Here is a 57,671-nt window from a genome sequence, read left to right on the forward strand (position 1 = left end):
CTATGGTTAACAAGTGTAAATGTTCTTTATTGATGAGATGGATTCTTAGTTTTAGCAGCAAAAAAAACCGATAAGAAACAGCATACTGATTTGGAAGGCATCGGGGAATACGCCCTATTTATTTTGATAATTGTTTGTATTTTAAATAGAAAATTTGTCATGCCGACAGCTTTTGCATACAATGCACGCATCCCGAACAGCGTTACAGAACGCCGTTTAACCGCACGAAACCCAAATTAAGAAAAGAGAGATATTATGCAAGGCAATCAAGCTGTTGTTGATTACATGAACGAATTGCTGTCCGGCGAGCTGGCGGCACGCGACCAATACTTCATCCACTCCCGCCTCTACTCCGAATGGGGCTACACCAAACTTTTTGAACGTCTCAATCACGAGATGGAAGAAGAAACCACACACGCCGAAGACTTCATCCGACGCATCCTGATGCTGGGCGGTACGCCGAAAATGGCACGCGCCGAACTGAATATCGGCACGGACGTGGTTTCCTGCCTCAAAGCCGACCTGCAAACCGAATACGAAGTGCGCGACGCTTTGAAAAAAGGCATCAAACTGTGCGAAGAGGCTCAAGACTATGTTACGCGCGACCTGATGGTTGCCCAACTGAAAGACACCGAAGAAGACCACGCACACTGGTTGGAACAGCAGCTGCGCCTGATCGAGCTGATTGGCGAAGGCAACTACTACCAAAGCCAACTGTAATCCGTATTAGGAATAAAAGGAGTCCGTATGAAAGGCGACCGTTTGGTTATCCGCGAGCTGAACAAAAACTTAGGCTTGCTGCTGGTAACCATTAACCAATATTTCCTTCACGCCCGTATTTTGAAAAACTGGGGCTTTGAAGAACTGGGCGAACATTTCTTCAAACAATCAATCGTAGAAATGAAAGCTGCCGACGATTTGATTGAACGCATCCTCTTCCTTGAGGGATTGCCCAATTTGCAAGAGCTGGCCAAGCTGTTGATTGGTGAATCTACCGAAGAAATCATCGCCTGCGATTTGACCAAAGAACAGGAAAAACACGAAGCCCTGCTTGCCGCCATCGCCACAGCAGAAGCGCAACAGGATTATGTCAGCCGTGATTTGTTGGAAAAACAAAAAGATACTAACGAAGAACACATCGACTGGCTCGAAACCCAGCAGGAACTGATCGGCAAAATCGGTTTGCCGAACTACCTGCAAACAGCGGCGCAAGAGGACTAAAACACAAACCACTGCCAAATACAGCAGTCCCCTGCATCATCAGACGGCATATCCGTATAAACGGGTATGCCGTTTTTCTTTGCCGGTTTACGAATAAAATCTAAATTGATTTGAATCAATACTCGATAACGGTTTTTGTTTGATAATACCGATATGAAATCTAGATTGTTTGTTTGCTGTTTCCCAATCCGTCTTGATTTTACCTCTTTCCTCTTGATGTGTGTGTGTGTTTGGGTGTGGCTGCCGCCACCCCTTTTTTTTGGCTTTTATGTGAAGTAAAATCCGTAACAGCAAATGCTTAACTTTTAACCATTTATCCGGAAACAAATGATGGGCAACAAATTGACTCTGCCTGCCGAATTGCCTGACGAACAGGATTTGCGGGCGGTATTGGCATACAATATGCGGCTTTTCCGCGTGAACAAGGGTTGGTCGCAAGAGGAATTGGCGCGGCAATGCGGTTTGGACAGGACTTATGTGTCGGCAGTCGAGCGCAAACGCTGGAACATTGCCCTGTCGAATATCGAAAAAATGGCGGCGGCTTTGGGCGTGGCGGCGTATCAGTTGCTGCTGCCGCCGCAGGAACGGTTGAACCTGATGACCAATTCCGCCGATACCCGACAAGTGCCGTCTGAAAGCGGTATTTGACCGCCGAACCATCCGCCTCCCTTTTTCCCGCCAATCGAAAGAATAAAAATGCCTGAAAACCTGTCTTCAGCACTGGAAACCTTCAAACAGCAGCGCAATGCCGCCGAAGCGCATTATTTGAAAGCCAACCGCGTGTCGGTATTTTTCAGAGAATACACGGCGGCAGTCGAAACCTTGCTGGCGGCATTGTGGGCAGAACATTTTCAAAACAGCGCGTTATGCCTGATGGCGGTAGGCGGCTTCGGGCGCGGCGAACCGTATCCCTGTTCGGATGTGGATTTGGCGGTTGTCTCCCCTGCCCCGCTTTCAGACGGCATTCAGGAACAGATTGCCCGATTTATCCAAACTCTGTGGGATTGCAAACTAATGCCGTCTGTAAAAAGCGGCAGCGTTGACGAACTGTGCGAAAGCGTGCGCGACGATATTACGGGGGACACAGCGTTTTTAGAGGCTAGGTTTTTGTTTGGCAACCGCCAAACAGCAGACGAATTGGCGGAAAAAATGAACGTGCAACGCAATGTAGCGGCATTTATCGAAGCAAAATTGGTGGAGATGGAACACCGCCACGCCAAATCGCAAGGTTCGGGGGCGGTGTTGGAGCCGAATATCAAAAGCTGTCCGGGCGGTCTGCGCGACATCCACACCCTGCTTTGGATAGCGAAGGCGCAAGGCTTGGCGGCCAACCTGCCCGACCTGCTCAAACAGCGGATTTTGACACGTGCCGAAGCCGGTATGCTTTCGCACGGCTACCGCCGCCTCGCCCACATCCGCATCCGGCTGCATTTAAACGCCAAGCGCGCCGAAGACCGCCTGCTTTTCGATTTGCAGCCGCAAGTTGCCGAAAGTATGGGTTATCAAGATGAAAACCGCCGCCGTCAAAGCGAAGAACTGATGCGCGTGTTTTACCGTGCGGTCAAAACCGTCAAACAACTGGGCGGCATCCTCACGCCCATGCTGCGAAGCCGCGTTTCCTCCACGCCGATGCGCGTTACCCTGCGGATTGACGACGACTACATCCAAGTCAACAACCAAATCGCCGCGCGGCACACCGATATTTTTTTCAGACGGCCCGAACACATTTTCAAAATCGTCGAAATCATGCAGCAGCGCAACGACATTACTGCGCTCGAACCGCAAACCCTGCGCGCATGGTGGGGGGCGACGCGCAAAATCAACCGCAGCTTCTACCAAAATTCTGAAAACCGTCGCCGCTTCGCCGGTTTTTTCCGCAGCGGCAACGGACTGACCCAAACCCTGCGCTTTCTCAACCTCTACGGCGTGTTGGGCCGCTATCTGCCCGCGTGGGAAAAAATCGTCGGCCTGCTTCAACACGACTTGTTCCACATCTATCCCGTGGACGACCACATCCTTGCCGTCGTCCGCAACGTCCGCCGCCTTGCCCTGGATATGCACAGCCATGAGCTGCCCTACGCCTCCGCGCTGATGCAGTCCTTTGAAAAACAAGACATCCTCTACCTTGCCGCCTTCTTCCACGACATCGCCAAAGGACGCGGCGGCGACCATGCCGTACAAGGCATCGCAGACGCGCGCCAATTTGCCGCCGACCACTTCCTGACCGAAGAAGAAAGCGACCTGCTCGCCTGGCTGGTTGAAAACCACCTCCTTATGTCTGCCGTCGCCCAAAAAGAAGACATCCAAGACCCCGGCGTACTCGATGCCTTCTGCAAACGCGTCCAAACCCACGAACGCCTCAGCGCGCTCTACCTCCTGACCATTTCCGACATACGCGGCACCAATCCCAAGCTGTGGAACGCCTGGCGCGCCAGCCTGCTGGAAAGCCTGTTCCACGCCGCCGGACGCTGCCTCGCAGGCAACGACGGCAACCCGCACGCCCTCTTCGGCCGCCGCCGGCAGGAAGCCGCCGACTTACTTACCCGCGCCGCCGTCCCCGAAAAACAGCAGAAAAAACTATGGAACGCGCTCGGTTCCGCCTATTTCGCCCGCCATCAGTCCCGCGAAATCCTGTGGCACGCCGCCAACCTCGTACACGACTTTGAACCCCCCATCGTCCGCAGCCGCATCCTACCCCAAAGCGACAGCTTTCAAGTGATGGTCTTTATGCCCAACGGCCCGCGCCTGTTCGCCCGCCTCTGCCGCATCTTCAGCCGCCACGGCTTCGATATCCTCGCCGCCCGCGCCTTTATCACCGAACACGACTACATCCTCGACACCTTCATCGTGCAAATCCCCTCGCAGCACGCCCCCGAAGACTACCCCGACATCCAAAGCGCGCTCGAAGCCGAACTCAACAGCTTTATCCACGGACACACCGTTGCCGAAACCCAAAGCTGCAACCGCCGCATCAGCCGCCGCAGCCGCTATATGCCTATTGCGCCAAGCATCACCATCACCCCCGAAGAAGACTATCCGGACCGGTATTCCGTCGAAATCACCGCCGTCAACCGCCCCTTCCTGCTCGCCGACATGGCGGAAGTCTTCTTCGCCCACAACGTCAGCCTGCGCTACGCCAAAATCTCCACGTTGGACGAACGCGTCGAAGACAGCTTTACCGTCTTCAGCCCCGACTTGAAAAACCCAAAAATCCAGTCCTCATTGAAACAGGCTTTGCTGGAACAGTTGGCATAAGCACCCTGCCGGTTTTCAAACGGCATCCCGCCGCCACGCCGTATGCCGTCTGAAGGCGGGGGATATTGCAAACAATATAAACTGTCAAGCCGCCGGCAACGTGCTATAATGCCGTGCATCTTGCACAAACCGAAAGACCGAGCATTATGCGTATCGTAGAAAAAGCCTATACTTTCGACGATGTTTTGTTGGTTCCCGCACATTCGACCGTGCTGCCGCGAGACGTTAAACTTCAAACCAAGCTTACCCGCGAAATCACACTCAACCTCCCCCTGCTTTCCGCCGCGATGGATACCGTTACCGAGGCGCGCCTCGCCATTTCGATGGCACAGGAAGGCGGCATCGGCATCATCCATAAAAACATGCCGCCCGAAATGCAGGCGCGCGCCGTTTCCAAAGTAAAACGCCACGAAAGCGGCGTGGTCAAAGACCCCGTAACCGTTGCGCCGACAACGCTCATCCGCGAAGTCTTGGAAATGCGCGCGCAGCGCAAACGCAAAATGTCCGGCCTGCCCGTCGTTGAAAACGGCAAAGTCGTCGGCATCGTAACCAACCGCGACCTGCGTTTTGAAAACCGCGTCGATTTGCCCGTTTCCGCCATTATGACCCCGCGCGAACGTCTGGTTACCGTCCCCGAAGGCACAAGCATAGACGAAGCGCGCGAACTGATGCACACGCACAAAGTCGAACGCGTTTTGGTCCTGAACGAAAAAGACGAGCTTAAAGGCTTGATTACCGTTAAAGATATTTTAAAAACCACCGAGTTTCCCAATGCCAACAAAGACTCCGAAGGCCGTCTGCGCGTCGGTGCGGCAGTCGGCACCGGCGGCGACACCGACGAGCGCGTCAAAGCCTTGGTCGAAGCCGGCGCGGACGTGATTGTCGTCGATACTGCCCACGGTCATAGCCAAGGCGTGATCGACCGCGTGCGTTGGGTCAAAGAAACCTATCCGCACATCCAAGTCATCGGCGGCAACATCGCCACTGCCAAAGCCGCATTGGATTTGGTCACCGTCGGCGCGGATGCCGTCAAAGTCGGTATCGGTCCGGGATCGATTTGCACCACCCGTATCGTGGCAGGCGTGGGCGTGCCGCAACTGACCGCCATTCACAACGTTGCCGAAGCCCTCAAAGGCACGGGCGTTCCGCTGATTGCCGACGGCGGCATCCGCTTCTCCGGCGACATCGCCAAAGCCCTCGCCGCAGGCGCGTACAGCGTCATGCTCGGCGGTATGTTTGCCGGCACGGAAGAAGCCCCGGGCGAAATCGAACTCTACCAAGGCCGCTCGTACAAATCCTATCGCGGTATGGGTTCCTTGGGCGCGATGAGCCAAGGTTCTGCCGACCGCTACTTCCAAGACAAAACCGACAGCACCGACAAATACGTCCCCGAAGGCATCGAAGGCCGCGTTCCCTACAAAGGCCCGATTGTGAACATCATCCACCAACTGACCGGCGGACTGCGTTCCAGTATGGGTTATTTGGGTTGCGCCAATATTGCCGAAATGCACGAAAAAGCCGAATTTGTGGAAATCACTTCCGCAGGTATGAGCGAATCGCACGTTCACGACGTTCAAATTACCAAAGAAGCGCCGAATTACCACCGCTGATTTGAACAGCCTTTCAGGACAAATGCCGTCTGAAACCTAATTTCCGAGTTTCAGACGGCATTTTTGTTCGTTCAAGGCAAGCCGCACGGGCTGATTGCGCGGACGGGCAAAGCCATTCTGACGGACACGCCGAAAGAATGAAAATGCCGTCTGAACGCCGTTTGCACCCCGTCTGCCGAATACCGTCGGCCTTTAAAACGGCGGTGGAAATAAACGCAATCTTTCAATACGGGCGTTTCGATTGGTCGGAAATGATGCGCCGGCCGCCATATCAAAAAATCGGGCGGCGGCTTCGGGAAAGTATGCCCCGCCCTCCCCAAGCCGCCCCGTCAGCATTATGATTTGCCTTTCCGTTTTTTGACCTTAATCGGAACCGGTTTCTTTGCCTTTTTCCCCGATTCGGCAACGGCAGGCACGCCCCTTCCCCTTACTTTGCCGCATCGGGCTGTTTTTTTCTCGGCGGTGGTTTTCGATTTCCCTTTCCCCGCCGCCCCTGCCGGTTTGGCAGATGCGGATAATTTGACCTTCCGCCGCCTGCCGCTTCCTCCGGCAATTAGGACAAAGTCGATTTTTCCATCATCCAAATCGGCACGCGCGACCCGGACGGCAACCCTGTCCCCCATATTGAAACGGATGCCGCTGCGTTCGCCTTCGATTGCCATGATTTCGGGGCGGAAGTTGAAATAATCTTCGCCCAAATCGCTGATATGTACCAGACCGTCGATATGGATATCGTCCAAAGTGACAAATATTCCAAAATTTGCCACCCCGGAGATTTTGCCTTCAAATATTTCACCGACCTTATCGCGCATATAATAAGTTTTCAGCCAGTTTTCCACATCGCGGCCAGCATCGTCGGCACGGCGTTCGCAAAACGAAGTATGCACGCCCAAAGCCTGCCAGCTTTTGTTTGGCGTGTAGGTTTTCCGGTTCAATACGGCTTTGATGGCACGGTGGACGGTCAGGTCGGGATAGCGGCGGATGGGCGAGGTAAAGTGGGCGTATGCTTCATAAGCCAAACCGAAATGCCCTTCGCAATGCGGTTCGTAAACCGCCTGCTGCATGGAGCGCAACATCATGACTTGCAGCAATTCGGCATCCGGCCTGCCTTTGAATTGTTCGGCAAGCGCGGCATAGTCTTTCGGCGACGGGTTGTCGCCGCCGCCAAGTTGAAGCCCCAACAGACCGAGCTGCTCGCGCAGGGTGGCGAGTTTTTCGGACGTGGGGCCCAAATGGTTGCGGAACAATGCGGTATGCTTGTTTTTCAACAGAAAATCCGCCGCGCAAACATTCGCCGCCAACATACATTCTTCAATCAGCTTATGGGCATCGTTGCGGACAACGGGCACGATTTTTTCGATTTTGCCGTTGCCGTCGAAAAGCATTTGCGTTTCGACGCTTTCAAACTCGACCGCGCCGCGCGCCAGACGTTTTTTCTGCAAAATCTTAAACAGCTTGTAAAGCGTGTCGATTTGGGCTTTGTGCGGATTCCCGATGCCGTCTGAAAGCCATTTCCAAACTTGGTTGTAGGTCAGGCGGGCATGAGAGCGCATCACGGCGGGATAGAAGCGGTATTCTTTGATATTGCCCGCATAGGTAACGACCATATCGCACACCATACACAAACGCTCGACATCGGGATTGAGCGAGCAGATGCCGTTGGACAGGTTTTCCGGCAGCATCGGAATCATACGGCGCGGGAAATACACGCTGGTACTGCGTTCTTGAGCATCTGCATCAATCGCATCGTCAGGGCGGACATAATGGCTGACATCCGCAATCGCCACGACCAGACGGTAATTGCGTCCGACTTTTTCGGCAAACACCGCGTCGTCGAAATCGCGCGCCGTTTCGCCGTCTATCGTTACCAAAGGAAGGTCGCACAAATCGACGCGGCCTTTCAAATCGCTTTTGCGTACATGGTCGGGAATTTTTTTCGCGGATTTGGCACACGCTTCACTGAATCGGTGCGGCAAATGATGCTTGCGCACGGCAATTTCGATTTCCATCCCGCTGTCGGCATAATCGCCCAAAACTTCAATGATTTTTGCCACTGCAGGCCGGTTTTGCTCGGGATAAACCTCAATTTTGCCGACGATAACCTGACCGGATTCGGGTTTGAAACGCGCCACGCCGTCCGGTTCCAACACGATGCTTTGGTTCAGACGCTTGTCTTCCGGCTCCAAAATCGCCACGCCCCTATCCATATAGAAACGGCCGACAACTTTGCTTTGCGCGCGTTCGACAATATCCAGAACCGTCCCTTCGCGGCGGCCCCTGCGGTCGATACCCGCAGGACGGACGGTAACGGTGTCGCCGTGCATGACACCACGCATCTGGCGTTCGTATAAAACGAAATCCCCTTCGTCCATCGGCATGAGCGGCACGGCGAAGCCGAAACCGTCCTTATGCGCCTCGACGCGGCATTTGACCAAATCCAGCTTGTCCGCCGCGCAAACTGCGCCTCGGCGGTTGATTAAAACCTGACCGTCCCGCGCCATCGCCTTCAGACGGCGTTCAAAAAAGACATACTCGTCTTCCGTAATCGACAGCTCGCGTGCAAGCGATTCGATTTTTGAAGGCACACCTTTGCGCTCCAACAATTCGATTATCCATTCCCGACTGGGCAAAGGATGTTCATAACGCTGTTTTTCACGACTTAAAAACGGGTCTTTTTCCCGTAAATTTAAAGATTTAATATTTTTATTCATTTTGACTGTTGACATTCTCTTTATGAACTATATAATAGCGACTTCTTTGCGGCAGGACACTGTACCGCAAAACAGCAAATAAAGCAAAGCCCGGGTGGCGGAATTGGTAGACGCGCCAGCTTCAGGTGCTGGTATCCTCACGGGTGTGGAAGTTCGAGTCTTCTCCCGGGCACCAAATAACAAATTATCCCGATTAGGATAATTTCCGCCATTAGAGAGGTGGATGAGTGGTTTAAGTCGCACGCCTGGAAAGCGTGTATACGTGAATAGCGTATCGAGGGTTCGAATCCCTTCCTCTCTGCCAAGTACAAATCCCAAACTTTTACAGTTTGGGATTTTTTGTTACTTACGTATTGATTTTATTGCGTAAAATCAGCCACAACCTATTACCCTACGTTACCATTGATTACTATCCGTTACCGTTTTTTTATGGTATGTTTTGCGGTATGTTTTATCCTCTTCCTAAGCCTGTAAGGACTCAAAAGGCGTATCCCTTCAAACGATATTGTTCGACATGCTGCCGGGAAACCGAACCCGATACCGAAACGCGACGGGGCGATATGCCGCTGGAAAAATGGCGGCAGTTTCTTGATTGGATAGGAAAAACGCCGTCTGAAACAGCTTCAAGAAGCCGCAAAGCCCGTCCGAATAAAAAATACCGTCTGAAATTTTTCAGACGGCATCGCGTATCATTTAAACATTAATCCAGCTTTTTAAAATGACGGCGGCGTTCCAATTCGCTCAGGTAACGCTTGCGCAGGCGGATGGATTGCGGCGTGATTTCCACCAGCTCGTCATCGTCGATAAACTCGACCGCGCCTTCCAGCGTCAGTTTGATCGGCGTGGTCAGGCGCACCGCTTCGTCGGTACCGCTGGCACGGATATTGGTGAGTTTTTTGCCTTTGAGCGGGTTGACCACCAAATCGTTGTCGCGGCTGTGGATGCCGATAATCATACCTTCGTAGATTTTGTCGTTGGGCGATACGAACATACGGCCGCGGTCTTCAAGATTCCACAAGGCGTAAGCAACCGCCTCGCCCTGCTCTTGGGACACCAGTACGCCGTTGTGGCGGCCGGGCATATCGGGTTTGACGGGCGCGTAGTCGTCGAACACGTGGCTCATCAGCCCGACGCCGCGCGTCAGGGTCATGAATTCGCCTTGGAAACCGATCAAGCCGCGCGCTGGAATATGGTATTCGAGGCGGGTGCGTCCGTTGCCGTCGCTTTCCATATTGGTCAGTTCGCCACGGCGGCGGCCGAGTTCTTCCATTACCGCGCCTTGGTTGTCGTCGGGTACGTCCACAGTCAGGTTTTCATAAGGTTCGCATTTTTGACCGTCGATGTCTCGGTACACGACGCGCGGCTTGCCGACGGCGAGTTCGTAGCCTTCGCGGCGCATATTTTCCAGCAAAATCGTCAGGTGCAGTTCGCCGCGCCCGGATACGCGGAACACGTCGGCATCGGCGGTGTCTTCCACGCGCAGGGCAACGTTGGTCAGCAATTCTTTTTGCAGGCGGTCGCGGATTTGGCGGCTGGTCACGAATTTGCCTTCTGTACCTGCGAGCGGGCTGGTGTTTACCATAAAGTCCATCGTCAGCGTCGGTTCGTCCACTCTCAACATCGGCAGGCCTTTGGGGTTGTCTTTGTCGGTGATGGTTACGCCGATGCCGATGTCTTCGATACCGGAAATAATCACGATGTCGCCGGCTTCGGCTTCTTCAAGCGGCACGCGTTCCAAGCCTTTGAAACCCAAAAGCTGGTTGATGCGGCCTTGGGCGATTTGCTGCTCGTGGTTCATCACGGCAACGGTTTGACCGGGTTTGATGCGTCCGTTCAAGATACGACCGATACCGAGGCGGCCGGTGTAGTTGTCGTAGTCGAGTTGGGAAATTTGCAGTTGCAGCGGCTCGTCCGCGCTGCCGCTCGGTGCAGGCGTGTATTTTAGGATGGTGTCGAACAGCGGGCGCATATCGCTGCTCTCGTCGGTTTCTTCCAGCTTGGCAAAGCCGCTCAAACCTGAAGCGTAAACAATCGGGAAATCCAACTGCTCGTCGGTCGCACCCAAGTTGTCGAACAACTCGAAAGTCTGGTCGATAACCCAGCTCGGACGGGCGGACGGTTTGTCGATTTTGTTGATGACGACAATCGGTTTCAGCCCCAAAGCCAAGGCTTTTTTGGTCACGAAACGGGTTTGCGGCATCGGACCTTCCTGTGCGTCCACCAACAAGACGACGCAATCCACCATCCCCAAAACGCGCTCCACTTCGCCGCCGAAGTCGGCGTGTCCCGGCGTGTCGACGATATTGATGTGGCAGCCTTCGTAATCGATGGCGGTGTTTTTGGCGAGGATGGTGATGCCGCGTTCTTTTTCAAGGTCGTTGCTGTCCATCACGCGCTCGTCAACCTGCTGGTTGGCGCGGAATGTGCCGGATTGGCGCAGCAGTTGGTCGACCAATGTGGTTTTGCCGTGGTCGACGTGTGCGATGATGGCGATGTTGCGGATTTGTTTCATAATTAATGTTTTTCAAAAACTGTAAGAGATAACTGCGTATTATACCACGATTTACCGGACAGTATTTGGAAAATGAAGATGCCGTCTGAAGCCCTTGCCTTTCAGACGGCATCTTCTTACATACTTTCAGTTATCCAGTTGCGCAGCCACCTTGCCGCCGGGGCGATTTCCCCTGCCGACAGCCCAGCCGCAATGCCTGCCGATTCCTTTATAACATCCGCCGCCGCGCCGTGCAGCCACGCGCCCGCGCAGGCGGCTTCAAAAACCGGCACGCCCTGTGCGAGCAGACTGCCGATGATGCCGCCCAATACGTCGCCACTGCCCGCCGTTGCCAATCCCGCATTGCCGCTTTCGTTGACATAGATTTCCGTATCGGACGCGGCAACCAATGTTTTGTGCCCCTTTAAAACCACGGTTGCACCGAGAATTGCCCCTATCTTCCTTACTGCCGCCGTCCGATCCGCCTGAACCTGTGCAACTGTCGTTCCAAGCAGGCGCGCGGCTTCGGCGGGGTGCGGCGTTAAAATCAGGTTTTTACACCCGCGCGCCAGATTTCGGGTTTCGGCATCGGTTGATAATATGTTCAGCGCGTCCGCATCCAAAACGACGGCTTCGTCTCGATTCCGCGCCAGCACTGCCGCCACCGTTTCCACTGCCGCCGCATCTGTACCCAAGCCGCAACCCGCCGTCCAAGCGTTTATGCCTTGACGCTTGGTCAAACCGTCTGCCGTGTCCAACATAATCTCGGGAAAACCGGCAATGACGGCAAAAGGCAGCGTATCCTGATTGAAACCTGCCCGCACCTTACCGCAGCCGAGATACATTGCCGCCGATGCCGCCAATACGGGCGCGCCGCTCATCCCTGCCGATCCGCCGACTACGGCGAGCGTGCCGAAAGTCCCTTTGTGCGAATCTTCCGCACGGGCTTTGAAAACATGGGGAAAACGCAATGCCGTCTGAAGCATCCGGCGGCGGCTTTCGCCTGAAAGATGGAAAACGGGAAACATTTCCCCTCCAATCGGTTAAAATTAAGGCTCGAAAACAAACCGATTCTACCGCCGGAAACCGATTATGAAAAACAAAACCAAAGTCTGGGACTTCCCCACCCGCCTTTTCCACTGGCTGCTTGCCGCATCCCTGCCCTTTATGTGGTATAGCGCAAAAGCCGGCGGCGATATGCTGCAATGGCACACGCGCGTCGGGCTGCTCGTCCTTTTCCTGCTCGTATTCCGCCTCTGCTGGGGCATTTGGGGCAGCGATACCGCCCGTTTCTCCCGTTTCGTCCGAGGTTGGGCAGGTATACGCGGCTATCTGAAAAACGGCATTCCCGAACATATCCAGCCCGGACACAACCCCTTGGGCGCACTGATGGTCGTTGCGCTTTTGGCCGCCGTCTCATTTCAAGTCGGCACGGGGCTTTTTGCCGCCGATGAAAACACCTTCAGCACCAACGGCTACCTCAACCATTTGGTTTCCGAACATACGGGCAGCCTTATACGGAAAATCCACCTCAACTTTTTCAAGCTGCTCGCCGTTTTTTCCGCAGTCCACATCGCCGCCGTCGCCGCATACCGCATATTCAAAAAGAAAAACCTCGTCCGCCCGATGATAACCGGCTTCAAATACATCGAAGGCAAAACCTCAATCCGCTTTGCCGGCAAAGCCGCGCTTGCCGCCGCATTATCGGTTGCCGCGCTTGCCGCAGCCGCCATCCTGCTCCTGTCCTGAAACCCGACATCATGCCGTCTGAAGCCCTTTTCTGCCTTTCTGACGGCATTTTCCCCACCGCACAAACGGTCTGAATGCCCGAAACGGCTTCAGGCCGTTTTTCCGTCCAAAACCGTTATATAGCGGATTAACAAAAATCAGGACAAGGCGGCGGGCCGCAGGCAGTACAAATGGTATGGAACCGGTTCGCCCGGTGCTTGGGCGCCTTAGGGAACCGTTCCCTTTGAGCCGGGGCGGGGCAACGCCGTACCGGTTTTTGTTAATCCGCTATAAAACGGAAAACCGCCGCATCCGCAGCCGCCCCCCATATAGCTTTCAGCTTCTAACAAATGCCTTTTTATTATTTAAAATGACCCGCATTCCGACAAAAATGCCGCGACGCACCGTATCGGAAACAAGGTGCGGGCAAACAGCAAAGGAGTCAGCCAGTGAATTATTTTCCCATTTTCGCCAACCTCTCCGGCCGCCCCGTATTGGTCGTAGGCGGCGGCGCGGTCGCCGCACGCAAAATCAGCCTGCTGCCGAAGGCGGGCGCAGAGGTCGGGGTTGCCGCAAAACACCTGAATGCCGAACTCTCCGCGTTGGCGGCGGAAAACAAAATCCTGTGGCTTGCCAAAGAATTTCGTGCCGAACACATCCGCACGGTTTTCCTCATCATTGCGGCAAGCAGCGACCAAGCCCTCAACCGGCGCGTTTTCCATCTTGCCGAAAGCTGCCAAAAGCCGGTCAACGTGGTGGGCGACCGTGACCATTGCAGCTTCATCTTCCCGTCGGTTATCGACCGCGACCCTGTTCAGATTGCCGTTTCCAGCTCCGGCAGCGCGCCCGTCCTCGCCCGCCTGCTGCGTGAAAGGCTGGAAGCCTTGCTGCCGCCGTCTTTGGGCGATATGGCGGAAATTTCAGGAAGGTGGCGCGATGCCGGTTTTTATTTCCCCGTCCAACTGGTCGTCCGCCAAGATGCCGACAAGGCCGACGGTTTCCGAGGCTATCAGGGGCGCATCGAACGCGGTTCGGTCACCGTCGGGCAAACCGTCCGCATCGAACCGAACGGGCTGACCGCCGAAGTGTCCGAAATCATCGCGCCGAAAGGGGAAGTGGCGCAGGCTTTTGCCGGCGAGGCGGCAACCATCCGGCTGGACCGCGACATCGATGTTTCGCGCGGCGATCTTTTTGTCGATAAAAATTTCCCGCTCGCCCCGCAAAAACATCCGGAAGCCACGCTTTGCTGGTTTGACGAACGCCCGCTCAACACCGCGCGCAAATACCTGCTCAAGCACGGCACGCAAACCGTGCCGGCAAAAGTCGGGGAAATTGAAAGCGTTTTGGATGTCCGCACGCTGGAACAAGAGGCCGGCGCGGAATCCTTAAAGATGAACGACATCGCCAAAGTCCGCATCAACCTTCAAAAACCCGTTACGGCAACGCCTTATGCGGAAAACACCGCCGCCGGTTCGTTTATCCTGATAGACGAAGCGACATACGGTACTGTTGCGGCAGGTATGATTTTATGAGTGAACACGATATGCAGAACACAAATCCGCCATTACCGCCTATGCCGCCCGAAATCACGCAGCTCCTGTGTCGGGGCTGTCCGGCTACGCTTGGGCAAAAGCAGGAAACGGGGCATCCGCAGGGCTGCCCGCGCTTCAGACGGCATTGCCGGCGGCAGAACCTTTTTCCGTAACCGTCCTTTCCGCCTCGCAAACCGGCAATGCGAAATCCGTTGCCGACAAAGCGGCGGACAGCCTGAAAGCCGCCGGCATCCAAGTCAGGCGCGCCGAACTGAAAGGCTACAAGGCGAAAAACATCGCCGGCGAACGCCGCCTGCTGCTGGTTACGTCCACCCAGGGCGAAGGCGAACCGCCGGAAGAAGCCGTCGTGCTGCACAAACTGCTGAACTGCAAAAAAGCCCCGAAATTGGACAAACTCCAATTTGCCGTACTGGGTTTGGGCGACAGCTCCTATCCGAATTTCTGCCGGGCGGGCAAAGATTTCGACAAACGTTTTGAAGAATTGGGCGCAAAACGCCTGCTCGAACGCGTTGATGCGGATTTGGACTTTGCCGCCGCCGCAGACGGATGGACAGGCCGCATTGTCGCGCGCTTAAAAGAAGAAGCCGCAAAAAACCGGGCAACGCCCGCGCCGCAGGCAACGTCCCCCCGCCGGCCTTCAGACGGCATCGGAGGGCAGGTACTGCAAGGCAGACCCCTTTCCCGCCGCCCTGCTGGCCAATCAGAAAATCACCGCCCGCCAATCCGATAAAGACGTGCGCCACATCGAAATCGATTTGAGCGGTTCGGATTTGCACTACCTCCCGGGCGACGCGCTCGGCGTTTGGTTTGACAACGATCCGGCACTGGTCTGGGAAATCCTAGACCTGCTCGGCATCAATCCGGCAACGGAAATACAGGCGGGCGGAAAAACCCTGCCGGTTGCCTCCGCACTGTTATCCCATTTCGAACTCACGCAAAACACCCCCGCCTTTGTCAAAGGCTATGCCACGTTCGCCGATGATGACGAACTCGACCGTATTGCTGCCGACAACGCCGTTTTGCAAGGCTTTGTGCAAAGCACGCCGATTGCCGGTGTGCTGCACCGCTTCCCGGCAAAACTGACGGCGGAACAATTCGCCGGCCTGCTGCGCCCGCTTGCGCCGCGCCTGTATTCGATTTCCTCGTCGCAGGCGGAAGCGGGGGACGAAGTGCACCTGACCGTCGGCGCAGTGCGTTTCGAACACGAAAGGCGCGCCAGGTCGGGCGGCGCATCGGGTTTCTTTGCCGACCGGCTGGAAGAGGACGGCACGGTGCGCGTGTTTGCGGAACGCAACGACGGCTTCAGGCTGCCCGAAGACAGCCGCAAGCCGATTGTGATGATCGGCTCCGGTACCGGCGTCGCACCGTTCCGCGCCTTCGTCCAACAACGTGCCGCAGAAAATGCGGAAGGCAGAAACTGGCTGATTTTCGGCAATCCGCATTTTGCCGCCGACTTCCTCTATCAGACCGAATGGCAGCAGTTTGCCAAAGACGGCTTCCTGCACAGATATGACTTCGCCTGGTCGCGCGATCAGGAAGAAAAAATCTATGTGCAGGACAAAATCCGCGAACAGGCGGAAGGACTTTGGCAATGGCTGCAGGAAGGCGCGCATATCTATGTGTGCGGCGATGCGGCAAAAATGGCAAAAGAAGTGGAAGCCGCCTTGCTGGATGTGATTATCGGGGCAGGGCATTCGGACGAAGACGGCGCAGAAGGATATTTGGATATGCTGCGCGAAGAAAAACGCTATCAGCGTGATGTTTATTGATTAAATATAATCGGGAGGAACACAAAATGACCGTACAGGCCAAGACAAAAGGTTTGGCGTGGCAAGAAAAGCCGCTATCCGACAACGAACGCCTGAAAACCGAAAGCAATTTTTTACGCGGCACGATTTTGGACGATTTGAAAGACCCGCTCACGGGCGGCTTCAAAGGCGACAACTTCCAACTCATCCGCTTCCACAGTATGTATGAGCAGGATGGCCGCGACATCCGCACCGAGGCAAAACTCGAGCCCTTGAAATTTATGCTTTTGCGCTGCCGGCTGCCGGCGGGATCATCAAACCGTCCCAGTGGATAGAACTGGACAAATTCGCCCGGGAAAAGAGTCATTACCGCTCCATCCGGCTAACCAACCGGCAAACCTTCCAATTTCACGGCGTGCCGAAAACCAAGTTGCAGACGATGCCCCGCCTCTTGCACAGCCTGGGTTTGGATTCCATCGCTACGGCGGCGGATATGAACCGCAATGTGCTTTGCACCTCCAACCCGATCGAGTCCGAGCTGCACCGGCAGGCTTACGAATACGCGAAAAAGATTTCCGAACACCTGCTGCCGCGCACGCGCGGTTATCTGGATATGTGGGTGGACGGCAAAAAAGTTCAAAGTTCCGACGACTTCCTTCAAGAAGGCGAGCCGATTTTGGGCAAAACCTATCTGCCGCGAAAATTCAAAACCGCAGTCGTCATCCCGCCCTTGAACGATGTGGACTGCTACGGTAACGATTTGGATTTCGTCGCCGTTTCAGACGGCAACGGACAGCTTGCCGGCTTCAATGTTTTGGCGGGCGGCGGGCTTTCGACGGAACACGGCAACGGCAACACCAAAACCTATCCGAACATTTCACTGGAACTGGGTTTCGTGCCTCCGGAACACGCACTGAAGGCCGCCGAAGCGGTGGTAACCACGCAGCGCAACTTCGGCAACCGCAGCCACCGCAAAAACGACCGCACCCGCTACACCATTCAAAATATGGGCTTGGACAACTTCCGCACGGAAGTCGAACGCCGTATGGGTATGCCGTTCAAACCCATACGGCCGTTCAAGTTTACCGGGCGCGGCGACCGCATCGGCCGGGTGAAAGGCATAGACGGCAACTGGCATTTGACCCTTTTCATCGAAAGCGGGCGTTTGGTTGACGAAGGCGGGAAACAGCTTCTGACCGGCGTGTTGGAAATCGCCAAAATCCACAAAGGCGGCTTCCGCATCACCGCCAACCAAAACCTCATCGTGGCAAATGTGCCCGAAGGAGGCAAAGCCCGGATCGAACAGCTCGCCCGCTCATACGGGCTGATACGCGACGGTGTCAGCAAGCTGCGCGAAAATGCGATGTCGTGCGCTTCCTTCCCGACCTGCCCGCTGGCAATGGCGGAAGCCGAACGCGTGTTGCCGGACTTCATCGGCGAGCTGGATAAGATTATGGCGGAACACGGCGCGTCGGACGACTACATCGTTACCCGCATTACCGGCTGCCCGAACGGCTGCGGACGGGCGATGTTGGCGGAAATCGGACTGGTCGGCAAAGCCGTGGGACGCTACAACCTCCACATCGGCGGCGACCGCGAAGGCGTACGCATCCCCCGCCTCTACAAAGAAAACATCACCCTGCCGGAAATCCTTTCCGAATTGGAAGACCTGATCGGCAAATGGGCGGCGGGACGCGATACCGACGAAGGTTTCGGCGATTTCGCCATACGGACGGGCATCGTCAAACCCGTGTTGGATGCGCCCGTCGATTTTTGGGACGCATCCAAAGCCGTCCCGATTGCGCGCGCCTGAACCCGTCCCCCGCATTCCTGCGGGGATGTTCTTTTTTGCCGCACACGTTTCCATTCCGCAAAATTCCGATACTTGGTATAAAATCCCCCCTTTTCCCACTCTAAAAAACCGTACCCGATGCCGTCTGAAACAGCCCTGCCTTTCAGACGGTATAGGCACAAGGAAACACACTATGCCAGAATACCGCTCCAAAACCTCCACCCACGGCCGCAATATGGCGGGCGCGCGCGCATTGTGGCGCGCCACCGGCGTGATGGAAACCGACTTCGGCAAGCCCATCATCGCCGTTGCCAACTCCTTCACCCAATTCGTGCCCGGCCATGTCCACCTGCACAATATGGGCCAGCTGGTTGCCCGCGAGATTGAAAAAGCGGGTGCAATTGCCAAAGAATTCAACACCATCGCCATCGACGACGGCATCGCCATGGGGCACAGCGGTATGTTGTACTCCCTGCCCAGCCGCGATTTGATTGCCGACTCCATCGAATATATGGTCAACGCCCACTGCGCCGACGCGCTGGTGTGCATTTCCAACTGCGACAAAATCACCCCGGGAATGCTGATTGCCGCCATGCGCCTGAACATCCCCACCATCTTCGTCTCCGGCGGCCCGATGGAAGCGGGCAAGGTCATCGGCGTGGCAAACATCCAACCCGAACGCCGTTTGGACTTGATTGACGCCATGATCGAATCGGCGGACGACAATGTCAGCAACCGGCAAGTCGAAGAAGTCGAACAAAACGCCTGCCCGACCTGCGGCTCGTGTTCGGGTATGTTTACGGCAAACTCGATGAACTGCCTGACCGAAGCGCTCGGTCTGTCCCTGCCCGGCAACGGTTCGTATTTGGCGACCCACGCAGGCCGCAAAGAATTGTTCCTCGAAGCAGGGCGTATGATTGTCGAAATCACCAAACGCTATTACGAGCAAGACGACGAAACCGTGCTGCCGCGCAGCATTGCCACCAAAAAAGCGTTTGAAAACGCCATGACGATGGATATTGCGATGGGAGGCAGCACCAATACCATCCTGCACTTGCTCGCCGTCGCCAACGAAGCGGGCGTGGATTTCAAAATGGCAGACATCGACCGCTTAAGCCGCGTCGTGCCCTGCATCTGCAAAACCGCGCCCAACAACCACGACTACTATATGGAAGACGTGCACCGCGCCGGCGGCATCTTCGCCATTCTGAAAGAACTTGACAAAGCGGGCAAACTGCACACCGACGTGTACACGATCCACGCGCCGACACTGAAAGACGCGATTGAAAAATGGGACGTCACCAATCCCGAAAACACCCGCGCCATCGAACGTTTCAAAGCGGCTCCCGGCGGCGTGCGCACCACTCAGGCGTTCTCGCAAAACCGTATTTGGAAAACCCTCGACCTTGACCGCGAAAAAGGCTGTATCCGCGACGTGGCACACGCCTACTCGCAAGACGGCGGTTTGGCGGTCTTATTCGGCAACATCGCCGAGCGCGGCTGCGTGGTAAAAACCGCAGGCGTGGACGAGAGCATCCTCAAATTCACCGGCCGCGCGCGCGTGTTTGAAAGCCAGGAAGCCGCCGTCGAAGATATTTTGGGCAACCAAATCGTCGCCGGCAACATCGTCATCATCCGCTACGAAGGCCCGAAAGGCGGCCCGGGTATGCAGGAAATGCTATACCCGACCTCCTACCTGAAATCCAAAGGCTTGGGCAAAGCCTGCGCCCTCTTAACCGACGGACGCTTCTCCGGCGGCACATCAGGTTTGTCCATCGGACACGCCTCGCCCGAAGCGGCGGAAGGCGGCGCAATCGGTTTGGTACACGAAGGCGATACGATTGAAATCGACATCCCCAAACGCAGCATCCGCCTTGTCATTTCCGATGAAGAGCTTGCCGCACGCCGTGCCGAAATGGAAGCTCGCGGCAGCAAAGCGTGGAAACCGGAAAACCGCGACCGCTACGTCTCCGCCGCATTAAGGGCTTACGGCGCGATGGCGACTTCCGCCGACAAAGGCGCGGTGCGCGACGTATCGCAAATCGAGAGATAAGCCCCAAAACGTGCGGCAAATGCCGTCTGAACAGTAAAGGTATGATTATTAACAAATTTATCTGGGCGATGGCGGTATTTTCCGCAATTTTGGCCCTCGTTATCGGCAGCGGCTTTACCGCGCTCGAGTATGTAAAAGAGCCGCCTGCCGCCCCTTATGCTGTTTCCGCGCCGAAAACCGCCGGGGTCAAGCCTCGGCGCATCCTGCCGGAACGGAATCCCCCGTGCTGCCGATTGACGGTTCAAACCCCGCGCCCGTTTCAAACACCGGCGATGCGGACGGACAGGATACGCCTGACGGAAAGGCAGCAGATACCGTTTCCATCATCGGGGTCGGCGGCATAAGGTACGCTGTTTGACGAAGGCGGTACGCCGAAAAAATGTGCAAACCACCAAAATATGCTATGCATTCCGAACGCCCTCCGCATACGGGCAATACCTTGCCGACGCGGGATTCGACTACCTCAGCCTCGCAAACAACCACAGCAACGGCTTCGGCGCGCAAGGCATCACGGCAACGGCAGGCAACCTTGACGAATTGAACATCAAATATTCGGGCATCGAAAACAGGTTTGAAACCGCCATCCTGAAGAAAAACGGCGTGAGATACGGCTTCGTCTCCTTCGCCCCCAACCTTGCCGCCGTCAAACTGAACGATTACGCCAAATTCAAAAAACTGATTCGGAAAACCAAACAAAAAACCGACATCGTCATTGTGATGTTCCACGGCGGCGCGGAAGGGAAACAGGCTGAACACCTGCCGTTCGATACCGAAATCTTCTATGGGGAAAACAGGGGCAACGTCGTCGAGTTTGCGCGGCTCGCCGTCGATTCCGGCGCGGATGTCGTATTCGGGCAGGGGGCGCACGTTACTCGCGCCGTCGAACTTTACCACGACCGCTTCATCTCTTACAGCGGCGGCAACTTTGCCACCTACGGCATCAGCGGCATTGCGCCGATTTTCAAAATTATCACCGACAAACAGGGGCGGTTCGTTTCCGGCAACATTATCCCCATCACTCAAGTCGGCGATAAAATCCCCAAAATCGACCCTGAAAAAACTGTTATTGAGCGGATTATTTATCTGAACCATAGCGACTTCCCCAACGGGAACGGACTGGATGTCTCGCCCGGCGGCGACATCACGCGCCGGTAAAAAGATATTGGAAATTCCGTCCGAACAAATGCCGTCTGAAAGCCTTTTTTCAGGTTTCAGACGGCATTCAAGTTTCAGACGGCATTTTTCAATCGTCAATAATCCGCTTTAATCCCGGAGGCTTTTTCCACTTCGGCGACCTCGCCTTCCGGCTCAAACTGCAAGGGATACAGGTTAAGCTTTTCCATCAGGATTCTATCGCCGTCCTCATCAGGATTGCCTGTGGTCAACAGCTTGTCGCCGTAAAAAATCGAGTTCGCACCCGCCATGAAGCACATCGCCTGCATCGCTTCAGGCATATTGCTGCGCCCTGCCGAGAGGCGGACATAACTTTGCGGCATCGTAATCCGCGCTACGGAAACCGTACGGACAAATTCGGTCCAATCCAAATCTTCGGCATCGGCAAGCGGCGTGCCTTCCACTTTGACCAACCGGTTAATCGGCACGCTTTCGGGCTGCGGGTCGAGGTTGGCGAGGCTGGCAATCAGCCCGGCGCGTTCGGCGCGGGTTTCGTTCATCCCGACGATGCCGCCGCAGCAGACTTTCAAACCGGCGTTGCGGACTTTGCCCAAGGTATCCATACGGTCTTCGTGCCGGCGTGTGTGGATGATGTCGTTGTAGCGGTCGGGGTCGGTGTCGAGGTTGTGGTTGTAATAATCCAAGCCCGCCTCTTTCAAGTCTTCCGCCATACCTTCTTCGAGCATACCGAACGTGCCGCAGGTTTCCATACCTAAGCCCTTGACGGCTTTGATGATTGCGGAAACCGTCTCCACGTCTTTGGGTTTGGGGCCGCGCCATGCCGCGCCCATACAAAACCGGCTTGCGCCGCGCGATTTGGCGATTTTGGCTTTTTCGACGATTTCATCCACATCCATCATCTGCTCTTTGCCCAAATTGGTGTTGTGGTGCGCTGATTGCGGACAGTAGGCGCAATCTTCGGGACAACCGCCGGTTTTGATGGACAACAGCGTGGAAAGCTGGATTTCGCGCGGGTTGAAATTTTGGCGGTGGACTTCTGCCGCCTGATAGACAAGTTCTAAAAACGGCAGTCCGAAAAGTGCCTCGACATCGCATTTTTTCCAATAGCGCGCGGTGGGATGAGGCTTGCACTCGGTCTTACGGCGCAAGGCGACGGGGGATACGGTCATAATGTGTTCTTTCGTATTTACAGCGGCGCAATGACGCTGACAGGCAAACCGCCGGCGCAATGACGGCGGTTGCGGGTAATCAAATGGCTGAAAACAGCGGCGGCAAGTGTAACGCGTTTGAAAATACGGGGCAAACGGTTTTTCCGCCTTTGTGCCGCGCAGCCGGGCAATGCCGTCTAAAGGGCTTTCAGACGGCATTGCCCGGGCTATCTCAAAGCGTCCAGCAGTTTGGTGTGTATTCCGCCGAAACCGCCGTTGCTCATCACCAAAATATGGTCGCCGGTTCGGGCGTTTTTCACAATTTCGGCAACGAAGGTATCGAAATCTTTACCGACGCGCAGCCTGCAGCCCAAAGGCGCGAGGGCTTCGGCAACGTCCCAGTCCGCGCCGCCGGCGTAGCAGAACACTTGGTCGGCTTCTTTGAGGCTTGCGGGCAGGGCGGACTTCATCGTGCCGAGTTTCATGGTGTTGGAACGCGGCTCGAGCACGGCGAGGATGCGCGCGCCGCCGACACGTTGGCGCAAACCTTGAATCGTGGTTTCGATGGCGGTCGGGTGGTGGGCGAAATCGTCGTAAACGGTGATGCCGTTTGCCGTGCCTTTGATTTCCATGCGGCGTTTGACGTTTTTAAACGCACCCAAGGCTTCGCAGGCCGTCTGAACATCGACTCCGGCATGGCGTGCGGCAGCGATGACGGCGAGCGCGTTCATACGGTTGTGTCCGCCCATCAAATCCCATGCGACGTGTCCGGCTTTTTTGCCGTCAAGCAATACGTCGAACGAGCCGTCGGCATTGACTTCACCAATCTGCCAGCCGTGTCCGGTGCCGAATTTTTCCACCGGCGTCCAGCAGCCTTTGTCCAAAGTATCTTGCAGGCTTTGCTGCTGTCCGTTGCAGACGATGAGGCCTTCGGATGGTACGGTGCGCACGAGGTGGTGGAACTGGGTCTGTATCGCGCCCAAGTCGGCGAAGATGTCGGCGTGGTCGAATTCCAGATTGTTCAACACGGCGGTACGCGGGCGATAATGCACGAATTTGGAGCGTTTGTCGAAAAAGGCGGTGTCGTATTCGTCGGCTTCGATGACGAAAAACGGCGATTTGCTGTTCGGGTCTTGACGCGGCGTTTGCGGTAGGCGGGCGGAAACGCCGAAATTTTCCGGTACACCGCCGATGAGGAAGCCCGGCGCGAGTCCGGCATATTCCAAGACCCAGGCGAGCATGGACGCGGTGGTCGTTTTGCCGTGCGTCCCTGCCACGCCGAGTACCCAATGATGGTGCAGCACGTTTTCAGCCAGCCATTGCGGGCCGGAAATATAAGGCAGCCCACGGTTCAAAATCGCCTCGACCACATCCATCCCGCGCCTGGCGACATTGCCGATGACGTAAATATCGGCTTGAAATTCTTCCAACTGCGCGGCATCGAAGCCTTCGTGTACGCCTATGCCCAAGGCTTCGAGCTGGGTGCTCATCGGCGGATACATCTTCGCGTCGCAACCGCTGACTTTGAACCCGGCTTCTTTGGCAATGGCGGCAATCCCGCCCATAAACGTGCCGCCGATACCGATAATGTGGATGTGTTTCATCAGAGTTCCCTAATCGTTCAAATTCTATTGTTCAACACCGTAATGGTTGATTCGGTTTCAATCAATGCGGTCTGATGCCGGCATCCGAACCGTCTTTCTGTGCATTCCCTTTCGGATTTTGGACGGCTTCGTCCCTCACCGTGTCCGAATAATCGCCAACTCCTGTGTCTTCCGCCCTGTCTTTCACGGCAGGCCTGACCGAACTGTACACCCGATCCCGCCCCAAACCCGCGTTGGTACAATGTTTTCCCGGAGTTTGGCTGTAACTGGTTTTACCATTATGGCGGCACTCGTAAACATTTGCCGAAAATACGGTCTGAACCGCTGCAACAAGCAATATACTTCCAATCATTTTAGATACGCGCATATTAAACTCCTTTATTGTTCCTCTTCAAAAAAAGGAATGTATTTCAATAGAACTTCATCTAATTCTTTCATTCCTTGCTCATAATTGAACGGGTATTCCCAACCATCCCCTACTTTGATTTCAGAAATGTCTTTAAACTTCCGCTTAAGGGCGGACACTTTGTCCATATCGTCATCAATTTCCTGTTTGCCGAACGGTATTTTCCGCTTTTCCAAAACCTCGTCATAATAACAAGGTAAATTCAGCAATAGCCCCCAAGCGCTATTTGCGATTACGACTAATCTATATTTTTCCCTAGTTAAGTAATCTGCACCGCTATCATAGATTGCCCTTGTCGGATCATAAAAAAATTCGCAATTTTTCATAGCGTCCCCACACTTTAACCGATTCGCAATTTTATATCCGCGATTTTGCAAGCTGCCCATAAAAACCGATTGCCTGCCAAGCCGACACTACTTGTTAAAGATGCCCGATAATGCCGCAACTCTTCCGTATTTACCGACAAACGCCCTATTTGCTTAGAGCTGTTTTGTTTTCCACAAAACTTTAATCCGTTGATTTAACAAATTTTTTACCAAATTCTTTATTTGTTCGGATTCCATTAGCACGATTTTGAGCAATATCTGTCAAAACCATTTCCACCATATCCAAAACAAAACCGCCGCCGCCACGGCATTGGACGATAAGATGAGTTTCCACTGCCCGTCCTTCCGCAATGCCGCCTTCTTGGGCTTCAAAGCACCCGCATAAAAAAACGGTGACAGCAGCATAGAAGCGATACATAAGAAAATCAATACGCCGTAATAGATTTTTTCAGACGGCATTTCTCTTCCTCAATACGCCGCCCGTTGGCGCATCTGTTCAAACAGGCAGATTGTCGCCGCCATCGCGACATTTAAAGACTCGGTTGCATCGTGCATCGGTATCCTGACACACTTGTCCGCCCTGTCTAAAACTGCTTTACCGACACCCGCACCTTCGTTGCCGAACACCCAAGCTGTCGGTTCGCACAAATCTTCGCCGTACAAAACCGCCTGCTTTTCCTCGCGCAACGCGGTGGCAAACACACGGTCTTCATAGTGCGCCAACCATATTTCCAAATCCGCCTGCGAATAAATGTCCAACAAGAAATGCGCGCCCATACCCGCGCGTAATACCTTGGGCGACCACGCGTCCGCACAACCCCTGCCCAAAACGACCGTACCTACCCCTGCCGCCGCCGCACTCCGTAAGACGGTGCCGACATTGCCCGGATCTTGCACGCCGTCCAAAACCGCACAGTCGCCTTTGTCCGGCAAGGTTCCGCCCAATGGGATATCAATCAGTGTAAGTATCTCGTCTGCACAACTCAAGCTGCTGATTTTTTTCAATATGCCGTCTGAAACGGAAAAAATCCCGTCTTCCGGCAAAACCGCTGTCAATTTAAGGACTTCTTCAGACGGCATTTTAGCTTCGGGAATATATACCCCGACCGGCTTTCTGCCGGATTGCAGGAAAACCTGAAGCAGGTGCACGCCCTCCAAAACGGTTTGGGCATACTGCCGTCTGAACTTTCCTTGCGACAACAGGCGGTGCAGGTGTCTGATATGTTCATTATTGGTCGAACTGATGTGTTTCACTTCACAAGCCTTTTAGAAATATGCAACCGGACAATACCCGACTGAACGCCGCCGAAATCTGTTTGCGATATTATCAAAATAAAATGGGAAAGTCAGGATGTACGGGCAAAATGCCGTCTGAAACCGAGATTTGAAAATCCGCACAACAGTTTGCCAACGCCAATGGACGGTTTCCGCTGTCGGCAACGAGCGGCCAAATTGGGCGCAGGAAAGGCAGAACCCGTTTCCCCTGAAGGATTTTTTTCACATTTTTATGGATGCCGCCGACAGCCAACGTATCCGATGCCGCTACCGTCCTCAAAATCCCGTCCTGTTCCAACATGGCTTCAGGAAGTCCGAACGGATGCCGCTTCAACACAAATCTATGTTCTGTCAGTATTTTTTTGAGATTTCCGCTTATCGTCCCATCTTTCAGAAAAGCCGGTTTTGCCAACTGTTCCGACGCAAACACAAACAGCCTGCCTGCATAATGATGCAATTCAAAGCCTTGCAAGTTCCAACGTCCGGTTTTTGCCTCCGTCAAAACGCGGGCAATGTCGGCAAGTGCGTTCTGATTCGGCACGGGGATGCCGTTTTCCTTTAGAAAATTCCGCAAAATATGGGTTTTCCGGCGCGGGGAAAACGTCAGCCACCGCGCCGTATCGAAATAACCGGCCCCGCAAACCCAACGGCAGTCTTGAACGACGACCTCTTCCAACAAAGCCAAATCTTCCTGCAAAGCGCGGACATTGTTCAGCACATGCCGCCCGAAATGGGGAATCTGCGCCGAAAGTTCGGGCAAAATACGGTGCCGGAAGCGGTTTCGCAAATAAGCCGTATCGGTATTGCTTTCATCCTCGATATTCGGCAAACCGTGTTTTCGGGCATAATCCCATATGTCTTGGCGCGAAAAAGGCAGCAAAGGCCGCCAGATAATGCCGTTTTCCCCCAAAGGGCGGACGGCGGGCATAGCCGCCAAAGCGCGCAAACCTCCGCCGCGCGCGACTGCCAGCATAAAGGTTTCGATTTGATCGTCCCTGTGGTGCGCCAACGCCAAAACGTCAAAGCCTTTTTCGGCAAACTCGGCATAACGCTTTTGCCTTGCCGCCGCCTCGATGCCCAAACCGTTTTTTTCCACGCAGACCTTAACCGTTTCCAGCCCCACCCCTAGCATATCGCAATAATTCCGGCAGAAATCCGCCCAATCGTCGGCTCGGGGACTCAAGCCGTGATGGATGTGCAATGCCTCCGGCACAAATCCTGCCCGCTTCCCGGCACAAACCAGCAGATGCAGCAAAACGACGGAATCCAAGCCGCCGCTTAATGCCACTGCTGTTTTTTTTCCATTCAGACCTTGAGGAAAACAATCCTTCAAGCATTGCTCAAACGCATCTAAAGTCAGCACGGCTTCATCCCGATAAAGAAAAAGCAAGCAGTTTCAGACAAACTGCTTGCTGCTTGTTCTACCCGAATTATTGTTCCGAAAATTTGCCGTAAGCCATAATGCGGTCGAAACGGCGCGAAAGCAAATCGGCAAGCGGGATGCTTTGCGCTTCGTGCAGTTGTTTTTCCAAAACGGCTTTTACGTTTTTCATGGTTTGCCCGAAATCCCTATGCGCACCACCCAAAGGCTCTTTAATGACGGTATCGACCAAGTCCAGCTTTTGCAGGCGGTCGGCAGTAATACCCAAAGCCTGTGCCGCATCAGCCGCCTTTTCGGCGGTTTTCCACAAAATCGAAGCACAGCCTTCGGGGGAAATAACGGAATAGGTCGAATATTGCAGCATATTGACGTAATCGCCTACGGCGACCGCCAACGCACCGCCCGAACCGCCTTCGCCGATGACGGTACACAAAACGGGAACGCGCAGTCGGGTCAGTTCGTACAGGTTTTTGCCGATGGCTTCCGACTGCCCGCGTTCTTCCGCGCCGATGCCGGGATACGCGCCCGGCGTATCGATAAAGGTCATGACGGGCAAGCCGAATTTTTCCGCCGTTTTCATCAGGCGCAGGGCTTTGCGGTAGCCTTCAGGACGGGGCATACCGAAGTTGCGGCGGATTTTTTCTTTGGTGTCGCGCCCTTTCTGATGCCCGACGACCACAACGCTTTGTCCGTTGAAACGCGCCAATCCGCCGACAATCGCATGATCGTCGGCAAAGTGGCGGTCGCCGTGCAGCTCTTCAAAATCGGTAAACAGCGCGTCAATGTAATCCAAAGTATAGGGACGCTGCGGATGCCGGGAAACCTGTGAAATTTGAGCGGGTGTGAGTTTGCTGAAAATCGATTTGGTCAAATCGTTGCTTTTTTTCTGCAAACGGTGTATTTCGTCCGAAATATCGACGGCAGACTCGTCTTGGACGAAACGCAGCTCATCGATTTTGTTGGTCAGTTCGGCTATGGGTTGTTCAAAATCCAAAAAAACAGGTTTCATAAAATGAAGCTCTCATCAACAGATTCTGCCGCTATCATACGCTATTTGTGCATATTCCGCAGTTAATTTATTGTCCAAAACGGCTTTTCCACACCCTCTTTTTGTGTTCGGACAGCATGGAAAACAGCGGATTAGTGCATATATACTAGTTATAAGGCGATGTATCTTATGCTAAACTCGAAACAAATTCAATTATTTCAAACAAAATCGTATGAAAGACAAGCACGATTCTTCCGCCATGCGGCTGGACAAATGGCTTTGGGCGGCACGTTTTTTCAAGACCCGTTCCCTTGCGCAAAAGCATATCGAACTGGGTAGGGTTCAAGTAAACGGCTCGAAAGTCAAAAACAGTAAAACCATAGACATCGGCGATATTATCGACCTGACGCTCAATTCCCTTCCCCATAAAATCAAGGTTAAAGGTTTGAACCACCAACGCCGCCCGGCACCCGAGGCGCGGCTTCTGTATGAAGAAGACGCGAAAACGGCAGCATTGAGGGAAGAGTGCAAACAGCTCGACCAATTCAGCCGCATCACTTCCGCCCATCCCGACGGCAGACCGACCAAGCGCGACCGCCGCCAACTGGACAGGCTGAAAAAAGGAGACTGGTAAAACCATTCCCGCTGCAAACAGAAGCACGAACCGCGTACCGCCGCATTTCAGACGGCATTCCTGAAACTTATTCCGCCTCGTCTATCCATGCCTGCTGCACGGCTTCAAGGATGCGTTCGCCGCAACGGGCGGGATCGTCGTCAAATTCGGGCAATGCCATAATCAGGTCGCGCAGTTGGGTAAAGCGCACGGTTTTGGGATCGATGGCTTCGCCGTGCAGGTCGTAGAGTTCTTCGGCGATGCGCCGGGTATCGGTCCATTTCATATAAATTTCCTTTTATCGTCCGGCATTGAAGCCGTGTAGAATATGTTTCGGCAAAACTGCCGCCCCTTGAGGATGGCTGAATGTTTCAACTCGCCGGACGGCACATCAAGCACCACCTTATGTGTCGTCCTGATCCGGGAGGAGTTACCCCTCCCAAACAAATCTGATTCTACCGCCCTGAAGAGCGGGGTTTCAACCGATAAGGAAGATTGATGAACAATATGTTTGCCGCAAAATTGTCCGAACTGGTTTATACCGCTTCCGACCATCCCGACTCCCTGTCGGAGATGGAGGAGTTTGACCGCCTGATTCTGCTGATACGCAAACTGTATCAAATATTGGACGGGCAACATACCCTCTACAGAGTAACGGTTTGCCTTAACTACCGGAGCAGGCGCGGTCTGATTGCTTTGGATAAAGCGGCTGTCGGTTGCGATGCGGCAATGTTGCGCGCCCGGCGTTGGCGCATCTGCATGCAGATTGCGGAACGCCTTTCCGAGTCGGTCGGGCGGCTTCACGGTTACGGCAGAAAGCGTGTCCGCCGCCTGCCCCGAGCTTGAAGGACGCTATCTCGACCTTGTCCGCCGCGCCGCCGTCTCTTTCGGTTTCGCGCAAGGACAGGCAAATCCGGCAGGCGGGCAGGAAGAAACGCAAGCCGCCTCAGATGCCGTATCGGGTCGTTCCGTCAAAAAACCGATAAAAATCAATATAGAATCGAAAGTTCCGTCTTCACAAACGTCTGTTTTTCGGTAATTGCGCCTTATCCGCGCAACAATGCCGTCTGAAGCGTGCCGGCTTCAGACGGCCTGTTTTCAGTGTTCTTCGCGCGCGTGGTTGATGGTGTATTTGGGGATTTCCACAATCAAATCCTCGCCGGCAACAACCGCCTGACAACTCAGGCGCGAATCGGCTTCCAAACCCCAAGCCTGATCGAGCAGGTCTTCTTCCAATTCGGCCGGCTCTTCCAAACTGTCGAAACCTTTGCGGATAATCACGTGGCAGGTGGTGCAGGCGCAGGATTTTTCGCAGGCGTGATCGACTTCGATGTCGTGGTCGAGCAGCACGTCGAGGACGGTTTTGCCTTCGGGCGCGTTATCGATGACTGCACCCTCGGGGCATAATGTTGCGTGTGGAAGTACGGTGATTTTGGGCATTTTTATTGTCTTTCTGTAAAAAGTATTTGTGTCCGTTTTTAGGAAAACTGTCTGCCTAATGTCGCGGTTCGAGCAGGTCGGCAACATTTTGCCAGCCCGTCAGGCGGGCAAAATCGAGGGCGGTATAGCCTTCCGATGTCTTTGAGGCAGGATTTGCGCCGTATTCAAGCATGGCTTGAACCATAAGTGCATTTCCTGCCATGGCTTCATGATGAAGCGGCGTATAGCCGTCTTCGTCCTGCTCATGCAGAAAATCCGGATTTTGGGACAACTGTTGCCGAAAATCGTCAATACAGTTCCGGCACATCGGATGCTCTTCCAAATTTTCGGGATGTTCTTTTTCTTCATACACCGGCAATACCTGCCCGGGATCGCCGAAATCGATTCCCCAGGCGGTATCGTGTTCGGTACGCTCCTCTTCCGTCATCTGTCCGCGCATTGCCTGTACGGTAAAGCCGCCGTAGGGGATGCCGTTGCACACGAACATCCAGTCGCTGATGTCGCCAACCGGAACGCAAACGCTTTCGCCTTGTTCGACATTGGTCAGTCCGCCGGGTTCATTGTTCAGCACACCGTAAATATAAAGACCGTCAAAATAAATATCGTCGATCCACATATGTTCGCAAATTTCGCCGTCTTCGCCGTCTTGGAAAAAAGGGACTTTGACCATGGCAAAATCCAAGGCGGAAATAATGCGGCGGCGTTCCCAAAAAAGCTCGCGCCAAAAGTATTTGAATGTTTTACGGGCGCGTTCGCCGGCACGGTTTACCGGTTCGTCTGCCTGTTCTACATAATAAATGACGGAATCGCCCATCATACTGCTCCTCAACGTGTACGGTATCTGTTTGCACCTTACCGCGGTTTTCTACCTCCGGCATCCGATTCGGATTTGAAAAGTTCCAAATATTCGGAATAGGCTTTTTCCAAATCCGCCCGCGAAAAACAGGTGTAAATATGGATGCCGTCTGCAATTTCGTCGGTCAGCCTCGTGCCGCTTTTGCCGAAATATGCTTCTTTAAAAAGGCGGATTTTCGATTTTTTCGGCTTGTAGGATGCCGCGTCCGCCAAAAGCCGGGGCAGCGCGTAAGGGTATTCCCGGTGTCCGCGCCGTACCAAATCAAGCAGTTGTTTGCGGCCGGACCCGGCATTCCCTTCCTGCCGGCGTTCGTGGACGCTTTTTTCAAATTCCGATTCCGCCGTTTCGTTTTTCGGGAACACGATTTCGCCGCGAAGCGATAAAAACAAACGTTTCACAAGGTTTTCGTCCACGGCGAACAATTCGGTATCGCCTATCCTGCTTTTGCTGAAAATTTCATGGAGCAGGTTTTTTTTCTTTGTAATTGTCGGTTTTGACGGCGAGGAGGCGTTCCAACCCGGCAACGTTCGCATAGCCGTTGTTTTCCAAATGGCGCATTCTGCCTTCAAAATTGCTTACGTCCGAAATGCCGATTTTATATAGTGAATTAACAAAAATCAGGACAAGGCGGCGAGCCGCAGACAGTACAAATAGTACGGCAAGGCGAGCCAACGCCGTACCGGTTTAAATTTAATTCACTATACACGCCCTTGATGACGGTTTTCATCGAATAGACAATGCCTGACTTTTCCATATCGATGTTTTTCAAGTGTTTTCGATCCTTCAGACGGCATCAGGTTATATCTATGCCGTCTGAAACCGTTTAAGTATCAAATATTATCGACACTCTGACCTGTCAGCGCACGTTGGATGTTGCGGTTCATGCGCTTGGCGGCGAAATTGTCGGTGCTGCGGCTGAGTTTGGCGACAGCTGCACGGATGTCTTCAGCTTTACCGTCTTTCAGACGGCCTTGCAAATCGGCGATGTCTCGCTGGATTTGTGCAAACTCTTCGGCATCCAGCAAATCGCTGTCCAACTCGAGGGCGGCGTTGACGGCATCGGTCAGGCTTTCGGCTTCGACCACGGCTTCGGCGCGGGCGCGTGCCGCCATATCTTCGGCGGCGTTGCCCATGCTGTCTTTGAGCATTTGGGTGATGGTGTCATCGTCCAAACCGTAGGAGGGTTTGACTTCGATTTGCGCCTGTACGCCGGTGCTTTGTTCTTGGGCGGAAACGGACAGCAAACCGTCGGCATCGATTTGGAAGGTAACGCGGATACGCGCCGCACCCGCCGCCATAGGCGGAATGCCGCGCAGGGTAAATTTGGCAAGGCTGCGGCAGTCGGAAACGAGCTCGCGTTCGCCTTGCACGACGTGTATCGTCATCGCGGTCTGACCGTCTTTGAAGGTGGTAAAGTCCTGCGCGCGCGCGGTGGGGATGGTGGAATTGCGCGGGATGATTTTTTCCGCCAAGCCGCCGTAGGTTTCCAAACCGAGCGACAAGGGGGTAACGTCCAACAGCAGCCATTCGCCGTCGGCTTTGTTGCCTGCGAGGACGTTTGCCTGTATGGCTGCGCCGAGCGCGACGACTTCGTCGGGATTGAGGTTGTTCAGCGGGGTTTGTCCGAAAAAGGTGGCGACTGCCTGTTGGACGTGCGGCATACGGGTCGAACCGCCGACCATAACCACGCCTTTGACTTCGTTTTTACCGACACCGGCATCTTTCAACGCCTGTTTGACCGGCTCGAACGTTTTCATCACCAAATGCTGCGTCAGGTTGTGGAACTCGGCGCGACTGATGCTTGTGTCGATTGCCATACCGTCTGAAAACGTCGCCTGAATGCGCGCTTCGGTTTGCGTGGTCAATTGTTCTTTGGCGGCGCGGACGAGCGAGAGCAGGAGTTGGCTGTCTTGTTCGTTGAGTTGGGAGAGTCTGTTTTGTTCGAGCAGGTAGCAGAACAAACGATGGTCGAAGTCATCGCCGCCCAACGCGCTGTTGCCGCCGGTGGCTTTGACTTCAAACAGTCCTTTGGTCAGTTGCAACACGGATACGTCGAATGTGCCGCCGCCCAAATCGTACACGACAAACGTGCCTTCCGAGGCGTTGTCCAGCCCGTAGGCGATTGCGGCGGCGGTAGGTTCGTTGAGCAGGCGCAATACGTTCAAACCGGCCAGACGCGCGGCATCTTTGGTGGCCTGGCGTTGCGCGTCGTCGAAATAGGCGGGGACGGTAATCACCACGCCGACCAAATCGCCGCCCAAGGTTTCTTCGGCACGCAATTTGAGGGTTTTGAGGATTTCCGCCGACACTTCGACAGGCGTTTTCACCCCCTGCCGCGTATGCAGTTCGATAAAGCGTTGATTGTCGCCGAAACGGTAAGGCAGGTAATGCGTATTTTGATGCAGATCGGCAAGAGTCCGCCCGATAAGGCGTTTGGCGGAGCTGACGGTGTTCAGCGGGTCGGTTTTTTGGGCGGACAGGGCGGTTTTGCCGACTTCAATGCCGCCGTTTTCCAGATAGCGGACGACGGAAGGCAGGGTAACGCGCCCGTCGGCATCGGGCAGGCAGGCGGCACTGCCGCTGCGGACGGTGGCGACCAAGCTGTTGGTCGTACCCAAATCGATGCCTGCCGCCAAACGGTGCCGGTGCGGGGCGGCGGACATACCCGGTTCTGAAATCTGCAAAAGAGCCATAAATTTTGCCTGTCGGTGCGGTGTGTAAAGGAAGGAAGGCGGCATTTTAACAGAATTTGCGCCGATAGTTGAGCAAACCGCTAAGGATTGGGCCGTGCCGCCGAAATTGCCCTCTACCGCCAAATACCGATAAAATCCGCCTTTCCCGCCCATCATTAGGAATATAAATCGTGAAAGGACTCGACTATTGCCGCCAAAAAGCAGAGGAAAGCCGCTCCAGTTTTTTGTCGGGCTTCCGTTTCCTGACTCAGGAAAAACAGGATGCGGTAACGGTTCTGTATGCCTTTTGCCGCGAATTGGACGATGTGGTTGACGAATGTTCCAACCCCGATGTTGCACAGGCAACATTGAACTGGTGGCGCGGCGATTTGGACAATGCGTTCGGCGGCGCGATGCCGGAACACCCCGTCAATCAGGCCTTGCGGCAGGTTAAGGAAACCTTCAAGCTGCCGAAATATGAACTGGAAGCCTTAATCGACGGGATGCAGATGGATTTGGTTCAGGCGCGTTACGGCAGTTTTGAGGAATTGAAACTGTATTGCCGCCGCGTCGCGGGCGTGGTCGGCTGCCTGATTGCGCGGATTTTGGGGTTTTCAGACGGCAAAACGCTGGAATACGCGGATAAAATGGGTCTTGCGCTGCAACTGACCAACATCATCCGCGATGTCGGCGAAGATGCGCGCAGGGGACGGATTTACCTGCCGATGGAGGAAATGCAGCGGTTTGACGTACCCGCAAGCGTGATTTTGCAATGCAGCCCGACGGGCAATTTTGCCGAATTGATGGCGTTCCAAATCAAACGCGCCCGTGAAACCTACCGCGAAGCCGTATCGCTGCTGCCTGATGCCGATAAAAAAGCCCAAAAAGTCGGACTGGTTATGGCGGCGGTTTATTACGCGCTGTTGAACGAAATCGACCGAGACGGCGCGCAAAACGTCCTCAAATACAAAATCGCCCTCCCTTCGCCGCGCAAAAAACGCATTGCCCTGAAAACCTGGTTATTCGGATTCAAACCGCGCCCCGGCACGCCGGAACGGGCATAAGGCGCATACTGCCCTTCAGGAAAACCCAACCCCCGCCGCCCCGAAAAACGGGGTTTCAACCATTGGAGGAATAAATGATGAACACGCCGCATCCGCGCCCGAAAATCGCCGTCATCGGCGCAGGCTGGGCCGGCTTGTCCGCCGCCGTCACCTTGGCGCGGCACGCCGACGTTACCCTGTTTGAAGCCGGCCGGCAGGCGGGCGGAAGGGCGCGCACACTGGCCGGAAATACCGACGGTTTCGGTTTTTTGGACAACGGGCAGCACATTTTGCTCGGCGCATACCGGGGCGTGTTGCGCCTGATGAAAACCATCGGTTCAGACCCCCGTGCCGCCTTTTTGCGCGTACCGCTGCACTGGCATATGCACGGCGGTTTGCAGTTCCGCGCCCTCCCCCTGCCCGCGCCGCTGCATATTTTGGGCGGCGTGCTGCTTGCCCGGCGCGTACCGTCCGCATTCAAAGCCAAACTGCTTGCCGATATGTCCGATTTGCAGAAGTCCGCACGCCTCGGACAGCCCGACACGACAGTTGCACAATGGCTGAAACAGCGGAACGTGCCGCGTGCCGCCGTAATGCAGTTTTGGCAGCCCTTGGTCTGGGGCGCGCTCAACACGCCTTTGGAAACCGCAAGCCTGCGCGTGTTGTGCAACGTTTTGTCCGACGGCGTGCTGACGAAAAAATCCGGCAGCGACTATCTCCTACCCAAACAGGATTTGGGCGCAATCGTCGCCGAACCCGCCTTGGCGGAGCTTCAACGGCTCGGCGCGGACATCCGCCTCGAAACGCGCGTATGCCGTCTGAACACCCTCCCGGACGGAAAAGTCCTCGTCAACGGCGAAGCCTTCGATGCCGCCATACTTGCCACCGCGCCCTACCACGCCGCCGCGCTCCTGCCCGAAGGCACGCCCGAACACGTTCAGACGGCATATCAAAACCTTCGCTACCACGCCATTACCACCGTCTATCTGCGCTACGCCGAACCCGTCCGCCTGCCCGCCCCGCTGACCGGCATTGCCGACGGCACGGCACAATGGCTGCTTTGCCGGGGCAGGCTCGGACTGCCCGAAAACGAAGTCTCCGCCGTCATTAGCGTTTCCGACCGCGTCGGCGCGTTTGCAAACCGGGCGTGGGCGGACAAAGCCCACGCCGACCTCAGACGCATCCTTCCGCATTTGGGCGAACCCGAAGCCGTGCGCGTCATCACCGAAAAACGCGCCACAACCGCAACCGATGCCCCGCCGCCGGATTTGTCGTGGCTGCACCGGCACCGTATCTTCCCCGCCGGCGACTACCTCCACCCGCACTACCCCGCCACGCTCGAAGCCGCCGTACAATCAGGTTTCGCGTCGGCGGAAGCCTGCCTGCAAAGCCTGAACGATGCCGTCTGAAAACGCCGGCCGGCATCGGGACGCTTTACAAGGTGCGGCAAAACGCTAAAATACATTAACCGTCAAACCCAAAGGACAACCATGCCGACACTGACCGACAAAACCATCTTAGTTACCGGCGCATCGCAAGGCTTGGGCGAACAGGTCGCCAAAGCCTACGCCGCCGAAGGGGCGACCGTAATTCTGGTGGCACGCCATCAGAAAAAACTGGAAAAAGCCTATGACGCGATTGTCGAAGCCGGACACCCCGAACCCTTCGCCATCCGTTTCGACCTGATGAGTGCGGAAGAAAAAGAATTCGAACGGTTTGCCGCCACCATTGCCGAAGCCACGCAAGGCAAACTGGACGGCATCGTCCACTGCGCCGGCTATTTTTACGCCCTCTCGCCGCTGGATTTCCAAACCGTCGCCGAATGGGTCAACCAATACCGCATCAACACCGTCGCCCCGATGGGGCTGACCCGCGCCCTGTTCCCGCTGCTGAAGCAGTCGCCCGACGCGTCCGTCATCTTCGTCGGCGAAAGCCACGGCGAAACACCCAAAGCCTACTGGGGCGGCTTCGGCGCGTCCAAAGCCGCGTTGAACTACCTGTGCAAAGTCGCCGCCGACGAATGGGAACGCTTCGGCAACCTGCGCGCCAACGTCCTCGTCCCCGGCCCCATCAATTCCCCGCAACGCATCAAATCCCATCCGGGCGAAGCCGGAAGCGAACGCAAAAGCTACGGGGACGTACTGCCCGCATTTGTCTGGTGGGCAAGTGCCGAAAGCAAAGGGCGGAGCGGCGAAATCGTTTACCTCTAAATCCGGAAAAGGCAGGCATCCCGCCCGCGCCGCGCTTCCGTTTTGAAAAATATCCGTACCTTCCGCGCGCATCCGTCCCGCACAGACAAACACCTTGACTTAAATTTACATAAGGACAATAATGATAACCCGTTATTTCCCTAACTGGACCTTAGGGTAAATTTTATGAAAACCGTTTCCGCCGCCATCGCTTTTGCCGCCGCTGCCGTTTCACTGACCGGCTGTGCGACCGAGTCCTCACGCAGCCTCGAGGTTGCAAAAGTCGCCTCCTGCAATACGCAATATCACGGTGTTCGCACCCCGATTTCCGTCGGAACATTCGACAACCGCTCCAGCTTCCAAAAAGGCATTTTCTCCGACAGTGAAGACCGTCTGGGCAGCCAGGCAAAAACCATCCTGGTAACACACCTGCAACAAACCAACCGCTTCAACGTACTGAACCGCACCAACCTTAGCGCATTGAAACAGGAATCCGGCATTTCCGGCAAAGCGCAGAACCTGAAAGGCGCAGATTATATCGTTACCGGCGATGTAACCGAATTCGGACGCAGAGATGTCGGCGATCATCAGCTCTTCGGCATTTTGGGTCGCGGCAAATCGCAAATCGCCTATGCAAAAGTGGCTCTGAATATCGTCAACGTCAATACTTCCGAAATCGTCTATTCCACACAGGGCGCGGGCGAATACGCACTTTCCAACCGCGAAATCATCGGTTTCGGCGGCACTTCCGGCTACGATGCGACTTTGAACGGCAAAGTTTTAGACTTGGCAATCCGCGAAGCCGTCGACAACTTGGTTCAGGCTGTCGACAACGGCGCATGGCAATCCAACCGTTAAGGAGAAATGATGAATCCGAAAACCTTGGGCCGTTTGTCGCTGTGTGCGGCGGTCTTGGCTCTGACCGCCTGCGGCGGCGGGCATAAAAACCTGTATTATTACGGCGGTTATCCCGATACCGTCTATGAAGGTTTGAAAAACGACGACACTTCGTTGGGCAAGCAGACCGAAAAGATGGAAAAATACTTTGCGGAAGCCGCCAACAAAAAAAATGAATGCCGCCCCGGGTGCGCACGCCCATTTGGGACTGCTGCTTTCCCGTTCGGGAGACAAAGAGGGCGCGTTCCGCCAATTTGAAGAAGAGAAAAGGCTGTTTCCCGAATCGGGCGTATTTATGGACTTCCTGATGAAAACCGGTAAAGGAGGCAAGCGATGAAACCTTTGATTTTAGGGCTTGCCGCCGTGTTGGCTCTGTCTGCCTGCCAAGTTCGAAAAGCTCCCGACCTCGACTACACGTCATTCAAAGAAAGCAAACCGGCTTCAATTTTGGTGGTTCCGCCGCTGAACGAGTCGCCTGATGTCAACGGCACTTGGGGGATGCTGGCTTCGACCGCCGCGCCGATTTCCGAAGCCGGCTATTACGTCTTCCCCGCCGCAGTCGTGGAGGAAACCTTCAAAGAAAACGGCTTGACCAATGCCGCCGATATTCACGCCGTCCGGCCGGAAAAACTGCATCAAATTTTCGGCAATGATGCGGTTTTGTACATTACGGTTACCGAATACGGCACTTCATATCAAATTTTAGACAGCGTGACGACCGTATCCGCCAAAGCACGGCTGGTCGATTCCCGCAACGGGAAAGAGTTGTGGTCGGGTTCGGCCAGCATCCGCGAAGGCAGCAACAACAGCAACAGCGGCCTGTTGGGGGCTTTGGTCGGCGCAGTGGTCAATCAGATTGCCAACAGCCTGACCGACCGCGGTTATCAGGTTTCCAAAACCGCCGCATACAACCTACTGTCGCCCTATTCCCGCAACGGTATCTTGAAAGGTCCGAGATTCGTCGAAGAGCAGCCCAAATAAGCATATGCCGTCTGAACCTCTCCGAGCTTCAGACGGCATATGCGAATCTTGATACTTGCAAGCCGCACCGCCCAAAATCAGGCGACCGGTTTCAATATCCGAACAAGGTTCGGGTTCTGTATTTTGCAGAACCCGAACCTTTTATTCAAATTTAAACTTAATTCCGGCGTGGTTGTATGGTAAATTATAGTGGATTAAATTTAAACCAGTACGGCGTTGCCTCGCCTTGCCGTACTATCTGTACTGTCTGCGGCTTCGTCGCCTTGTCCTGATTTTTGTTAATCCACTATAACAAGCAATATGCCCTGACCGGCAAAACTTCCCCAAACTTCATCAAAAAATCAACTGTACCCGTCTTTTTCAGACGGCATTGATACCGTAAGAGATTTCCCATGCAAAACCGGCAAACCGAGCTTTATTCCACGCCGTCTTGGCTGTTGCAGACCTTATTGATGATTACCGCCGCCTCGGCGGTGATTCTGTTTTTCGCGCGCAACACGCGCTTGGGGCGGGAGTTTGCCTATATCCTGCGCCTTTGCCTGACACCGAAAAGCACGGTCAAAGTATTGCTGCTGATTACGGCAATGGTTACGCTGCTGTTAACCGAAGTGCGGTTGAATGTGTTGAGTACCTTCATGTCCAAAGGACTTTACGATTCGATGCAGGATTTGAATGCTTCGGCATTTTGGATGTTTGCAGCGATGAACGCCGGCGTGGTACTGATACGGGCGTTTAACAACGTCGTTAACGACTTTCTCGATTAAGGCTTGGCGATTAAATGGTCGGAACGGCTCAATGAAGTTTTGACTTCGCGCTGGCTTGCCGACAAAAACTACTACCGCCTGCAAATGCGCCGCCACGCGCCGGACAACATCGACCAGCGTATCCAACAGGATGCGCAGGAATTCATCGCTTCGACCATCGAATTTGTGCGCGGCATGGTCAATTCGGTCGTTACTTCTCTGGAATTTGCCGTTGTTTTGTGGGGCTTGGCAGGCATCCTGACCGTGTTCGGCTTCGACATTCCGCACGGCATTGTTTGGTTTGTCTTTATTTTCATGATTTTGGCGATCTTTATCGCCATGTGGATAGGCAACCCTTTGATTCGTTACAATTATGAAAACAAAAAACTCAACGGCGACTACCGTTATTCCCTCATCCTCGTACGCGACCACGCCGAAAGCGTGGCGTTTTACAGCGGCGAACAACACGAACACGGCCGGCTTTCCGACCGCTTTAAAGCCATTATCCGCAACCGTTGGCGCATCGCGCGGCAAAGCGTCTGCTTAAGCGGCTTTAACGATATGTTCACCAACGGCATCAAACTCTTCCTGATTATTTTGCAAGCTCCGCGCCTGTTTGCCGGACAAATCAAAATCGGCGACATCCAGCAGACCGTCCAAGCCTTCGCGCGACTGCAAAACGCGCTGTCTTTCTTCCGAATGTTCTACAACAAATTCACCGCCTGCCACGCCCGACTGGAGCGTCTGTACGTCTTTTTGCTGAGTACCGAAGAACAACACGGCGCGCAGCAACCCGAGATTAGCGAAGTTTCAGACGGCATTGCACTGGAAAACGTCGCCCTGTTCCGCCACAACGGCGAAGTTTTATTGGACGGCATCAACATCAAACTCAAAAGCGGCGATTCCCTGCTGATACGCGGCCCGAGCGGTTTAGGCAAAACCTCGCTGCTGCGCGCGCTGGCGGGGCTTTGGCCGTTCGGCAGCAGCGGCAAAGTCAGCCGTCCGCCGCATCAAGGCATCCTCTTCCTGCCGCAACGCCCGTACACGGCACAAGGCAGCCTGCGCGACGCGGTTTGTTACCCCGATATCGACAAACAGCATCCCGAGTTAGCCGAAGCCATGAACACCTGCCGCTTGGGTTATCTGATTGACAAATTGGATAAAACAGACGGCTGGCAGCACAAACTCTCCCCCGGCGAACTGCAACGCGTCGCCTTCGTCCGCGCCCTGCTCTCCAAGCCCAAAATCGTCCTGCTCGACGAAGCCGCCGCCGCCTTGGACGAACCGGCCGAAGCCTAGCTCTACCGCGCCTTAAAGCAAAAACTGCCCGACAGCATCATCAGTATCGGACACCGAAGTACGCTCAACGCGTTCCGCAATATGCACCTCGATGTCGGCAACGCTGCCTGCGGCTGAACGATGCCGTCTGAAGCCGTTTTCAGACGGCATCGTTCAAATTGGAAAGACACGCGAAAACAACGTACAATAAACCCGATTCCAACCCATCCGGTATGCCTTTGTGAACCAGCTTATTTTCGACTTTGCCGCACACGACTATCCGAGTTTCGACAAATTCCTCGGCACGGAAAATGCCGAACTGGTCTATGTGTTACAGCATAAACACGACCCGTTTATCTACGTCTGGGGCGAAGAAGGCGCGGGCAAAAGCCATCTGTTGCAGGCGTGGGTCGCACAGGCGCTCGAAGCCGGCAAAAACGCCGCCTATATCGATGCCGCCTCCATGCCGCTGACCGATGCCGCGTTTGAGGCAGAATACCTCGCCGTCGATCAAGTCGAAAAACTGGGCAACGAAGAACAAGCCCTGCTTTTTTCCATCTTCAACCGCTTCCGCAACAGCGGCAAAGGCTTTTTGCTGCTCGGTTCGGAATACACGCCCCAGCAGCTCGTCATCCGCGAAGATTTGCGGACGCGTATGGCATACTGCCTCGTTTACGAAGTCAAGCCCCTAACCGACCAAGAAAAAATCGACGCGCTCGCCAATATGGCGGCGGCACGCCAAGTAACCGTCGATTCCGAAATTTTCGAATACCTGCTCAAACACTGGCGGCGCGATATGGACAGCCTGATGATGATGCTCGACACGCTGGACAACTACGCCGTAACCATGGGCAAACGCATCACCCTGCCGCTGCTTCGCCAGCTTTTGAAACAACAGGAAACCCAATGAAAAACCTCGCCATCTTCGACCTCGACAACACCCTCATCAACACCGATTCCGACCACGCCTGGCCGCAATACCTCATCAAAAAAGGGTTGGTTGACGCTGCCGAAACCGAAGCGCAAAACGAAAAATTCTACCGCGACTACCAAAACGGCTGCCTCGACATCGACGCATTCCTCAAACTCCACCTCGCCCCGCTCGCCCGTTACAGCAAAGAAGAGCTGGCGGAGTTTCACCGCGAATTTATGGCGGAATACATCATCCCCCACATCTCGCCTATGCAGCGTATGCTGGTGCAGAGCCACCAAATGGCAGGCGACGAAACCCTCGTGATTTCCTCAACCAACGAGTTCATCATCACCCCCGTCTGCCGCCTTTTCGGCATCGCCAACATGATCGGCACACAACTCGAAACCGGTCCCGACGGCCGCTACACCGGCAATTACATCGGCACGCCCAGCCTCAAAGAAGGCAAAATCACCCGTCTGAACCAATGGCTCGCCGAACGCGGCGAAACGCTCGAAAGCTACGGCAAAACCTATTTTTACAGCGACTCCAAAAACGACCTGCCGCTGCTGCGCCTCGTCAGCGAACCCGTCGCCGTCAACCCCGATGCCGAACTGGAAAAAGAAGCCAAAGAAAAAGGCTGGCCGGTTTTGAATTTCAAATGACGCAATGCCGTCTGAAGCCCGATTCGGCGTTCAGACGGCATTGAGGCTGAAATCCCAAAAACCCAAAGCCACAGGAATTCATCGGGAAAAACAACAATCTTTCCACCGTCATTCCCACGAAAGTGGGAATCTTGATCCGTCCGCACGGAAACTTATATTTCGTCATTCCACCAATCCCACACCACCCTTACCGGTTCAAATCCGCACAAAAATCCACATCCCGTCATTCCCACGAAAGTGGGAATCTAGGACGTAAAATCTAAAGAAACCTTTTTTTCCCGATAAGTTTCCGTGCCGACAGGTCTGGATTCCCGCCTGCGCGGGAATGACGAAATTTCAAAGTTATGGCGTTATCGGAAAAACAGAAAATCAAAGCCGGAGAATTTATCCAAAACAACCGGATTTCAAAAAAACCAAATTCCCGGCGGGAATGACGGATTTTAGGTTTCTGTTGTGGTTTCTGTTTGCTCGGGAATAACAACTTAGAAATTGCCCGAAACCCCAAAAACAGAAACCGGACAAACAGGTTTTCCGCCAAAGCCGGCATTTTCCGACTTTGCTTCAGGCATCTTCCCCTCTGCCTAAAATCATCGACCCGATACCGGCATCGGTAAAGATTTCCAGCAAAAGCGCGTTGGGCAACCTGCCGTCGATGATGTGCGTGGCTTTCACACCGTTGGCGGCGGCTTCGACCGCAGAAGCGATTTTCGGCAGCATACCGCCATACAGCGTGCCGTCGGCAATCAGCCCATCAATCCGTTTCGGCGTGAGTTTGGTCAGCAGATTGCCCGTTTTGTCCATCACACCGGCGATATTCGTCATCATCAAGAGTTTTTCGGCGTTCAATTCTTCCGCCAATTTGCCTGCCACCAAATCGGCGTTGATGTTGAACGCTTCGCCTTTTTCACCTACGCCGACGGGGGCGACGACGGGAATGCAGCCGCGTTCTATCAGCCCTTTAACCAAACCGGTATCGATGCTTTCCACCGTACCGACCTGTCCGATGTCCACGCTATTCTGTTCGGGCGTATCGACCAAAAGTTTCTTCGCCTTAATGAAATGGTCGTCGCGCCCGCTCACGCCGACCGCGTGCCCTCCATATGTGTTAATCATCGACACGATTTCCTTGTTGACGTGCCCGCCCAATACCATTTCGACAATATCCATCGTCTCTTTGTCGGTAACGCGCATTCCTTGGACAAATTCGCCCTTTTTGCCGACTTTTTCAAGCATCGCATTGATCTGCGGCCCGCCGCCGTGAACGATGACGGGATGAATGCCGACCAGCTTCAGCAGCACGACATCGCGGGCAAACCCTTCTTTCAAGGCAGGTTCGGTCATCGCGTTGCCGCCATACTTGATGACGGCGACCGAACCGGAAAACCGGCGGATGTAAGGCAGTGCTTCGGCAAGGATACGCGCCTTGTCGGCGGCGGAAATAATGTTTTCAAACTCCATAACGGCTCCATATTGTTGACAATTTCGGCTTATGTTAACGCCAAACGCCGTCTGAAACAATCTTCAGACGGCGTTTGGCACACCTTCGGGCAGGTTGAAGCCTTGCGATACGGGCGGTAAAATCGCGGTTTATCCGGTTCGAGAAACCGGCGACAGCAAGGACTTTCCCATGATTAAAATCAGCACCCGCTTCGATGCCGGCTCGGTCGTCGTCAAAGACCTGACCGACCCTTCCAACATCCGCCTCGCCCTGCGTTCCGACAACGCCTCCGATTTCGCACAATGGTTCTACTTCCGGCTGCAAGGCGCGGCCTATCAAAACTGCATCATGCATTTTGAAAACGCGGCAGAAGCCGCCTACCCGAAAGGCTGGGAAGGCTATCAGGCGTGTGCCTCATACGACCGCCGCAACTGGTTCCGCGTACCGACTTCCTACGAAAACGGCGTACTGACCGTCAATCATACGCCGCTGTCCAACAGCGTGTATTACGCCTATTTCGAACCCTATTCCGAAGAGCAGCACCTCAACCTCCTCGGCGACGCGCAAGGCAGCGGCCTGTGCCGCATCGACGACTTGGGCAGCACCGTGCAAGGCCGCGACATCAATCTGCTGACCATAGGCAACCAAGTCGAAAGCGACATGAAAATCTGGATTACCGCCCGCCAGCACCCGGGAGAAACCATGGCGGAATGGTTTGTCGAAGGGCTGCTCGGCAGGCTGCTCGATTCGCAAGACCCGACAGCACGCACCCTGCTCGACCGCGCCACGTTCTACATCGTCCCCAATATGAATCCCGACGGTTCGGCACTGGGCAACCTTCGTACCAACGCCGCCGGTGCGAACCTCAACCGCGAATGGGAAAACCCGACTTTGGAAAAAAGCCCCGAAGTGTTCTTCGTGCGCGGAAAAATGCTGGAAACCGGCGTGGATTTGTTTTTGGACATCCACGGCGATGAAGGTCTGCCCTTTGTCTTTGTTGCAGGAACGGAAGGTGTGCCGAACTACAATCCGCGCATTTCCGCGTTGGAAGCGCAGTTCAAAACCGCCCTTTTGAACGCCAGCCCCGATTTCCAAGACGAATACGGTTACGAAAAAGACGCGCCGGGCAAAGCGAATATGACCTTGGCGACCAACTGGGTCGGCAACCGTTTCAACTGCCTTGCCTACACGCTGGAAATGCCGTTCAAAGACAACGCCAACCTGCCCGACGACGACTTCGGCTGGAACGGCCAGCGTTCTTTGCGGCTTGGGGAAGCGGTGCTTTCCGCCATTTTGAACGTCGCCGGCGATTTGCGCTGACACTCCCCACTGAAAATGCCGTCTGCAAGCCCTTTTGCGTCTTTCAGACGGCATTTGAAAACGAAAGCCCGTTATGATTATCCATCACCAATTCGATCCCGTCCTCATCAGTATCGGCCCGCTTGCCGTGCGCTGGTATGCCTTAAGCTACATCCTCGGATTTATTCTTTTTACCTTTCTCGGCAGAAGGCGCATCGCGCAAGGCTTGTCCGTTTTTACCAAAGAATCGCTCGACGACTTCCTGACATGGGGCATTTTGGGCGTGATTTTGGGCGGACGCTTGGGCTATGTCCTGTTTTACAAATTCTCCGACTACCTCGCCCATCCGCTTGATATTTTCAAGGTATGGGAAGGCGGAATGTCGTTCCACGGCGGCTTTTTGGGTGTAGTTATTGCCATATGGTTGTTCAGCCGCAAGCACGGCATCGGCTTCCTCAAACTGATGGACACGGTCGCGCCGCTCGTTCCGCTGGGTCTCGCTTCGGGACGTATCGGCAACTTTATCAACGGCGAACTTTGGGGACGCATTACCGACATTAACGCATTTTGGGCAATGGGCTTCCCGCAAGCGCATTACGAAGATGCCGAAGCCGCCGCGCACAATCCGCTTTGGGCAGAATGGCTGCAACAATACGGTATGCTGCCGCGTCATCCCTCGCAGCTTTATCAGTTTGCCCTTGAAGGCATCTGCCTGTTCGCCGTCGTTTGGCTGTTTTCCAAAAAACCGCGCCCGACCGGGCAGACTGCCGCGCTTTTTCTCGGCGGCTACGGCGTGTTCCGCTTTATTGCCGAATTTGCGCGCCAACCCGACGACTATCTCGGGCTGCTGACCTTGGGGCTGTCGATGGGGCAATGGTTGAGCGTCCCGATGATTGTTTTGGGTATCGTCGGCTTTGTCCGGTTCGGCATGAAAAAACAGCACTGACCGCCTGTGAAAAATACCGTCTGAAACATGGAAATCCGGTTTCAGACGGCATTTTTACGTTTGGTTCAGATGAAAGCAAACGCTTCAATTCTTACCGCAACACGCCTTGTATTTCCTGCCGCTGCCGCACGGACAGGGATCGTTCCTGCCGGTTTTTTCCCCTTCCCTGCGGACGGTTTGCGGTTTGTTGATGACCGCCTGCCAGTAGCGGTAGATGTCTGCCAGCGCGTAAGGCAGTTCGGACGCAAGTTCCGCCAGCTCGCCTTCGGTGAATTGCAGGCGGATAGCGCCGTTTTCCTCTTCGTCGTAAATGCCGCCCAATGCCATCACGGGGTAAAACAGCTCTTCAAACGCTTCATCATCGGCGGCTTCAAACCAATCGGTCGGCACAATGTCCAAACCGTAAAGATAGGCGTTGCACCAAGTGTAAAAATCGCTGCCGCCCTCGCCGTCGTCGTAGAGCCACAAATCGGGCAGCTTTTTATCCGACATCGCGGCGGTTGTTTCCATCGCCATTGCCAAAACCAGCCGTTCGATTTCGGAACGTTCGGCGGCGGTAAATTGCGATTCGTCGCCCAACACTTCGGGCAGCCAGTCGAGCGGTGCCAATTTGTCCGGCCCGCTCAACAGCGCCGTCATAAAACCTTGAACCTCGTCGCAACGCATCGTGTTGCCTTGTTCGCTTTTGGCATCCAACAATTCGCCCAACCGCCGTTTGGATGCTTCGGTAAATTTTCGGGAATCCATCATTTTCCTTTTCAAATGGGTTTTGCGCCCTATTATAGTGGATTAAATTTAAATCAGGACAAGGCGGCGAGCCGCAGGCAGTACAAATAGTACGGCAAGGCGAGGCAACGCCGTACCGGTTTAAATTTAATCCACTATATCGCCGCAATGCCGTCTGAAGCCTTTTTATGCTTCAGACGGCATCGTCTGTTTTCACGCTCAAATCGTACCGCTGCCCTGCGCCTTCGGTTTGGCGGCACTAAATTCCAGCTTGCTCAAAGCGGAAAGGTAAGCTTTGGCGGTCGCCGCCAAAATGTCGGTATCCGCGCCCTGACCGTTGGCGACGCGGTTGCCGCGCGCCAAACGGACGCTGGTTTCGCCTTGGCTTTCCGTACCTTGCGTGACGGCGTTGACGGAATAAATCTGCAAAGTCGCGCCGCTTTGCGCCACGCTCTCAATCGCTTTGAAAATTGCATCAACAGGGCCGGAGCCGGTTGCGGAAGCGCGTTTTTCTTCGCCTTTGATGCCGAACACGATGTCGGCGCGCGGCTCTTCGCCGGTTTCGGTGCTGATTTTTTGAGAAATGAATTTATAGCTTTCGGCATTCATATTGCCCATTTCGTCCGACACCAGCGCGTGCAGGTCTTCATCGAAGATTTCGCGTTTTTTGTCGGCGAGTTCTTTGAAGCGTGCAAATGCCGCGTTCAGTGCCTCTTCGCTTTCCAACTCGATGCCCAAATCCGCCAGCTTGGTTTTGAAGGCGTTGCGGCCGGACAATTTGCCCAAGCTCAATCGGTTTGCCGACCAACCGACCGATTCGGCAGACATAATCTCGTAAGTTTCGCGGTGTTTCAGCACCCCGTCCTGATGGATGCCCGATTCGTGCGAAAAGGCATTCGCGCCGACAATGGCTTTATTGGGCTGCACGGGATAGCCCGTAATGGTGGACACCAGTTTGGACGAAGGCACGATTTGCGTGGTATCGATGCCGGTTTCCAAGCCGAACAAGTCGTGGCGCACCTTCAACGCCATCACGATTTCTTCAACCGAAGCATTCCCCGCGCGTTCGCCCAAACCGTTAACGGTACATTCCACCTGACGCGCGCCGCCTTTTAATGCGGCAAGCGAATTGGCAACCGCCAAGCCCAAATCGTTGTGGCAGTGTGCCGACCAGACGACTTTGCCGCCGTTGGGCGTTTTGGCAATCAGTTCGCGGAAAAATTCTTCGGTTTTGTACGGGATGGAATAGCCGACGGTATCGGGAATATTGATGGTGGTCGCGCCCGCTTCAATCACCGCGCCGCAGATTTCGGCAAGGAAATCGATTTGCGAACGCAACGCGTCTTCGCAGGAAAATTCCACATCGTCGGTGTATTCACGAGCGATTTTTACCGCTTTGACCGCCGCCTCAATCACCTGCTTCGGCTTCATCTTCAGCTTGTACTCCATATGGATGGGGCTGGTGGCGATGAAGGTGTGGATGCGTTTTTTCGGCGCGGGCGCAACGGCCTTACCCGCCTGACGGATGTCCCGCTCGATGGCGCGGGACAATGAACAGACCGTTGATTTGGTAATGGTTTTCGCAATCGCATTGACCGCCTCGAAATCGCCCGGGCTGGCGGCGGCAAAACCCGCTTCGATGATGTCCGCGCCCAATTTTTCCAACTGGCGGGCGACGCGGATTTTTTCCTCTTTGGTCATAGCGGCGCCGGGCGATTGTTCGCCGTCGCGCAGGGTGGTGTCGAAAATAATAACGCGGTTGGCCTGTGTCATTTCTGTTCTCTCCAGAGATTCGTTTTTTTGTAAAAAAGCATTCAAATCCAGCGGTCTTCCTTGCGATTCGGCAAGCGCGGTCAATTTTTGCAGTTGCGCCAAAGGCAGCGAGCCGCGTGTGCGCCATTTGTAGATGGCGGCGGTCGTCGCGGCATTTTCAGGATCGTGCCGTTTCAACGCTTCGGCAAGCGCGTTCACGCCGCCGAAATAGGCGACCAGACGGTCTATATCTAATTGCATGGTAGTCCTTGTCTAAAATAAATCAGCCCGCAGCAGAAATATGGACAGGATTATACGCATTTTGGACAAAACGGTAATATTAATTTGAAAAAATCTCAATAAGTTGCTATAAATTTTATTAATTTTATACATTTTGTCTATTTTATTGCAGATGCGGCGTGATTGTTGACAATTGCGACAGAACAGGGCAAATTCGGCGGTACAAGGCGGCAACGAGACAGGACAAACCAACAAGGACGGAAACAATGAAATACAAAAGAATCGTATTTAAAGTCGGCACATCTTCGATTACCCATTCGGACGGCAGCCTCTCGCGCGGCAAAATCCAAACCATTACCCGCCAGCTTGCCGCATTGCATCATGCGGGACACGAGCTGGTCTTGGTGTCTTCCGGCGCGGTTGCTGCAGGGTTCGGCGCGCTGGGTTTCAAAAAACGTCCGGTCAAAATCGCCGACAAACAGGCTTCCGCCGCCGTCGGGCAGGGGCTGCTGATGGAAGAATATACGGCAAACCTGTCTTCAGACGGCATCGTGTCCGCACAAATCCTGCTCAGCCGTGCCGACTTTGCCGACAAACGCCGCTACCAAAATGCCGGCGGCGCACTTTCCGTGCTGCTGCAACGCCGCGCGATTCCCATCATCAATGAAAACGACACGGTTTCGGTTGAGGAGTTGAAAATCGGCGACAACGACACATTGAGTGCGCAAGTGGCGGCGATGATACAGGCAGACCTCTTGGTGCTGCTGACCGACATAGACGGTCTTTACACCGGCAACCCGAACAGCAATCCCGATGCCGTACGGCTGGACAAAATCGAACACATCAACCATGAAATCATCGAAATGGCGGGCGGCTCGGGTTCGGCAAACGGCACGGGCGGTATGCTGACCAAAATCAAAGCGGCAACCATCGCCGCCGAATCCGGCGTACCGGTGTATATCTGTTCCTCACTCAAACCCGATTCATTGGCCGAAGCCGCCGAACATCAGGCGGACGGCTCGTTTTTCGTCCCCCGTGCCAAAGGTTTGCGGACACAGAAGCAATGGCTGGCGTTCTATTCCGAAAGCCGGGGCAGCGTTTATGTGGACGAAGGTGCGGAACACGCTTTGTCCGAACAAGGGAAAAGCCTGCTGATGTCGGGCATTGCCGGAATCGAAGGGCATTTTTCCCGTATGGACACCGTAACCGTGTACAGCAAGGCAACCAAACAGCCCCTGGGCAAAGGGCGCGTCCTTTTCGGCTCCGCCGCCGCCGAAGACCTGCTCAAATCGCGTAAGGCGAAAGGCGTGTTCATCCATCGGGACGATTGGATTTCCATCACGCCCGAAATACGCCTGCTTCTGACCGAATTTTAGAAAAGGAAACCCATGTCAAACACACAAAAACAGCTTGCCCTTGCCAAAGCGGCAAAAAAAATCCGTCAACACGGCGGATGCGGAAGAAAAAAACCGCGCGCTGCTTGCTATGGCGGACAGTCTGGAAGCGGCGGCGGAAGATATTTTGGCGGCAAACCGTTTGGATTTGAAAGCGGCGGCAGGCAAAATTCCCGACAGCATGACCGACCGCCTTTTGTTGGACGGCAAACGCATTTGCGCGATGGCGGACGGCATCAGGGCGGTTGCCGCGCTGCCCGACCCCGTGGGCGAAATACTGGAAACCTCGACTCTGCCCAACGGCTTGGAAATCGTCAAAAAGCGCGTGGCGATGGGCGTTATCGGCATTATTTACGAAAGCCGCCCGAACGTTACTTCCGATGCGGCGGCTTTGGCACTGAAAAGCGGCAGCGCGGTCGTACTCCGCAGCGGCAAAGATGCATTTCAATCCGCACGCGCCATCGTTGCCGCCCTGAAAACGGGGTTGGCACAAACCCGCATCGACCCCGAAGCCGTACAGCTCATCGAAGACACAGGGCGTGAGGGCAGTTACGAAATGATGAGGGCGAAAGATTATCTAGACCTGCTGATTCCGCGCGGCGGGGCAGGGCTGATACGGGCGGTGGTTGAAAATGCCGTCGTGCCGGTCATTGAAACGGGGACGGGCATCGTCCACATTTATATCGACAAGGACGCGGATTGGGACAAGGCACTCCGTATCGTGTACAACGCCAAAACCGGCCGCCCGTCCGTGTGCAACTCGATGGAAGTGCTGCTGGTGCATGAAGGCATTGCTGCCGACTTCCTGCCCAAGCTCGAACGGCTGTTGGTTCGCGGCCGTATAGAAGCCGGACTGCCGCCCGTCCGCTTCCGTTTGGATCCGCAGGCGGCGCGGTATATCGGCGGCGAAGCGGCGGGTGCAGACGATTTCGATACCGAGTTTTTAGACTACATCCTCGCCGTGAAAACCGTCGCTTCGGTTGAAGAGGCGGTCGGGCACATCGAAGCCCGCGGCACGCACCATTCAGACGGCATCGTTACCGAAAACCGCCACGCTGCGGACTATTTCACGACCCATATCGATTCTGCCGCCGTGTATATCAACGCGTCCACGCGCTTCACCGACGGCGGCGAATTCGGCTTGGGTTGCGAAATGGGCATCTCCACGCAAAAACTCCACGCCCGGGGCCCGATGGGTTTGAAAGAGCTGACGAGTTACAAATACATCGTACAAGGCACGGGACAGGTTAGGGAATAATCCGAATTCAAACGTCTGATATAGTGGATTAAATTTAAACCGGTACGGTGTTGCCTCGCCTTGCCGTACTATTTGTACTGTCTGCGGCTTCGCCGCCTTGTCCTGATTTTTGTTAATCCACTATAAAAATGCCGTCTGAAACAGTCTTCAGACGGCATTTCTATTTGCAAAAAAATCAAGCATTGTCCAAGGGGACGAGAATCGTACGGTTGCCGTTGTGTTCCGGTGCGGACACAATGCCTTCCGCCTCCATCTGGTCAATCAGACGCGCGGCGCGGTTGTAGCCGATGCGCAAGGCGCGCTGTACGCCCGAAATGCTGGCTTTGCGCGTTTTCAGGACAACGGATACAGCCTCGTCGTACATCGGATCGGTTTCGCCGTCGCCGCTGCGCCCGATACCGGGCAGCTCTTCGCTGCCGCCGCCGCTCAAAATATCGTCAACATAGTCCGGCTCGCCAAACTGTTTCAAATATTCGACCACGCGGTGCACCTCTTCATCCGAGGCAAACGCGCCGTGAACGCGTTGCGGATAGGCAGTACCCGGCGGCAGGAACAGCATATCGCCCTGACCGAGCAGGTTTTCCGCGCCCATTTGGTCGAGAATCGTGCGGCTGTCGATTTTGCTGGACACTTGGAACGCGATACGCGTCGGGATGTTCGCCTTAATCAGACCCGTGATGACATCGACGCTGGGGCGTTGTGTGGCAAGGATAAGGTGGATGCCTGCCGCGCGGGCTTTTTGGGCGAGGCGCGCAATCAGTTCTTCGATTTTCTTGCCTGCCGTCATCATCAAATCGGCAAACTCATCGACCACGACCACGATAAACGGCAGTTTTTCCAAAGGTTCGGGATCGTCGGGCGTGAGGCTGAACGGATTGCCGATTTTTTCTCCCCTTGCTGCGGCTTCGGCGATTTTTTGGTTGAAGCCCGCAAGATTGCGCACGCCCATAAAGCTCATCAGGCGGTAGCGTTTTTCCATTTCGTTAACACACCAGTTCAGCGCGTTTGCCGCCAGCTTCATATCGGTAACGACAGGGGCGAGCAGGTGCGTGATGCCTTCGTAAATGCTCAATTCCAGCATTTTCGGATCGATCATAATCATACGCACGTCTTCCGGCGCGGCTTTGAAAAGCATGGACAGAATCATCGCGTTGACACCCACCGATTTGCCCGAACCGGTCGTGCCGGCAACCAGCAAATGCGGTGCTTTGCCCAAGTCGGTTACGACGGGCTGTCCGGTGATGTCCTGACCGAGCGCGAGCGTCAGCTTGGATTTGGATTCGGCAAACTCGGGCGAATTGAAAATTTCGCTCAGGCGTATCATTTGGCGTTTCGGGTTCGGAAGTTCCAAACCCATGCAGGTTTTGCCGGGGATGGTTTCGACAACGCGGATGGAAGCCACGCCGAGCGAACGCGCCAAGTCTTTTTCCAAATTCAGAACGGAATTGCCGCGCACGCCGACATCGGGTTCGATTTCATAACGCGTAATCACGGGGCCGGAATAAGAATCGACAACCTTGACCTTGACTTTGAACTCCGCCAATTTTTCTTCGATGGTGATGCTGTTTTCCAACAGTTCTTCTTCGGTTTGCGTCGCCTCGGGATTGAACAGCGGAGGCAGAAGCAGGTCGGTTGTCGGCAGGTGTTCGGATACCGCACCGGTCTCTTCCGATTGGAACGCCCCTTCATCCGCTTCCGTATCCGATACCCGGCAGGACGGGCGTTCAGACGGCACATCTTCAAACGGACAAACCGCCTGACTGTCATGCCCGAACGCTTCGGTTTCCGACAGATATTGCCCGCTTGACCGCTCTGCCGCACCCTCACTGCCGTCATCTGCAATAGCGGCGGTTTCCTCCTGCCAACCTCCATTCAAAACATCAGCGGCAAGATGGTCGGTTTCGGCAATGCGGCTGCGTTGCGCCTGCTCGAATCCTGCCGGCGGCTCATAGGTACGGTTGTAGATTTCCGATACGGGAGGCGGCGGCAGAATATCGATTTCGGGTACGGCTACCTCCGGCACTTCGGGTGGTTCGACCACCCAAGCATCGGGCGCGGCAGGCTCTTCAATATGGATATCGGCAGCTTCATCATAAACCGGACCGCCGTATCCCACAGACGAAACGGTTTCCGTGAAAACATTTTCGGTTTCAGACGGCATTTCGACATCCCGTTTCCCGACAACCGTCCGACTTTCCGGAATCAGGCGCGAAATCCGCGCCTCCGCAGAAACCGTTGCCTTGTTCGGTTCTTTCAAATTGACGGAAACGCGGCGGCGGGCATCGCGGACGGCTGTGCCGTCTGAAACGGACTGCCCTTGGGAAACATCCGGGGATTTTGCCTCCGCCTGCCCTTTCTCCTGCCCTGCATGACGGCGGAACGGCGCATTCCGTGCATTTTCGGCTTTGACTGCAGAAAAGGCAGACGGATGCTGCTTCTCAAAATACGGCTCAAATCCGTAATCCGCAGACTCGGAAAACGCTTCTTTGTCCGCATCAAACATACGGGAATACGTGCGTTGAAGCACAGGGTCGTCCAAACCGATAATCTGCAGCCCTTCCATCGGGGTATCGGACACGCGTACTTTGGGGACGGCTGTTCCGTTTTTCTCAAATGCATCGATATAGCGTTTTTTCGTTTCCCTTAAAGCCGCGCTGCTTAAAGCACGCGTTGCTTCTTCCAAAGTGATTTCCTTAAAAACCGGACGGACGGGCGAAGTTTTGCTTTCAGACTGCATCAACCCTTCAGCAATACTCCGGTCGAATGGGATGCGGCGGTTGTCGATTACGGCAGTTGCAATGTCTTCCGTATCGGCAGCCTCTTCCTCCGCAGCTTCTGCTGCTTCCGTTTCCGCTTCTTCCGTCCCGTTTCCACTGTCTGAATACCCGTCGGATGCGGTCGGAACATCCGCACGGTTTGCAGAAGCAGGCGGAACGGGCCTGTCCGGTTCGGATTCGTGCGCCAGATAGTTTCGGCAGAAACGGACGGCACCGACAAACAGCCAATACACTGCCGTTTTGACGGCATGGAAAAGCATCAGGGAAAACTCGGGAAAATCGGGCATACCGTCTTTGATTTCAGGCAGCTCCGCCTGTTTTTCCCCTTTCTTTTCCTGCCACGCAGAAACCTCGCGCATCCACTCGCGTTCGGATTGTGCGCGGACAAAAAACAGGCCGGCAAGCGCAAGCAACAAAATAACGATCAAAACTATCCAAAACATATGCCGTTTCCCGCAAGACAAACGATTAACCGAGTTTATTTTAACGTGTTTCCAGCCCAAAAAAAACAACCGGCCGGCAATTCTGCCGAAACCGATTCGGCTTTCGGTTTGCCCCCGCCGACAGTATAATAGCCGCCCCTTCCCTTAATCTTTGCGGCATTACCATGATTTTCCAAACAGTCTGGTTTTCAGATGTGGTACTGTCGGTTTCGTGGATTGTCCTTATCCTGATACTGGCAGCTTCCGCGCCGTCGGCATTCCGTTCGCTTGCCCGCTACCGTTCCGCCCTTCCCCTGTGTACCGTAATTTTTTCCGCAGCATGGTGTCTGAACGCCTCTGTCGGCGGCGGACAGCTTGCCCAGATGAACTACCACCTGCTTGCCGTCAATCTGGTTACACTGATGGTGGATACCTCCGCCGCCCTTTGGCTTGCCGCGCTGCTGATGCTGCCCTACTGCCTGCTGTTTGCCGGTTCTGCCGGCGCATATCCGCCGAACGCTTTGGTGCTGATACTGCCCGCGCTTGTCGTCAACCGCCTGTCGCGTATGCTGGTCAACCGTCTGCCGCCCAATATTTTCATCTTTATTTTCGTCAACGGCTTTCTCGCTTCCGCCGCCGGCATTCTGCTGACCGGGCTGGTGCTGATCGGTATTTTGGATGCCGCAAACGCTTTTCCGTCCGAAATATTGTGGACGACCGCCCTGCCCGTCTTTATTCTGCTGGCGTGGGCGGAAGCCTTCCTCAGCGGCATTTCAACTGCCATTTTCGTGGCACTGAAGCCCCATTGGATCAACACTTTCGACGACAACCGCTATCTGAAGTCCGAGCGCGGCATATGGCTGTAGCCTTCAGACGGCATAGGCAGACAAAACCATGCTTTCCAACATCCTCCCCCTTTCCATCGGTGCAATATTCGGCACAACGGCGCGTTGGCTGCTCAACCTCGCCGTCCCCGCATCGTTGTCTCCCGCCACAGGCAACCTGTTTGCCAACTGGACGGGCGCGCTGCTCATCGGCATCTTTGCCGAAACCGTCAGCCATCCGCAATGGAAGCTGCTGCTGATTACCGGTTTTTTCGGCAGCCTGACCACGCTTTCCGGATTTTCACTGGAAACCGTAACCCTGCTCCAATCGAACCGTCCCGCTTCGGCACTTGCCAATATTTTCCTACACACGGCAGGTTCGCTGCTGCTGACTTGGCTCGGGCTGAAGATAGGGACGGCAGTCAAATAACCGCAAAAAATTGCTTCCTTTGGTTTTGACATAATCTATAAATTGGCTTCGCTTGTTTAAATACTGCCTGTGCCAATTATAGTGGATTAAATTTAAATCAGGACAAGGCGGCGAGCCGCAGACAGTACAGATAGTACGGCAAGGCGAGGCAACGCCGTACCGGTTTAAATTTAATCCACTATACCGTTCTCAAATTCAAATTGGGCTTTTAGGTCTATAACAAAGAAAAAGCCTTGGGAGGATAAACCTACCAAGGCTTTTTCTTAAAAAACGCTCTATCACTGTGCCTAAAAATGCAAAAAAGTAACCGTCATAATCCTTTTGCCAAAATCAATATCATCATCCGATGAATGAACGGACGGTATATAAGAAAGCGTTAATAAACTCATAAACCAGTAAGAAAAATCAGTAACGAAGATATTCATTATTACCCATTCTTAAAAATTATCACGTTCGTTTGGGTAATTATCATACCCTTTTCCCTCTTATTACTAAAGCACGAATTACTTTAAAGTACGCACCCAGAGACAAGCCGAAAAGGCATATCCGATCCGCCAAACAAAATGCCCGCCGACTTACTCCGGCGGGCGGTTCCAACATCCTGTCAATCCTTCATCAGCCAGTATTGCAAACCGATTAATGTTTTACCGTCTTTAATTTCATCGTTTGCCAATGCCTGACGGACTTCATCTTTCGACATCAGCACGGTTTCCGTTATTTCATCTTCATCATTAGAAAGCGTACTGCCCAAGCGCACGCCTTCCGCCTCGAACAGATACATTTTTTCATTGCAAAAACCGACCGCCGTATAAAAACTGTACAGCAGGCGCACGCTGTCGGCAACATAAGGCGTTTCCTCCGCCAATTCTCGCAGCGCACACGCTGCCATATCCTCGCCCGCCACATCCAGCTTGCCCGCAGGAAGTTCCAATGTCGCCTGATTTGCCGCATAACGCCACTGCCGCACCAAAACGACCTTTTCGTCATCCGTTACCGCCAACACGCACGCCGCGCCCGGATGCCGGATGACGATGCGCTGCCCTTCATTGCCGTTGGGCAGCCTGACCTTATCCCTGCTGATACTGACGAAACCGCCCTCGTAAATGGTTTCGCCGCCTAATTTTACTTCCCTCAAATCCACTTCATATCTCCTTTCCGTTTCCTATTCTGCCGTTCAATCTTCACGCTTGCCGCGCTCGATTTCCACTCCAACCTCGCGCACGCCTTCCAAAATACCCGGCTTGACGATTTTCACGTGCACCCACACCGCGCCGAAATATCCCAAAACCAAATCGGCAATATATTCCGCCAACGCTTCCAAAAGCAGGAAATCCTGTTCTTTCAGATGTCGGCGCAGCGTTTCGCATACCTCGGCATAATGCACCGTATTGGCAATATCGTCGTCCGAACCCGCTTTCTCGGGAACGCCGATGTCCAAATCGACAATCAGGGTC

At 54.5% G+C, this 57,671-nt stretch carries 45 protein-coding genes, 2 tRNA genes and 8 pseudogenes (1 of these 55 cut by a window edge); 33 read left to right on the forward strand and 22 right to left on the reverse strand.

The genetic code is table 11. The features are described from left to right. Positions 1 to 255: 255 nt before the first annotated feature. From bfr (HT085_RS04405) to guaB, 5 genes are all read left to right on the forward strand, one after another. Positions 256 to 720 carry a bacterioferritin gene (gene bfr / locus HT085_RS04405; RefSeq protein ID WP_002217177.1) on the forward strand — a complete coding sequence of 155 codons (465 nt, stop codon included), beginning with the start codon at positions 256 to 258 and terminating at the stop codon, positions 718 to 720. Between the two features lie 27 nt (positions 721 to 747). Next, positions 748 to 1,221, forward strand: a complete 474-nt coding sequence (gene bfr, locus HT085_RS04410; protein WP_003691178.1) for a bacterioferritin — start codon at positions 748 to 750, stop codon at positions 1,219 to 1,221. A 327-nt stretch (positions 1,222 to 1,548) separates the two neighbouring features. Further along, a complete protein-coding gene (locus HT085_RS04415; RefSeq protein WP_003688619.1) occupies positions 1,549 to 1,869 on the forward strand; it encodes a helix-turn-helix domain-containing protein in 321 nt (106 codons plus the stop codon). Positions 1,870 to 1,917: 48 nt separating this feature from the next. Then, positions 1,918 to 4,476: a [protein-PII] uridylyltransferase gene (glnD, locus tag HT085_RS04420; protein WP_003691177.1), complete on the forward strand. Its 2,559-nt coding sequence runs from the start codon at positions 1,918 to 1,920 to the stop codon at positions 4,474 to 4,476. 146 nt (positions 4,477 to 4,622) lie between these two features. Beyond that, a complete protein-coding gene (gene guaB, locus HT085_RS04425; protein ID WP_003688615.1) occupies positions 4,623 to 6,086 on the forward strand; it encodes an IMP dehydrogenase in 1,464 nt (487 codons plus the stop codon). A gap of 335 nt (positions 6,087 to 6,421) precedes the next feature. On the opposite strand, the gene rnr is transcribed toward guaB, so the two are convergent. After that, entirely contained in the window at positions 6,422 to 8,797 is a 2,376-nt protein-coding gene (gene rnr / locus HT085_RS04430; protein ID WP_014580197.1) for a ribonuclease R, read from the reverse strand. Positions 8,798 to 8,885: 88 nt separating this feature from the next. On the opposite strand from rnr, the gene HT085_RS04435 reads away from it, so the two are divergent. Both HT085_RS04435 and HT085_RS04440 read left to right on the forward strand, forming a co-directional pair. Continuing rightward, positions 8,886 to 8,972: transfer RNA gene (locus HT085_RS04435), tRNA-Leu, on the forward strand. Between the two features lie 38 nt (positions 8,973 to 9,010). Beyond that, positions 9,011 to 9,101 (forward strand) — tRNA-Ser (locus HT085_RS04440). 396 nt (positions 9,102 to 9,497) lie between these two features. Here HT085_RS04440 and typA read toward each other — a convergent pair. Further along, the gene (gene typA / locus HT085_RS04445) at positions 9,498 to 11,309 is read right to left on the reverse strand and encodes a translational GTPase TypA (RefSeq protein WP_003691174.1); all 1,812 of its coding nucleotides are present in this window, start codon (positions 11,307 to 11,309) and stop codon (positions 9,498 to 9,500) included. A gap of 116 nt (positions 11,310 to 11,425) precedes the next feature. After that, positions 11,426 to 12,316: an NAD(P)H-hydrate dehydratase gene (locus tag HT085_RS04450; RefSeq protein ID WP_003688608.1), complete on the reverse strand. Its 891-nt coding sequence runs from the start codon at positions 12,314 to 12,316 to the stop codon at positions 11,426 to 11,428. A gap of 64 nt (positions 12,317 to 12,380) precedes the next feature. Between HT085_RS04450 and HT085_RS04455 the strand changes: the two genes are divergently transcribed. The 7 genes and pseudogenes from HT085_RS04455 (at position 12,381) to HT085_RS04490 (ending at position 21,317) form a co-directional block, all read left to right on the forward strand. Then, the gene (locus HT085_RS04455; RefSeq protein WP_003688607.1) at positions 12,381 to 13,037 is read left to right on the forward strand and encodes a cytochrome b/b6 domain-containing protein; all 657 of its coding nucleotides are present in this window, start codon (positions 12,381 to 12,383) and stop codon (positions 13,035 to 13,037) included. 428 nt (positions 13,038 to 13,465) lie between these two features. Continuing rightward, complete coding sequence (locus HT085_RS04460) at positions 13,466 to 14,548, forward strand: elongation factor 1-alpha C-terminal domain-related protein (RefSeq protein ID WP_003688606.1); 1,083 nt, start codon at positions 13,466 to 13,468, stop codon at positions 14,546 to 14,548. Then, positions 14,545 to 16,338, forward strand: a pseudogene (locus HT085_RS11745) (assimilatory sulfite reductase (NADPH) flavoprotein subunit). The gene HT085_RS04460 and the pseudogene HT085_RS11745 overlap by 4 nt, the downstream one beginning before the upstream one ends. 26 nt (positions 16,339 to 16,364) lie before the next feature. Next, positions 16,365 to 18,130, forward strand: a pseudogene (gene cysI, locus HT085_RS04475) (assimilatory sulfite reductase (NADPH) hemoprotein subunit). A 172-nt stretch (positions 18,131 to 18,302) separates the two neighbouring features. Beyond that, positions 18,303 to 20,162: a dihydroxy-acid dehydratase gene (gene ilvD / locus HT085_RS04480; RefSeq protein WP_003701319.1), complete on the forward strand. Its 1,860-nt coding sequence runs from the start codon at positions 18,303 to 18,305 to the stop codon at positions 20,160 to 20,162. Between the two features lie 41 nt (positions 20,163 to 20,203). Beyond that, positions 20,204 to 20,506 carry a hypothetical protein gene (locus HT085_RS04485; protein ID WP_003691162.1) on the forward strand — a complete coding sequence of 101 codons (303 nt, stop codon included), beginning with the start codon at positions 20,204 to 20,206 and terminating at the stop codon, positions 20,504 to 20,506. Positions 20,507 to 20,543: 37 nt separating this feature from the next. Then, a complete protein-coding gene (locus HT085_RS04490) occupies positions 20,544 to 21,317 on the forward strand; it encodes a CapA family protein (RefSeq protein ID WP_017147059.1) in 774 nt (257 codons plus the stop codon). 95 nt (positions 21,318 to 21,412) lie between these two features. Here the strand turns inward: HT085_RS04490 and bioB are convergent, their stop codons facing one another. The 8 genes from bioB to HT085_RS04530 form a co-directional block, all read right to left on the reverse strand. After that, positions 21,413 to 22,465: a biotin synthase BioB gene (gene bioB, locus HT085_RS04495; protein WP_010358160.1), complete on the reverse strand. Its 1,053-nt coding sequence runs from the start codon at positions 22,463 to 22,465 to the stop codon at positions 21,413 to 21,415. 206 nt (positions 22,466 to 22,671) lie between these two features. Beyond that, the gene (gene mpl, locus HT085_RS04500) at positions 22,672 to 24,048 is read right to left on the reverse strand and encodes a UDP-N-acetylmuramate:L-alanyl-gamma-D-glutamyl-meso-diaminopimelate ligase (RefSeq protein WP_003688594.1); all 1,377 of its coding nucleotides are present in this window, start codon (positions 24,046 to 24,048) and stop codon (positions 22,672 to 22,674) included. A 61-nt stretch (positions 24,049 to 24,109) separates the two neighbouring features. After that, positions 24,110 to 24,415, reverse strand: a complete 306-nt coding sequence (locus HT085_RS04505) for a hypothetical protein (protein ID WP_003691159.1) — start codon at positions 24,413 to 24,415, stop codon at positions 24,110 to 24,112. A gap of 11 nt (positions 24,416 to 24,426) precedes the next feature. Beyond that, positions 24,427 to 24,780, reverse strand: a complete 354-nt coding sequence (locus tag HT085_RS04510) for a hypothetical protein (RefSeq protein ID WP_003691158.1) — start codon at positions 24,778 to 24,780, stop codon at positions 24,427 to 24,429. A gap of 261 nt (positions 24,781 to 25,041) precedes the next feature. After that, positions 25,042 to 25,239 carry a hypothetical protein gene (locus HT085_RS04515; RefSeq protein ID WP_012503601.1) on the reverse strand — a complete coding sequence of 66 codons (198 nt, stop codon included), beginning with the start codon at positions 25,237 to 25,239 and terminating at the stop codon, positions 25,042 to 25,044. A gap of 9 nt (positions 25,240 to 25,248) precedes the next feature. Further along, complete coding sequence (locus tag HT085_RS04520; protein ID WP_003688590.1) at positions 25,249 to 26,034, reverse strand: TrmH family RNA methyltransferase; 786 nt, start codon at positions 26,032 to 26,034, stop codon at positions 25,249 to 25,251. Positions 26,035 to 26,107: 73 nt separating this feature from the next. Next, complete coding sequence (tilS, locus tag HT085_RS04525; protein ID WP_003688589.1) at positions 26,108 to 27,418, reverse strand: tRNA lysidine(34) synthetase TilS; 1,311 nt, start codon at positions 27,416 to 27,418, stop codon at positions 26,108 to 26,110. A 67-nt stretch (positions 27,419 to 27,485) separates the two neighbouring features. Next, positions 27,486 to 28,445, reverse strand: a complete 960-nt coding sequence (locus HT085_RS04530) for an acetyl-CoA carboxylase carboxyltransferase subunit alpha (protein ID WP_003691155.1) — start codon at positions 28,443 to 28,445, stop codon at positions 27,486 to 27,488. A 211-nt stretch (positions 28,446 to 28,656) separates the two neighbouring features. On the opposite strand from HT085_RS04530, the gene HT085_RS04535 reads away from it, so the two are divergent. Next, complete coding sequence (locus HT085_RS04535) at positions 28,657 to 29,058, forward strand: RNA-binding S4 domain-containing protein (protein ID WP_003688587.1); 402 nt, start codon at positions 28,657 to 28,659, stop codon at positions 29,056 to 29,058. A 67-nt stretch (positions 29,059 to 29,125) separates the two neighbouring features. Here HT085_RS04535 and iscX read toward each other — a convergent pair whose 3' ends face one another. Further along, complete coding sequence (iscX, locus tag HT085_RS04540) at positions 29,126 to 29,323, reverse strand: Fe-S cluster assembly protein IscX (protein WP_003688584.1); 198 nt, start codon at positions 29,321 to 29,323, stop codon at positions 29,126 to 29,128. Between the two features lie 212 nt (positions 29,324 to 29,535). On the opposite strand from iscX, the pseudogene HT085_RS04545 reads away from it, so the two are divergent. Next, positions 29,536 to 30,076 (forward strand): annotated as a pseudogene (locus HT085_RS04545) (amino acid permease). A gap of 59 nt (positions 30,077 to 30,135) precedes the next feature. Here the strand turns inward: HT085_RS04545 and fdx are convergent. The 4 genes and pseudogenes from fdx to hscA form a co-directional block, all read right to left on the reverse strand. After that, positions 30,136 to 30,477: an ISC system 2Fe-2S type ferredoxin gene (fdx, locus tag HT085_RS04550; protein ID WP_003688580.1), complete on the reverse strand. Its 342-nt coding sequence runs from the start codon at positions 30,475 to 30,477 to the stop codon at positions 30,136 to 30,138. Positions 30,478 to 30,532: 55 nt separating this feature from the next. Further along, complete coding sequence (locus HT085_RS04555) at positions 30,533 to 31,294, reverse strand: DUF2314 domain-containing protein (protein ID WP_003691147.1); 762 nt, start codon at positions 31,292 to 31,294, stop codon at positions 30,533 to 30,535. Between the two features lie 35 nt (positions 31,295 to 31,329). Then, positions 31,330 to 32,102, reverse strand: a pseudogene (locus HT085_RS04560) (GIY-YIG nuclease family protein). A gap of 61 nt (positions 32,103 to 32,163) precedes the next feature. Next, complete coding sequence (gene hscA / locus HT085_RS04565) at positions 32,164 to 34,026, reverse strand: Fe-S protein assembly chaperone HscA (protein WP_025455793.1); 1,863 nt, start codon at positions 34,024 to 34,026, stop codon at positions 32,164 to 32,166. Between the two features lie 170 nt (positions 34,027 to 34,196). On the opposite strand from hscA, the gene hpnD reads away from it, so the two are divergent. The 9 genes and pseudogenes from hpnD (at position 34,197) to HT085_RS04615 (ending at position 42,711) form a co-directional block, all read left to right on the forward strand. Further along, positions 34,197 to 35,069: a presqualene diphosphate synthase HpnD gene (hpnD, locus tag HT085_RS04570; protein ID WP_003688576.1), complete on the forward strand. Its 873-nt coding sequence runs from the start codon at positions 34,197 to 34,199 to the stop codon at positions 35,067 to 35,069. A gap of 74 nt (positions 35,070 to 35,143) precedes the next feature. Next, entirely contained in the window at positions 35,144 to 36,457 is a 1,314-nt protein-coding gene (gene hpnE / locus HT085_RS04575; RefSeq protein ID WP_003691141.1) for a hydroxysqualene dehydroxylase HpnE, read from the forward strand. Positions 36,458 to 36,538: 81 nt separating this feature from the next. After that, positions 36,539 to 37,258 carry an SDR family oxidoreductase gene (locus HT085_RS04580; RefSeq protein WP_003688574.1) on the forward strand — a complete coding sequence of 240 codons (720 nt, stop codon included), beginning with the start codon at positions 36,539 to 36,541 and terminating at the stop codon, positions 37,256 to 37,258. A gap of 165 nt (positions 37,259 to 37,423) precedes the next feature. Continuing rightward, a complete protein-coding gene (locus tag HT085_RS04585) occupies positions 37,424 to 38,095 on the forward strand; it encodes a CsgG/HfaB family protein (RefSeq protein WP_003691139.1) in 672 nt (223 codons plus the stop codon). 9 nt (positions 38,096 to 38,104) lie between these two features. After that, positions 38,105 to 38,471, forward strand: a pseudogene (locus HT085_RS04590) (DUF4810 domain-containing protein). Continuing rightward, the gene (locus HT085_RS04595; RefSeq protein ID WP_003688570.1) at positions 38,468 to 39,115 is read left to right on the forward strand and encodes a DUF799 domain-containing protein; all 648 of its coding nucleotides are present in this window, start codon (positions 38,468 to 38,470) and stop codon (positions 39,113 to 39,115) included. The pseudogene HT085_RS04590 and the gene HT085_RS04595 overlap by 4 nt, the downstream one beginning before the upstream one ends. 392 nt (positions 39,116 to 39,507) lie before the next feature. Then, positions 39,508 to 41,274, forward strand: a pseudogene (locus tag HT085_RS04600) (ABC transporter ATP-binding protein/permease). Between the two features lie 103 nt (positions 41,275 to 41,377). Next, complete coding sequence (gene hda, locus HT085_RS04610) at positions 41,378 to 42,046, forward strand: DnaA regulatory inactivator Hda (RefSeq protein ID WP_003688563.1); 669 nt, start codon at positions 41,378 to 41,380, stop codon at positions 42,044 to 42,046. Then, complete coding sequence (locus HT085_RS04615) at positions 42,043 to 42,711, forward strand: histidinol-phosphatase (protein WP_003688561.1); 669 nt, start codon at positions 42,043 to 42,045, stop codon at positions 42,709 to 42,711. Before hda ends, HT085_RS04615 begins: the two co-directional genes overlap by 4 nt. A 561-nt stretch (positions 42,712 to 43,272) precedes the next feature. On the opposite strand, the gene argB is transcribed toward HT085_RS04615, so the two are convergent. After that, on the reverse strand, positions 43,273 to 44,169 hold the full coding sequence (argB, locus tag HT085_RS04620; RefSeq protein ID WP_003688559.1) for an acetylglutamate kinase: 897 nt from the start codon (positions 44,167 to 44,169) through the stop codon (positions 43,273 to 43,275). A gap of 169 nt (positions 44,170 to 44,338) precedes the next feature. On the opposite strand from argB, the gene HT085_RS04625 reads away from it, so the two are divergent. After that, positions 44,339 to 45,469, forward strand: coding sequence for a M14 family metallopeptidase (locus tag HT085_RS04625; protein ID WP_003691128.1), 1,131 nt, complete (start codon positions 44,339 to 44,341; stop codon positions 45,467 to 45,469). Positions 45,470 to 45,542: 73 nt separating this feature from the next. Then, a complete protein-coding gene (lgt, locus tag HT085_RS04630) occupies positions 45,543 to 46,394 on the forward strand; it encodes a prolipoprotein diacylglyceryl transferase (protein WP_003688557.1) in 852 nt (283 codons plus the stop codon). Between the two features lie 84 nt (positions 46,395 to 46,478). Here lgt and HT085_RS04635 read toward each other — a convergent pair whose 3' ends face one another. After that, positions 46,479 to 47,141, reverse strand: coding sequence for a YecA/YgfB family protein (locus HT085_RS04635; RefSeq protein ID WP_003688556.1), 663 nt, complete (start codon positions 47,139 to 47,141; stop codon positions 46,479 to 46,481). 33 nt (positions 47,142 to 47,174) lie between these two features. On the opposite strand from HT085_RS04635, the pseudogene HT085_RS04640 reads away from it, so the two are divergent. Next, a pseudogene (locus tag HT085_RS04640) lies at positions 47,175 to 47,281 on the forward strand (IS5/IS1182 family transposase); the annotation flags it as partial. Positions 47,282 to 47,339: 58 nt separating this feature from the next. Here HT085_RS04640 and HT085_RS04645 read toward each other — a convergent pair. Then, positions 47,340 to 49,133, reverse strand: a complete 1,794-nt coding sequence (locus tag HT085_RS04645; RefSeq protein ID WP_003704087.1) for a 2-isopropylmalate synthase — start codon at positions 49,131 to 49,133, stop codon at positions 47,340 to 47,342. A 245-nt stretch (positions 49,134 to 49,378) separates the two neighbouring features. On the opposite strand from HT085_RS04645, the gene proB reads away from it, so the two are divergent. Then, a complete protein-coding gene (gene proB / locus HT085_RS04650; protein WP_003691125.1) occupies positions 49,379 to 50,488 on the forward strand; it encodes a glutamate 5-kinase in 1,110 nt (369 codons plus the stop codon). A gap of 40 nt (positions 50,489 to 50,528) precedes the next feature. Further along, the gene (locus HT085_RS04655) at positions 50,529 to 51,764 is read left to right on the forward strand and encodes a glutamate-5-semialdehyde dehydrogenase (protein WP_014580191.1); all 1,236 of its coding nucleotides are present in this window, start codon (positions 50,529 to 50,531) and stop codon (positions 51,762 to 51,764) included. Positions 51,765 to 51,939: 175 nt separating this feature from the next. Here HT085_RS04655 and HT085_RS04660 read toward each other — a convergent pair whose 3' ends face one another. Beyond that, positions 51,940 to 54,984 (reverse strand): DNA translocase FtsK, encoded by a 3,045-nt coding sequence (locus tag HT085_RS04660; RefSeq protein WP_003691123.1) that lies wholly within the window; start codon positions 54,982 to 54,984, stop codon positions 51,940 to 51,942. A gap of 164 nt (positions 54,985 to 55,148) precedes the next feature. Here HT085_RS04660 and HT085_RS04665 point away from each other — a divergent pair, with 164 nt between their 5' ends. From HT085_RS04665 to HT085_RS04675, 3 genes and pseudogenes are all read left to right on the forward strand, one after another. After that, a complete protein-coding gene (locus tag HT085_RS04665; protein ID WP_003691122.1) occupies positions 55,149 to 55,829 on the forward strand; it encodes a membrane protein in 681 nt (226 codons plus the stop codon). Positions 55,830 to 55,857: 28 nt separating this feature from the next. Next, positions 55,858 to 56,217 (forward strand): CrcB family protein, encoded by a 360-nt coding sequence (locus HT085_RS04670; RefSeq protein ID WP_003688548.1) that lies wholly within the window; start codon positions 55,858 to 55,860, stop codon positions 56,215 to 56,217. A gap of 77 nt (positions 56,218 to 56,294) precedes the next feature. Then, positions 56,295 to 56,428, forward strand: a pseudogene (locus HT085_RS04675) (IS5/IS1182 family transposase); the annotation flags it as partial. Between the two features lie 393 nt (positions 56,429 to 56,821). Here the strand turns inward: HT085_RS04675 and HT085_RS04680 are convergent. Then, positions 56,822 to 57,358, reverse strand: coding sequence for an NUDIX hydrolase (locus HT085_RS04680; RefSeq protein ID WP_003688546.1), 537 nt, complete (start codon positions 57,356 to 57,358; stop codon positions 56,822 to 56,824). A gap of 33 nt (positions 57,359 to 57,391) precedes the next feature. Then, a protein-coding gene (folB, locus tag HT085_RS04685) for a dihydroneopterin aldolase (RefSeq protein ID WP_003688545.1) crosses the window boundary here: on the reverse strand, positions 57,392 to 57,671 show its 3' portion. 77 nt of this gene lie beyond the right edge of the window; the window shows 280 of its 357 coding nt (coding positions 78-357); its start codon lies off the right edge, out of view; the stop codon is at positions 57,392 to 57,394.

This window comes from Neisseria gonorrhoeae (assembly GCF_013030075.1).
GTDB classification, from domain to species: domain Bacteria; phylum Pseudomonadota; class Gammaproteobacteria; order Burkholderiales; family Neisseriaceae; genus Neisseria; species Neisseria gonorrhoeae.

Coding starts and splice junctions, on each gene's coding strand:
- bfr (WP_002217177.1), top strand. CDS start 256: ATGCAAGGCAATCAAGCTGTTGTTGATTACATGAACGAATTGCTGTCC.
- bfr (WP_003691178.1), top strand. CDS start 748: ATGAAAGGCGACCGTTTGGTTATCCGCGAGCTGAACAAAAACTTAGGC.
- HT085_RS04415 (WP_003688619.1), top strand. CDS start 1,549: ATGATGGGCAACAAATTGACTCTGCCTGCCGAATTGCCTGACGAACAG.
- glnD (WP_003691177.1), top strand. CDS start 1,918: ATGCCTGAAAACCTGTCTTCAGCACTGGAAACCTTCAAACAGCAGCGC.
- guaB (WP_003688615.1), top strand. CDS start 4,623: ATGCGTATCGTAGAAAAAGCCTATACTTTCGACGATGTTTTGTTGGTT.
- rnr (WP_014580197.1), bottom strand. CDS start 8,797: ATGAATAAAAATATTAAATCTTTAAATTTACGGGAAAAAGACCCGTTT.
- typA (WP_003691174.1), bottom strand. CDS start 11,309: ATGAAACAAATCCGCAACATCGCCATCATCGCACACGTCGACCACGGC.
- HT085_RS04450 (WP_003688608.1), bottom strand. CDS start 12,316: ATGTTTCCCGTTTTCCATCTTTCAGGCGAAAGCCGCCGCCGGATGCTT.
- HT085_RS04455 (WP_003688607.1), top strand. CDS start 12,381: ATGAAAAACAAAACCAAAGTCTGGGACTTCCCCACCCGCCTTTTCCAC.
- ilvD (WP_003701319.1), top strand. CDS start 18,303: ATGCCAGAATACCGCTCCAAAACCTCCACCCACGGCCGCAATATGGCG.
- HT085_RS04485 (WP_003691162.1), top strand. CDS start 20,204: ATGATTATTAACAAATTTATCTGGGCGATGGCGGTATTTTCCGCAATT.
- bioB (WP_010358160.1), bottom strand. CDS start 22,465: ATGACCGTATCCCCCGTCGCCTTGCGCCGTAAGACCGAGTGCAAGCCT.
- mpl (WP_003688594.1), bottom strand. CDS start 24,048: ATGAAACACATCCACATTATCGGTATCGGCGGCACGTTTATGGGCGGG.
- HT085_RS04505 (WP_003691159.1), bottom strand. CDS start 24,415: ATGCGCGTATCTAAAATGATTGGAAGTATATTGCTTGTTGCAGCGGTT.
- HT085_RS04510 (WP_003691158.1), bottom strand. CDS start 24,780: ATGAAAAATTGCGAATTTTTTTATGATCCGACAAGGGCAATCTATGAT.
- HT085_RS04515 (WP_012503601.1), bottom strand. CDS start 25,239: ATGCCGTCTGAAAAAATCTATTACGGCGTATTGATTTTCTTATGTATC.
- HT085_RS04530 (WP_003691155.1), bottom strand. CDS start 28,445: ATGAAACCTGTTTTTTTGGATTTTGAACAACCCATAGCCGAACTGACC.
- HT085_RS04535 (WP_003688587.1), top strand. CDS start 28,657: ATGAAAGACAAGCACGATTCTTCCGCCATGCGGCTGGACAAATGGCTT.
- iscX (WP_003688584.1), bottom strand. CDS start 29,323: ATGAAATGGACCGATACCCGGCGCATCGCCGAAGAACTCTACGACCTG.
- fdx (WP_003688580.1), bottom strand. CDS start 30,477: ATGCCCAAAATCACCGTACTTCCACACGCAACATTATGCCCCGAGGGT.
- HT085_RS04555 (WP_003691147.1), bottom strand. CDS start 31,294: ATGATGGGCGATTCCGTCATTTATTATGTAGAACAGGCAGACGAACCG.
- hscA (WP_025455793.1), bottom strand. CDS start 34,026: ATGGCTCTTTTGCAGATTTCAGAACCGGGTATGTCCGCCGCCCCGCAC.
- hpnE (WP_003691141.1), top strand. CDS start 35,144: ATGATGAACACGCCGCATCCGCGCCCGAAAATCGCCGTCATCGGCGCA.
- HT085_RS04580 (WP_003688574.1), top strand. CDS start 36,539: ATGCCGACACTGACCGACAAAACCATCTTAGTTACCGGCGCATCGCAA.
- HT085_RS04585 (WP_003691139.1), top strand. CDS start 37,424: ATGAAAACCGTTTCCGCCGCCATCGCTTTTGCCGCCGCTGCCGTTTCA.
- HT085_RS04595 (WP_003688570.1), top strand. CDS start 38,468: ATGAAACCTTTGATTTTAGGGCTTGCCGCCGTGTTGGCTCTGTCTGCC.
- HT085_RS04615 (WP_003688561.1), top strand. CDS start 42,043: ATGAAAAACCTCGCCATCTTCGACCTCGACAACACCCTCATCAACACC.
- argB (WP_003688559.1), bottom strand. CDS start 44,169: ATGGAGTTTGAAAACATTATTTCCGCCGCCGACAAGGCGCGTATCCTT.
- HT085_RS04625 (WP_003691128.1), top strand. CDS start 44,339: ATGATTAAAATCAGCACCCGCTTCGATGCCGGCTCGGTCGTCGTCAAA.
- lgt (WP_003688557.1), top strand. CDS start 45,543: ATGATTATCCATCACCAATTCGATCCCGTCCTCATCAGTATCGGCCCG.
- HT085_RS04635 (WP_003688556.1), bottom strand. CDS start 47,141: ATGGATTCCCGAAAATTTACCGAAGCATCCAAACGGCGGTTGGGCGAA.
- HT085_RS04645 (WP_003704087.1), bottom strand. CDS start 49,133: ATGCAATTAGATATAGACCGTCTGGTCGCCTATTTCGGCGGCGTGAAC.
- proB (WP_003691125.1), top strand. CDS start 49,379: ATGAAATACAAAAGAATCGTATTTAAAGTCGGCACATCTTCGATTACC.
- HT085_RS04660 (WP_003691123.1), bottom strand. CDS start 54,984: ATGTTTTGGATAGTTTTGATCGTTATTTTGTTGCTTGCGCTTGCCGGC.
- HT085_RS04665 (WP_003691122.1), top strand. CDS start 55,149: ATGATTTTCCAAACAGTCTGGTTTTCAGATGTGGTACTGTCGGTTTCG.
- HT085_RS04670 (WP_003688548.1), top strand. CDS start 55,858: ATGCTTTCCAACATCCTCCCCCTTTCCATCGGTGCAATATTCGGCACA.